Origin of the sequence: Chitinolyticbacter albus (assembly GCF_024437655.1) — a bacterium.
Lineage (GTDB): Bacteria > Pseudomonadota > Gammaproteobacteria > Burkholderiales > Chitinibacteraceae > Chitinolyticbacter > Chitinolyticbacter albus.
The window spans coordinates 1-57671 of the sequence record NZ_JANBVF010000032.1 but is presented as its reverse complement, the minus strand read 5'-3'; the positions used below and the strand labels follow the sequence as shown (position 1 = coordinate 57671).

Below are 57671 nucleotides of genomic sequence, written 5' to 3'. Positions count from 1 at the left end.
TTCTGTTCGATGCCGACCGGCTGGCTGTTCCACTGGAACTCGACGCCCTCTTCCTTGGCGTTCAGCACTTCGCGCTTGGAGCCCGGCATGTTTTCTTCGTCGCGGCGATACGCGCAGATCACGCTCTGAGCGCCCTGGCGGATCGAGGTGCGGTTGCAGTCCATGGCGGTATCGCCGCCACCCAGCACCACCACGCGCTTGCCCTGCATCGACTGGAACACCTCGCCCTCGGGCAGCGTGTTCATCGAGTTGCGCACGTTGTTGATCAGGAACGGCAGCGCTTCGAGCACGCCCGGCAGGGCCTCGCCCTCGAAGCCGCCCTTCATGTACTTGTACGCGCCCATGCCCATGAACACGGCGTCGTAGTCGGCCAGCAACTGGTCGATACTGATGTCGCGGCCGATCTCGGTGTTGAGGCGGAACTCGACACCCATTTCTTCCATGATCTGGCGACGGGTGGCGATCACTTCCTTCTCGAGCTTGAACTCAGGAATGCCGAAGGTTAAGAGGCCACCGATCTCTTCGTAGCGATCGAACACCACGGGCTTGACGCCATTGCGCACCAGGATGTCGGCACAGCCGAGGCCAGCCGGGCCCGCGCCGATGATGGCGACCTTCTTGTCGGTCGTCACCACCTGGCTCATGTCCGGGCGCCAGCCCTGCTTGAACGCTTCATCGGTGATGTATTTCTCGACCGAGCCGATCGACACCGCGCCAAAACCGCCCTGGTTCAGCGTACACGCGCCTTCGCACAACCGATCCTGCGGACAGACGCGGCCACAGATCTCGGGCAGCGAATTGGTCTTGTGCGACAGCTCGGCCGCTTCGAACAACTTGCCTTCCTGCACCAGCTGCAGCCAGTTCGGGATGTAGTTGTGCACCGGGCATTCCCACTCGCAGTACGGATTGCCGCAAGACAGGCAACGGCCAGCCTGCTCGCCGGCTTCGAGCTTGGCCAGCGGTTGGTAGATTTCGCGGAACACGAACTTGCGCCTCTCCACCGGCACCTTCTCGCCGGGGTTGCGCGCAACGTTCATAAACTGGAATACGTCGGACATTGATTTAACCTCGGTGAGGAGCGAGGAAGCGGGCACGCCCGGTTCAACCCTCGGCTCCTGAACACATACGCTACGGTGCGGGGCGGCGCGGCAACCCGCACCCTGCCCCGCACTTCACATCATCAATCTTTCAGCAGATCGTCGAGCTTGGCGGCCTTGGGCTTCACCAGCCAGAAGTAGTCCACGGCCTCGTCGAAGTTGCTGAGCAGCTCGGACGCCTTGGACGATCGGGTCAGCTCGACGTGTGCCTTGAGCTTGTCGCGCAGGAAGGCCCGCACCGCGCCGAAGGCTTCGCCGTTGATGACGTTGATGTCGACCAGCTCGTTGTTGATGCGATACGCGAACTTTTCCTTCGGGTCGTAGACCAGGGCGAAGCCGCCCGTCATGCCCGCGCCGAAGTTGTAGCCGGTCTCGCCCAGCACGATCACCGCGCCGCCGGTCATGTATTCGCAGCCGTGGTCGCCCACGCCTTCGACCACCGTCAGCGCGCCCGAGTTACGCACGGCATAACGCTCGCCGCCACGGCCCGCGGCATACAGCTCGCCGCCGGTTGCGCCGTAGAGGCAGGTGTTGCCGACGATCACGCCGTCATCGGACTTGAACTCGCTGCCCTCGGGCGGATAGATCACCACGCGGCCACCGGCCATACCCTTGCCAACGTAGTCGTTGGCATCGCCTTCCAGTTCCAGCGTCAGGCCGTTGGCGTTCCACACGCCGAACGACTGACCGGCAGAACCGGTGAGCTTGATATGCAGGCAATCGGCCGGCAGGCCTTCGGCGCCGTGCGCCTTGGCGATCTCGCCCGACAGACGCGCACCGATCGAGCGGTTGATGTTGCGCACCTTGTATTGCAGCTTCTGTGGCGTCTTAGCCAGGATGCCGGCCAGCGCGTCCTTGACCATTTGCTCGGCCAGCTCGCCCTTGTCGAACGAGGGGTTGGAATCCTCGATACAGAAGCGCGGCACGTCGTTCGGTATCGTGCCCTGGCTCAAGAGCACGTCCAGACGCAGCTTCTGCTGGCGGGAGGTTTCGCCCGCAGCCAGCGACAGCAGGTCGGTGCGGCCGATCAGATCCTCGAAGCGGCGGATGCCGAGCTTGGCCATCAGCTCGCGGGTTTCCTGCGCGATGAAGGTGAAATAGTTCACCACCATGTCCGGCAAGCCCGTGAAGTACTTGGAACGCAGCTTGATTTCCTGCGTCGCCACGCCGGTGGCGCAGTTGTTCAGGTGGCAGATCCGCAGATATTTGCAGCCCAGCGCCACCATCGGGCCGGTGCCAAAGCCAAAGCTCTCGGCGCCCATGGCGGCGGCCTTGATCACGTCAAGGCCGGTCTTTAGGCCACCGTCGGCCTGGACGCGCACCCGGCCGCGCAGACCGTTGGCGCGCAGCACCTGCTGCGCTTCGGTCAGGCCCAGTTCGAACGGCGAGCCGGCGTACTTGACCGATGCCAAGGGCGATGCGCCGGTGCCACCGTCGTAACCCGAAATGGTGATCAGGTCGGCATAAGCCTTGGCCACGCCAGCGGCAATGGTGCCCACGCCCGGCTCAGCCACCAGCTTCACGGAGACCAGCGCCTGCGGGTTGACCTGCTTCAGATCGAAAATCAGCTGGGCCAGATCCTCGATCGAATAGATGTCGTGGTGCGGCGGCGGCGAGATCAGGCTGATGCCCGGCTTGGAGCAACGCAGCTTGGCAATCAGCGGGCTAACCTTGTCGCCCGGCAGCTGGCCGCCTTCGCCCGGCTTGGCACCCTGGGCCACCTTGATCTGCAGCACTTCGGCGTTGACAAGGTAATGCGGAGTGACGCCGAAACGGCCAGACGCCACCTGCTTGATCTTGGACATCTTCATCGTGCCGTAGCGCGATGCGTCCTCGCCACCTTCGCCCGAGTTCGAGCGGCCGCCCAGGCGGTTCATGCCTTCGGCCAGCGCCTCGTGCGCTTCGGGCGAGAGTGCGCCCAGCGACATGCCGGCCGAGTCGAAACGCTTGAGGATGGATTCGAGCGGTTCGACCTCGTCGACGGCAATCGCCTTGGCCGGATCGAAATCCAGCGTCATCAGGTCACGCAGCATGGCGACCGGGCGGTTGTTCACCAGGTCGGCGTACTTCTGGTATTCCTTGTAGTCGCCGCCCTGCACCGCTTTTTGCAGCTGCATCACCACGTCCGGGTTGTAGGCGTGGTATTCCTCGCCGAACACGTACTTGAGCAGGCCGCCCTGTTGCAGCGGGCGCATGGTGTTGAACGCGAGGCGGGTCAGCTTCTTCTGGTCTTCCTCGAAATCGAAGAAGGTCGCGCCGCCGATGCGGGACACGGTGCCTTCCAGGCACAGGTCGACCACTTCCTCGCCGATGCCCACGCCTTCGAACAGCTGCGAGCCGCGGTAGGACGCAATGGTCGAGATCCCCATCTTGGAGAGGATCTTCATCAGGCCCTTGTTGATGCCCTTGCGGAAGTTGTTCGCCGCCTTCTCCAGCGGCAGCTCCACCTGGCCGAGTTCGATCAGCTCCATGATGGTCTGGTACGCGAGGTACGGGAACACGGCGGTGGCACCGTAGCCGATCAGGCAGGCGAAGTGATGCGGATCGCGCGCAGTGGCGGTCTCGATGATGATGTTGGTGGTGCAACGCAGGCCCGTATCGACCAGCGCATGGTTGACGGCACCGACCGCGAACAGCGCCGGGATCACCAGGAGATCCTTGGCAATGCGCTTGTCGGACAGCACCACGATGACGGTCTTGTCGTCACGCACCGATTTGAGCACCGCGGCCTGCAGCGCTTCAATCGCGGCCTTCAGGTTGGTCTGCGCCGGATCATAGGCGAGATCGAACTGGGCGGACTTGTAGTCCGGATCGTTCATGCTGGTCAGCGCGTCGAACTTGTCGCTGGAGAGTACCGGCGAGCGCACTTCGAGACGACGCGCGTTGATTTCGCTCTCGTCGAACAGGTTGCGCTCGGGGCCGAAACAGGTGTTCAGCGACATCACGATCGCTTCGCGGATCGGGTCGATCGGCGGGTTGGTCACCTGGGCAAACTGCTGGCGCAGGTAGTCGAACGGCGAGCGCACCTTTTCGCTCAATACGGCCATCGGGGTGTCGTCACCCATCGATCCGACCGCTTCCTGGCCGGCTTCGGCCAGCACGCGGATCACCTGGTCACGCTCTTCGAACGTGAGCTGGAACTGCTTCTGGTAGGTAAGGCGCAGGGCCTTGTCCATGGCCGGCAGCACGCCTTTGTCCTCGGCGATCTCGAGGTGCTGCGCATGGGTCTTGACCCACTCGCGGTACGGCTTGGCCGACTTCAGGCGGTTGTCGATGGTCTCGGTATCGAGGAATTCGCCGGTGGTCAGGTCGACGGCAACGATCTGGCCCGGCTTCACCCGGCCCTTCTTCACCACGTCCTCGGGCTTGTAGTCCCAGGTGCCCACTTCGGAGGCAATAGTGATGTGTCTATCCTTGGTGATCACATAGCGCGCCGGGCGCAGGCCGTTACGGTCGAGCGCACAGCCGGCGTAGCGGCCATTGGTCCAGACGAGGCCGGCCGGGCCGTCCCACGGCTCCATGTGCATGGAGTTGTACTCGTAGAACGCGCGCAGGTCGCGGTCGTTGGAATCGACGTTCTGCCAGGCCGGCGGCACCATCATGCGGAAGGCGCGGAAGATGTCGATGCCGCCCATCATCAGGCCTTCGAGCATATTGTCGAGGCTCATCGAATCGGAGCCATCGGTCTGCACGATGGGGCGGATGGCGTCCATGTCGAGCAAGGCGCTATCCATGATCGCTTCGCGCGCCTTGGCCCACAAGCGGTTGCCGTGCAGCGTGTTGATTTCGCCGTTGTGCGCGACGAAGCGGAACGGCTGCGCCAGCTTCCACTGCGGCCAAGTGTTGGTCGAGAAGCGCTGGTGATACACGGCCAGCGACGACTCGAAGCGCTCGTCCTTCAGGTCCAGGTAGAACACCGGCAGGTTGTCCGGCGTGACGAGGCCCTTGTACGACAGCACCTTGGGGTTCAGCGTCGGGATGTAGAACGAGGCATCGCCCTTGTTGGCCTTCTCGGCCATGCGGCGTGCCTGGTAGAGCTTGCGTTCGAACTCGGCGTCGGCCAGGCCATCGGGGGCATTGACGAACACCTGGCCGATGGTCGGCAGCGTACGCAGCGCATATTCGCCACAGGCTTCGACATTGACCGGAACCAGGCGCAGGCCAGCGTAGACCAGGCCCTGGCCTTCGACGGCCGCCTTGAGATTGGCGATGGATTCGGCGGCAATGCCCGCATCGGTGCTATGGAACACCAGGCCCGCAGCATAGTTGGCGGCGAGGCTGATGCCGGTTTCGGCGGCCACCGTGCGCAGGAAGCCATCGGGCTTCCTGAACAGCAGGCCACAGCCGTCACCCGACTTGCCGTCGGCCGCTACCGCACCCCGGTGGGTGAGGCAAGCCAGCGATTTGATGGCAGTCGATACAAGCCAATGCGATGGCTTGTCATCCATCTGCGCAATGAGGCCGAAGCCGCAACTATCCTGCTCAAACTGAGGACGATACAGAGTCCCCTGCAGCCAGCCTTGTCCATCCATTTCGAGGCGCCCTTGCAAAAAATCAAGCGAAAGGGCTCGATTTTATCCGCAACCGCGAACGCCCTGCAACCGTGAGTACACGGTGCAGGGCGATCCGAAGAGGTGATATCTGCCAGACGGCAGATCCGCTCTTCACCTCATTTTGCGCGTCAGGCAGCGCAACAGGAAATTGAATATTCGATCAAATCACGCCCTGTGCCAACATCGCATCGGCAACCTTGACAAAACCCGCGATATTGGCGCCGTCCACATAGTTGACACTGCCATCCTCACGGGTACCGTATTTCAGGCAGGTTTCGTGGATGCTGCGCATGATTTCCTGCAGACGGGCATCCACCTCTTCGCGCGGCCAGGACAGGCGCATCGCATTCTGGCTCATCTCGAGACCCGAAGTTGCCACGCCGCCCGCATTGCTGGCCTTGCCCGGCGCATACAGCACGCCGTTCTGCTCGAACACCTTCACGGCCTCGGCGGTCGACGGCATGTTCGCGCCCTCTGCCACACACATGACGCCGTGCTTCACCAGCATGCGTGCGTCATCACCGTCCAGCTCGTTCTGAGTAGCACATGGCAGCGCGATATCCACCGGAACACCCCAGGGGCGCACGCCCGCCAGGAATTGCGCACCGATGCTCTCTGCATATTCGCTCACGCGACCATAGCGATGATTCTTGATCTCCATCAACTGCGCCAATTTTTCCGGCGTAAAACCGGCCTCATCGACGACAGTCCCGGACGAATCGGAAACCGTAATCACCTTTGCGCCCAATGCCATCGCTTTCTCGACGGCATATTGCGCCACATTACCCGCACCCGAGACGCTGACTCGCATGCCCTCAAAGCTGCGGCCGCGATGCTTGAGCATCTCCTGGGCAAAATAAACCGTGCCGTAACCGGTGGCTTCCGGACGAATCAGCGAGCCACCGAACGACAACCCCTTGCCCGTGAATACACAATCCGCGCGATTGCTCAATTTCTTCATCATGCCGGCCATGAAACCCACTTCACGCCCGCCCACGCCAATATCACCGGCCGGCACATCGGTATCGGCGCCGACATGGCGGAACAGCTCGCTCACGAAAGCCTGGCAAAAGCGCATGACTTCGCCCGGGCTGCGCCCCTTGGGGTCGAAATCTGACCCGCCCTTGCCACCACCCATCGGCAGCGTGGTGAGCGCGTTCTTGAACGTTTGTTCAAAGGCGAGAAAGCGCAGGATGGACTGATTGACGGTGGGATGGAAGCGGATGCCGCCCTTGTAGGGGCCGATTGCGGACGAGTGCTGGATGCGGTAGCCGCGGTTCACCTGCACTGTGCCGTGATCGTCCACCCAGGACACCCGGAACATGATCGCCCGCTCGGGCTCGACCAGACGCTCCAGCAAACCCTGAGTCGCATACTTTGGATTTTTCTCAATGAATGGCCAAAGGCTTTCAATCACCTCGACTACGGCCTGCATGAACTCGGGCTGACCCGGGTTTTTTTTCGCAACGTATTCGATAAAATCTTCAAGGGTCTGGTAGGACATCAAACGCTATTCCGGTTTGGAAGATGAGATTCGCCCCACCAACCAATAAAAAAACAAACCACAGCGAACAGAATGTCCGATCAAACACGAATTAGATGAATCTAACAGGCACAGCCATCCTCCGATTTATATATATCGGATAGAGGGAATGGCTTGAAATCGGAGTGCTACGACCGTTCTACTCTTAGTTTTTCAAATATTGGTGGGATTTCAGTAAACTTCCGCATAATAAATGGCTGCTTATCGATTGATAAGTCCCGATAAAAGAATAATACTGTTTCCAAAATGGAAACAACGGACTCACGGACATGCCCGACATTAACGACATGCTGCTGTTCGCATCAGTGGTCAAAACGCGCAGCTTTACCGAAACCGCGCGTCGCTTGGACATCTCCAAGTCGCGAGTCAGCAAAGCGGTCTCCCGCCTGGAATCCACGCTGGGCGTACGCCTCTTGCATCGCAGCACACGCAGCCTAAGCCTGACCGACATCGGCGAGGCCTATTTCGAGCACTGCGACCGGATCCTGGAGGAGCTGGCGCAGGCGGAACTCACCTTGTCCCGGCTGCAGCAAGAACCGCGCGGCAAGCTGAAGATCAGTGCCCCGGTCGCCTTCAGCACCATGCACGTCGCATCCGCGCTACCTGGTTTCATGATGCAATACCCGGACGTGAGCGTGGAGCTGACCCTCAGTGATCGCTTCGTGGACCTGGCCGAAGAAGGCTACGACGTGGCGCTACGCATCACCACCACGCCCGGCCCCAATCTGGTTGCTCGCAAGCTGGCCCCCATCCGCCGGAAGATCTGCGCGAGCCCAGCCTACCTCGCGCGCGCTGGCACTCCGCAATCGCCGGAGGATCTGGCCCAGCACAACTGTCTCGACTACACCTTTCTGAATACCCAGGGACTCTGGCACCTGAAAAGCGTGGACGGTGACGTGGCGATTCCCGTTTCCGGCACGCTGCGCATCAACGACGATGAGGCCCTGTCGCAGGCGGTGCTGGGTGGTTTGGGGCTGGCTCTGCTGCCCACCTTCATCGTCGGCAAGGATTTGCAGGCAGGCCGGCTGGTGGAGGTATTGCCGGGTTACGTGCCGACCGAGTTCTTCATCTACGCCATCCACCTGCCGAACCGGCACCTGCCATCGAAAGTGCGCAGCTTCATCCACTATCTGCAGACCTGCTTTGGCACCGAGCCCTACTGGGACAAGGATGTCGCTCAGTAGCCCTTCAGGCCAGCCAGTCACGTACCGGCAGGAAGTCGCTCAGCAGTTGCGCCTCCGGGCTACCCTCGGGGGGTTGCCACTGATAGCGCCACTTGGCCAGCGGCGGCATCGAGCACAGGATGGATTCGGTGCGACCGCCTGACTGCAGGCCGAACAGCGTGCCCCTATCCCACACCAGGTTGAATTCGACGTAGCGTCCACGGCGATAACCCTGCCAGTCGCGCTCGCGCTCGCCGTAGGCCAGCTCGCGCCGGCGCTCGACGATGGGCACATAGGCCGGCAGGAAGGCGTCGCCTACCGCACGCATCATGGCAAAGCCGCCTTCGAAGCCGCCTTCGGTGAAATCGTCGAAGAAGATGCCGCCGATGCCGCGCGCCTCGTTGCGGTGCTTGAGGAAGAAATAGCGGTCGCACCAGGCCTTGAAGTGCGGATAGTGCCCGGCGCCCAGCGGGGCCAACGCGTTGCGGCAGGTGACGTGAAAGTGGACCGCGTCCTCCTCGAAGCCGTAAAACGGCGTGAGGTCCATGCCGCCGCCGAACCAGCACACGTCGTCCTGCCCCGGCGCGTGGGCGCGGAACATGCGCACGTTCAGATGCACCGTGGGCACATAGGGATTCTTGGGGTGCAACACCAGCGACACGCCCATTGCCTCCCAGGCGCGACCGGCAAGCTCGGGACGGTGCGCCGTGGCCGAGGCCGGCATCTGGCTGCCTGTCACATGCGAGAACAGCACGCCACCACGCTCCAGCAGCGCCGAATCCTCGATCACGCGACTGATCCCGCCGCCGCCCTCGGGCCGCTGCCAGCTGTCGACGATAAAGCTGCCGCCATCCAGGTTCTCCAGCGTGGCGACGATATTCTGCTGCAGCGTCAGCAGGTAATCCTTGACCGCGGTGCTCTGCATGGCGCCGCCTTAATTGCCGTGTGCCGGCGCGGTCGCGCCCATGGGCTCGACCTTGACGTTCACCTTGACCTTGCCCGCCCGCTCGAAGTTGAGCGTCAATGGAAAACTTTCGCCTTCCTTCAACGGCGCCTTCAAGCCGAACAGCATGATGTGCAAGCCGCCGGGCGCGAGTTTCTGCGCGCCCCTGGCCGGCACTTCGATGGCCTCGAGGTGGCGCATCTTCATCATGCCGTTGTCCATCGTCATCGAGTGCAGTTCTACCCTCTGCGCAACCGCGCTATCGCCGCCCGTGAGCCGGTCGGTGTCGCCCGTGCCGTTCTCCAGTGTCAGAAATACCCCGGCCACCGGCGCACCAGACGCGGTCGCGCGCGCCCAGGGGTGTCCGATCAAGAGCTTGCCCGCCTCGTACTCATGGGCGTGACCCAGGACAGCGAGAACGGCAAGGCAGAATCCGGCGAGAGTACGCGTCATGACTGAGCTTCCTGATATGAAAGTGGCGCTGTCAGCCAGCCACCGACAGCAAAGCGCGATTATAGCCGCCAGCCAGCGCGGATGAGTTTGCTAAAGTAGCCTGTCACCCTGCCCATTCCGACCATGCGCCAGCCGACGAAACTGACCGCCCTGCTGCTCCTCTCCAGCCTGCTTGCCGCATGCGGCAGCCTGCCCGCCCGCACGCAGGAGGCGCCTGCTCCGGTGATCGACACCCAGGACACCATGCTGGCGCGCACTGCACGCAAGCTGGCGGACACGCACGCGGACCTCTCCGGCATCTACCCGCTCGAACATGGCCGCGACGCGCTGATCGCACGGCTGGCGCTGGCGATGACGGCCGAGAAGACACTCGATCTGCAGTACTACATCTGGCACAACGACGTGACCGGGCGCCTGGTGACCGCCAAGGTGGTGGAAGCGGCGGACCGTGGCGTGAAGGTGCGCGTGCTGCTCGACGATGTCGGCAGCAAGCCGGATGACGAAACGCTGCTGGCGCTCGCCGGCCATCCCAATATCGAGGTGCGACTGTTCAATCCGGTAAGCCAGCGCTGGCTGCGTACGCTGGGCATGCTGCTGGAGTTCCGCCGGGTGAACCGGCGCATGCACAACAAGAGCTTCACCGCGGACGACCATGTCACCATCGTTGGCGGGCGCAATATCGGCGACGAGTACTTCGAGGCCAACCCGGAGATCGACTTCTCCGATCTGGACGTGCTGGCCATCGGCCCGGTGGTCGCGCAGGTCGAGACCTCGTTCGACCTTTACTGGCGCCATGAGCGCGCCATCCCGATCAAGGCGTTCTACCCCAGGGTCGACACCCAGGCCAAGCTCGCCGCGCTGCGCGTGACGCTCGCGGCGCAACAACGGCTCGACCGGGCCACGGGCTACCTGCAGCAATTGCAAAAGGATGCGCTGGCGCTGCAGCTGCGCGATGCCACCCTGCCCTTCTACTGGGGCAACGCCCAGGCGCTGTACGATCATCCGGACAAGCTGACCGAGCAACCGACGCGCACGCTGATCGAGCGGCTGGCGCCGGTGGCGACGCAGACCGATCGCTCGCTCGACATCGTGTCGCCCTACTTCGTGCCGGGCAAGGGCGGCACCGCCTGGCTGGTACAACGGGTGGCGCAGGGCATGCACGTGCGCGTGCTGACCAACTCGCTCGCCGCCACCGACGTCGGTATGGTGCACGCCGGCTATGCGCCCTATCGTAAGCCCCTGCTCAAAGGCGGGGTGCAGCTCTACGAGCTCAAACCCGACCCGACCCATCCGCGCCCCAAGGGCGGCAGCGGCTGGACGGGCTCGTCGCGCGCCAGCCTGCACGCCAAATCCTTCATCTTCGATCGGCGCCATGTCTTTATCGGCTCGCTCAACCTCGACCCGCGCTCGATCGAGCTCAATACCGAGATCGGCATCCTGCTCGACAGCCCCGCCCTGGCCGACCATATGGCCGACCAGTTCGATGAGCTGGTGGCCGAGAAGGCGTATCGCCTGGCGCTGGACGATGGCCAGCTGCAATGGCACGAGCCCGGCGGCGATGGCATGCACACCCACGATCCGGAAACCTCGTTCTTGCGCCGCCTGGGCGTGGACTTTTTGCGACTGTTGCCGATCGAATCGCAACTGTGAAGACCGCGTAAATGGCAACGCGCCAGCCGGGCCGTGGGTGACCGGGCGGACGCACGCCGTTGACGATCGCGTGTGCAATCCAAGAAAAAGGCCGCGCAAGGCGGCCTTGACGACGGGCGGGCAGCGGCTCAGGCCGACTGCACAGGAATGCCGTTCTTGGTACAGACGATGCGATTGGCCTCATCCACATACACCAGCGAGGGCTGATGGTTGGCAAGCTCGGCTTCGCTGTAGTCGGCAAAGGTGGCGATGATCAACAGATCGCCCACCTGCGCGCGACGCGCCGCCGAGCCGTTCACCGAGATGATGCCGGAACCACGCGCGGCCTTGATCGCGTAAGTGGAGAACCGCTCGCCGTTATCAATGTTCCAGATATGGATCTGTTCGTATTCGCGGATGTTGGCGGCGTCGAGCAGGTTCTCGTCGATCGCGCACGAACCCTCGTAATGCAGCTCGGCATGGGTGGCCGAGACGCGGTGAATCTTGGACTTGAGCATCGAGCGTTGCATGGCGAGGGTCTCCGCCGTAAAAAGGCTTGCGATTATAAGACGTTAGCGAAAAAAGCCAAGTGGCATTTTCGCGGATGGTGCGTAGTACCGCGCGATATGGCAATCGGGCGCACCAACGGTCATCAAATGGTGGTCAGCTGCGAGAAAACAAGCAGCCCAGTCGGCGAGGCGTCGTTTACCGTGCCCCGCGATACAGCAGGCAGCCATCGAGCAGGAATTCGCCGCCTGCCGGCTGCGCTCCCGGCGCGACGCGCTCGAACGCCAGCCGCACGCCGTCGACTTCCACCCAGGCGGGAATCGGCTTGCCCTGGTACTGCCCCAACGCTTCGTCGGCGCGTACCACATCCATCTGGCGGGACGCGGCCGGGGGCGCCATAGGCTCCGCCACGGAGAGATCGGGATCGCGCATATCGTCCATCGCCACCGTATGCAGCTGACTCTGCTCGCCTTTTTGTGGCGGCAGGCTGCGCAGATACCAGCCAAACAGCATGGCCGGCACCAGCACGCGCCGCACGCGCTTTTGCTCGTCGACGAGGCAGGCGACACCGAAGCGCTCGCCACATTGCGGGCAACGCGCGGCGGCGGCGATGGCGAGCTGGTTCTCGTCGACCAGCCGGGCGGCACCCTGCATGTCGCGCGCACTCAGCATATGGCCACAGCGCACGCAGGGCTTGGAAAACTGGCGGATCTGCTCACCGTTGCGAAAACGCACCGGCAGCAGTTGGTTCAGAGGTCTCTTGGGCAGCATGATGTGGTTACGGTCAGATCGTCGCCATCCGGCATTCGAGCGTCAATTCAAGGTAGTCGATTGCCAGCCGCTGTAGTTGGACCGTGGTGCCAGGCGGCAATTCCGGCAGACCGGGCACGCGCTGCACCAGCGGCGTGCCGTCGATGCGCACCAGGTTCTCCTTGATCACCTGCGCGCGCATTTCCTTGACGTTTTCCTGCTCAAGGTAGCGCAGACACCAGTAGCGCTCCATCTTGTCCTGGAAATCGTTGTATGCGGCGTAGGCGGTATCGAAGCCGCTGATCGCGGCAAACAGCTCCGCATCGTTGCGGTTGAAGCGCGGCTTCTCGCCACGCAGCATCGCCAGCAGCTGTTGCTGGTTGATGAAATCGATACCACGGCGCAGCGGCGAGCTGGACCAGGCGTAGCAGTCGACCCCCAGGCTCAGGTGCGGCCCCGGCTGCGTGGTCAGGCGCACGCGCCCCGCGCCCTGCGAGCGATACACTGCGGCAATCTCGGCGTTGGCCAGATCCTTGCCCCAGGTGCTGTTGACCAGGATGGCGAGCTCGGACACCAACTTGTCCATCGGTGCGCCGCGCTTGCGCGGCACGATGCGCACGCGCTTGCCACCGTCGTCCAGTCGATCGATGTAAAAGCTGTAATCGAGCCGCACCGGCGCGTTCGGATCGGCCTTGCCGCGGCGGCCTTCGAGCTCGCCGGCAAAGCGCCACAGGTAATTGAGTTCGGCCTTGTAGGGATAATCCGGGCCTTGATGCTCCTGACCGGCGGTTTCCTCGTTGAACCAGGGCTCGATCTGGTCGTGGCGCAGATTGGCGGCAATGGGCACGAGCTCGATGCGGCTATGATGCGACACGATGTCGAATCCGGGCGAGAGCTCCAGGTAGAGGCTCATCGCTGGGCGGGCGGCGCCTTCTTCCAGCGTGTACACCCGCACCACTTCGTCCGGCAGCATGGTGATCTTGTCGCCGGGGAAATAGACGGTGGAGAGCCGCTCCAGGATCTGCTTGTCGAGCGGCGAGCCGGCGGCGATGCCGAGCGTGGGCGCAGCGATATGGATGCCGACCTGGGTATTGCCGTTGGGCAGCGGCTTGATGCTGAAGGCGTCGTCGATCTCGGTGGTCGTCGCATCGTCGATCGAGAACGCGGCCACCTCGGCGGTCGGCAGATCGAACTCGCAGGCGAACTCGCCTTCCACACGAGCTTCGCGGCCATGCGGGAAAGATTCGAACAAAAAGCCATCGAGGAAATAATCGGCCACATCGGGCAACGCGCCAACGCGCGCCATCAGACGCAGCGGCGTGCTCTGCGCGGCCTCAGCCGCGGCCAGCAGCGCCTTGTACTCGATGCCGTTCTTGTCCGGGCGATGCAGCAGTTTCTTGGTAAGCGGTACAAAGGCTTCCGGCAGCGTGCCGGCGGTGAGTTCCGCCTGCCAGGCCGCCATCTGTTCGGCCTCGCGCTGCTTGCGCGCCATGCCAGCGAGGGCGGCCTTCACGTTCTCTTCGGGCGCCGCCTTATAGCGGCCACGGCCCTTCTTGTAGAAGTACATCGGCGATTGGGCGATGCGCAGCAGCACGGCGGCTTGTTGCTGTGCGCTCGGGCCCGCGCCGTAGTACTCGGCCGCGATGTCCTCGAAACCGAATTCGTCGGCACCGCACACTTCCCACAGGAAATCGATGTCGATCTCGGCCGCCAGCGCCTCGGCTTCACTCATCAGGCTGGCTGGATCGGGGCGCTCGAACTTCAGCAGCACGTTGGCTGCCTTGATCTTGCTGCGCTTGCCGCGCACGTCCTCGACCTGCAGGCTGCCGGTCTGCGATTCCTTGACCGTGGCCACCTTGAAGCCATCGTCCTCGTACAAAACGTGCATGCCGCGCCCAGAGAGAAAAAACGGCGGATTATATACCACGCCCCATGGCACCGTCAGAGCAAGTGCTTGAAAAACAAGGGCGAGCCACTTTCACCCGTCGACCGGATCGATGGCCGCATCCACCCTTAGCCCCACGGCGCCCGCCAGCCACGATGATGCGGATCAAGAGTATCGACGCGCATCTTCATGCCCGATGACGAGTCCGAATGGCGAAATCGCGCCCCAACGGGCCGGCCGATTCGAAAGCGATCCGCTCCGCTTGCGACACCTGGCCGAGGTTAACCCAGTCGAGGCGCCACGGGCCACCCTCTTACAAGACCGGGCCGAGGCTCCGGGTCTTGCTGCCTATTGCCGGTGCGCGGGCTATTGGGCTGTCCAGCCGCCATCCACCGGCAGGGCCGTGCCGCGCATCTGCGAAGCGGCATCGCTGCACAGGAAAGCCGTCAGCGCGCCGATTTGCTCCGACGTGACCAATTCCAGCGACGGCTGCTTTTCCACCAGTAGCGCTTGGCGCGCCTCGTCTTCGGAGAAACCCTCGCGCGCGGCGAGCTCGTCGATCTGTTGTTGCACCCAGGACGTCAGCACCCAGCCGGGGCAGATGGCATTGCAGGTAATGCCGGTGGTGGCCGTTTCCAACGCCACCACACGGGTCAAGCCCAGCACCGCGTGCTTGGCGGCAACGTACGCCGCCATGTGGACCGAGGCGACCAGGCCATGCGCCGAGGCGATATTGACGATGCGCCCCCAGTTGCGATTGCGCATCTGCGGCAATACGGCGCGGGTGGCATGAAACACCGCGGAAAGATGGGTCGCCAGAATCGCATCCCACTGCTCCGGCGGAAAATCCTCCACCGCCGCGGAGTACTGGGTGCCGGCGTGGTTCACCAGGATATCCACCTTGCCGAACTCGGCATCGGCGCTGGCCACTAGCCCCGCCACGGCGTCGGGGCGCGCGAGATCGGCATGACGGTATCCGACGCGCACGTTGAACTCACGCGCGAGTTCGGTAGCAAGCCCCATGCCATCAGTCCTTGCTTCGATCCCATTGAGCATTACATCGGCGCCAGCGGCGGCCAGCGGCCGGGCAATGCCGAGGCCTATGCCGCTGGTCGATCCGGTAACGAGGGCAGTCTTGCCGTGCAGCATGACGTATCTCCCGAGGGTGGTCGGTCGACTGTAGTTATAAATGCTGACCACAGTATTATGTTTTGATGACAGACAAAAGAAGACGATTGGCGACGCAGCTTGAAACGCTTACCTGCACACCGGCAAGCCGTTGCATCATCCGATACGCAAGCGCCGCAACCATATCCGGCAACGTGACAACCATGTTGCATCGAACTGCCGGCCCAGGCCCTGCCGCTGCGCGCGGTAAACCACGATGCTGTCGCGAACCGACTCCACGCTGAGCACGGTTGCTACCGCGATACACAACGTTTCTCCTTGTCGCAGCACTTGCCTGAGTTGCCAAGGCTGGCCCGCAAGCAAGCCCAATTCTCCTGCTAGGCGTAATTCGCCGTGTTCGATCCTGAGCGTGCATCCCGCAGGCGCATTCAACAGCAAGGCACGTCCCGCCTTCATTTCAAAACGCCGTTCCATAGCCACGTTCCCCCACAACGATGCAATCAGCGTACGGAGCCGCGAGCTGGGCGGGCAGACATAGAAAACGGCAAACTGTTCTGTAACACGAACAGAATTCCGATTCTGTTCCGGCATGCAAAACGATGCTCTGTATATGTCGATCGACAGCGGCGCAACCGACAATGGGGCATGAACGCGCTCCCGCTCTACCGCCAACTGGCCGACCACTACGCCCAGGCCATACAGCTCGGCACGCTGGCCGTGGGTGAGCGCATGCCGTCGGTGCGCACGCTGATGGCTCGCCATCAGGTCAGCCTGTCCACCGCGCTACAGATCTGTCGCCACCTGGAGGAGCGCGGCGTGCTGGAGGCGCGACCGCGTTCGGGCTATTTCGTGCTGGCGCGGCGGCGCCTTGCGCCAGTGCAGGAGCCGACGCCGCAACTGCCGGACCCTGCGCAGTTCGTCGGCATCAACACGCGCGTCTCGGCCATCCTGGCGCGTGGCCAGCAGGCGGCGGTGAAGGTCAACCTCGCCGGTGCCGTGGGGGCGCCCGAGCTCTACCCGAGCAAGGCGCTGCGTCAATCCGCGATGCGGGCGCTACGCACACAGCCGGATCTGTTTGGCCGTGCCGTGCCGATGCAAGGTGAGCCCGGCTTTCGCCAGGTGCTGGCACAGCGCGCGCTGGCGAACGGTATGCAGCTCGCTGCCGATGACATCGTGGTGACGCAGGGCTGCACCGAGGCACTGAACCTGGCGCTGCGCGCTATCGCCCAGCCTGGCGACGTGATCGCCGTCGAATCGCCCACCTTCTATGGCCTGCTGCAGATCCTGGAAAGCCTGGGGCTGCGCGCGCTGGAAATCCCCACCAGTCCGCAGACCGGCATCTCGCTGGAAGCACTGGAACTCGCCGCCGACACCTACGACAACATCCGCGGCATCGTGGTCGTCCCCAATCTGCAGAACCCCCTGGGTTGCACCATGCCCCATGAACACAAGGCGCGGCTGGTGGCCTGGTGCGCAGCGCGCAACATCGCGCTGATCGAGGATGACACCTACGCGGCCCTCTCGAACCGCGATGTACCGCTGTCGACACTGAAGGGGCTCGATCGCGGCGGCAACGTGATCCACTGCGCCTCCTCGCACAAGATGCTGGCGCCCGGCATGCGGCTGGGCTGGATCAGCGCCGGCCGCTGGCAGCAACGCGTGGCCATGCTCAAGTTCGCCCAATCGCGTCCCAACGAGGCGCTACCACAACTGGCCGTCGCCGATTTCATGGCGAGCCCGGCCTTCGAGCGCCACCTGCGGCGGCTGCGTGCCACCTTGCGCACCCAGCGCGAACAGCTGGCCGAGGCCATCGCCCGCCACTTTCCCTCCGGCACCCGCCTCACCGTGCCCGACGGTGGTCTGGGCCTGTGGATCGCGCTCCCTGATGGCAGCGATGGCGTAGCGTTATTCGACGCCGCACTAGCCGCTGGCATCCGCATCGCCCCCGGCGTGATGTTCTCCAACTCGCAACGTTTCAACAGCCACATCCGCCTCTCCTGCGGCCAACCGTATACGCGGGGGCTGGACGAGGCGATCAGGTGGCTGGGCGCTTGGTTGGTGCAATGCCAATCACAGCGGGATCACGAGCCTCCCAATTGCGCAACAAGGCTGATGCCAAGTTTGCACCCCAGCTCCAGCCAGCCCTACGATTGATCACGCCCGCATAGCCGCCCAACCGGTTGGCTGCAATACAACTTCTCGCCGCATGCTCGTTCGCCAATCCACCGCTACAGACGGAACCTTGCTTCGTTCGCTTCGCATCGCTGCCCTGACCGAGGCGCCCCCTGCCTTTGGCGCCCGGCTGGACGACATGCTCGCCCTGCCGCGATCCCATTTCGATGCCGCCGCAGCGCGTCATGCCACATCGGACGAAGCGACGTCGTTCCTCGCGCTGGACCAAGCCGACCCGGTCGGCACGATCGGGGCATTCTTCGAGGCAGAATCAGGCCGCGCCTTCATCTGTGCCTTGTGGGTCGCGCCGGCGTACCGTGGCGCCGGAGTAGCTGCCTTGCTGCTCGCTGCTACACGGCGCTGGCTCGCCGCACGCAGTGCCCGCTCCATTTGGGCCTGGGTCGCCGACAGTAACGCGCGCGCGATCGCCTTCTATCTCAAACACGGCTTCAGCCGTAACGGTGACTCGCAAGCGCTGCCCTCCAACCCCGACCAATTCGAACACCTTTACTACAGCAAACTGACCCAGCCCCAGATGCCTCTCGCCATCGACGTCGATCCGCTCACCTCTCCAGCCATCATCTCCTTCCTCGAAGACCATATCGCCGACATGCATAAGGTATCGCCGCCGGAGAGCACGCATGCGCTTGATTTGGCCGGCTTGCGCCATCCGGACATCACGTGCTGGAGCGGCTGGCTTGATGGCGACCTGGTCGGCTGCACCGCCATCAGGCGGCTGGACGATGACCATGCCGAATTGAAGTCGATGCGTACCTCGCCGCGCCATCGCCAGCGTGGCATTGCCACCGGTCTGCTGCAGCACGCGCTCGCGCATGCGCGCCAGGCTGGCTATCGCCGCATCAGCCTGGAGACCGGCTCCATGGCTTTCTTCGAGCCGGCGCGGGCGCTGTATCTACGGCACGGCTTCACGCCCTGCGATCCGTTCGCCGACTACCAGCTGGATCCGAACAGCGTGTTCATGACGCGCGCCTTGTAAACAAGTTTCGGTTCAGCCAGCCTTAGCCGTGACCCGCTTCCACCTTGTGGTTCAAAGCACGGTACTCCGCCTACACGAAGCAGATCAGAGGGAATCAAGGGTGGCAGCGCACGACACGGAAAAAACGCCAGCCAGCCGAGACGGTCTGGTGGATGAAGGCAGCAGCAACAACAAATAAGGCGCATCCGAGCAGCTTCCGACCTGCGTCCGCCCACCGGCCCCTTCCGCCAGTAACCTCGCCAGCACGGAAAGCGTGCAAGCTTTCGCACATATGCCAGAATCATGAAATTCACCTGTCATGGGGAACCTTTATGTTTCTTCGCCCGCTTGCCTTCGTCCGCCTCGCCACACTGGCGCTCTGGTTACTGTTATCCGGCTGCGCCACCCAGCTCGCGCCCGCCTACGATCGCGCGGTGGTCGATGGGCTCAATGCCGCCACCGTCGAAACGATGGCGTTGCTGGCCGGCGTCTCGGCCGGAACGACGCAGGCTTCCTTTCCGGTTCGCGAAGATCGCTACAACCAACTGATAGGCCGACTGGAGGCGTTGGCGCTGCTCGCCGGCGCCCGGCCTGTGCCGAAGAACAAGGTCACCGACACCATCAATAGCCTGCTCGCCGAGCGCGGCGGCCCGCCGCTGGATGACGACGGCAGCACCGCGCCCAGCGTGCATGCGATCAAGAAGATCGCCGAAACCGTGACCAAGCTGCGCGATACCGATCGCAAACAGGGCGTGAACGCGTTCGAAGCGATGGCGTTCAAGGGCCAGATCGCGATCTACCTCGATCAGGCGATCACCTACGAAAATTTCCTGCAACGCTAACGCCGGAGCGCCGCCATGCCACTGGATATCAGCCAGCTCGTACTCGACATGCAGGCCGCCGCCACCTCGGTGCTGAAGGCCGACGTCACCACCTTCCGCGGTTTCTCGGATCGCCAGCTCAAGGCCATTGCCCAGCAGGCGGAACTGGTTCGGCTTGGCATCACCACCGGCCAGATCACCGACGAGACCCGCGAATTCTTCCTCGATGGGCTGGAAGACATGGCACTGAGCTTCGCCAGGACCTTGCGCGGCCTGCTGATCGCCACCGTGGAAAAGGTCTGGAACGCCCTCGTCGGCGTGCTGTGGAAGGCGATCTCGACCGCTACCGGCCTGATACTGCCCATCCCCACGCTTGGCGCCGATCGGTAGGCAACGGCTCCGCCATGAGCTCACCGCTTACGCGACCCATCCGTTGCCACGGTGCCGATCCGGATCGATCGCAAATCGCTTGACCCCGTGCCTGGGCACCGCTTGCGCGCGCGAAGCGCTACGTACCGAGGATGCCGGTGCAAGCCGGCACCGTTTCTTCACCACCGTCGATGGAGGCTACAGTGCAATACCCCGGACGCATCATCAAATTGGGCGAGACCGACGGCAAGATCGTCGTGGCGCTGAAAAAGCAATTGAATGCCATGCTGGCCCTTGGCAATCAGCCTGCGCTCAAACTTGACCCCAGCAATCCCACCTTCGGTCCCAGCACCAAGCAGGCGGTCATGCAGTTCCAGTCGCGGCACGTGGACAACCATGGCGCTCCGTTGAAGGTCGATGGACAGATCGGCGCGCTCACCTGGGAGGCGTTGTTCGGGCAGGCCTCGGTCAGTGCATCGAGCACCGCTGGCGACAATTTCCTCGGCCGCGTGCTCGCCGTCGCAGCTGGCGAAGCGGACAAGAAGGTGCGCGAGCGGCCGGTGAACTCCAACCGAGGCCCCGAGGTGGATGTCTACCTCAAGACCGCTGGCGTGCCGACCGGCCTCGCCTGGTGCGTCGCCTTTGTCTACTACTGCTTCAACAAGGCGGCGCAGGATGCCGGTCGGCCCAACCCGATGGTGAAGACCGCCGGCGTGCTCGATCACTGGAACCGCTGCGCCAAGGAAAAGGGCGCACGACGGATCACCAAGGCCGAAGCGATAGCCAACCCCGGGCTCGTCAAGCCGGGCATGGTGTTCGTGATGGACCATGGCGGCGGCCTGGGGCATTCCGGGCTGATCGAGCGCGTGGCCGGTGGCATCATCCACACCATCGAGGGTAACACCGACGCCAGCAAGACGCGTGAAGGCGGCGGCGTTTACCGGCTGAGCCGCAAGATCGTCGACATCAACAAAGGCTTCGTCGACTACACCGGCCGCTGAAACCGGATGCGCAGCCGGGCCACCCGGCTGCGCCGCCCCTCAAAATCCCGCCAGCACGTTGCGGATGGCGCGGCCTGCCGCCAGCGCGGCGGCGCGCTGGCCCGGAACGACCGGCGACAATCAGCGCACCGGTGAAGCTCGCCGAGCCGGCTGGAGACACAGCAGCCCGGCGATCCCGCCCGTGGGAGAACCACAGCAACGACCACGGGAGCGCATGGCTCCCGTGCTTCGAACGCGCGATCGATCAATACACCTCGAACATGCGCTGGATGTCCTTGGTGTCGCGGGTCTTGGTCAGTGCCAGCATCAGCAGGATGCGCGCCTTCTGCGCATTGAGGTTGTCGGCGGCGACGAAGTCGAGCTCGTCGTCGTTGGCCTCGCCGTTGCGCGCGGTGATGCCGCTGCCGGTACGCGAGCTGCGCACCACGATCACGCCCTTGGCCCGCGCCTCCTTCAGCGCTTCCTTCACCGGCGTGGCAAGGCTGCCGTTGCCGGTGCCGGCATGAACGAGGCCAACATCGCCACCGGCAACGAAGGCATCGATCGGCGTGCGCTTGGCGTTGGCGTAGCCATAGACAACGTCGACCTCCGGCAGCTGGTCGAGCTTGCCGATATCGAACTCGGTATCGACCGTGTGCTTGCGCGCGGTGGCGCGGTAGAACACCGGCTTGCCGCGTACCACGTAGCCCAGGCTACCCAGGTCCGGCGCGCGGAAGGTGCTGGCCAGCATGGTATTGCTCTTGGTCACTTCGCGCGCGCCCTGGATCTCGTCGTTCAGCGCCACCAGCACGCCACGGCCCTGCGCATCCTTGCTGCCGGCGATGCCGACGGCGTTATACAGGTTGATCGGGCCATCGGCGCTGATCGCGGTCGCCGGACGCATCGCGCCGACGATGACTACCGGCTTCTTGCTCTTGACCACCAGGTTGAGGAAATACGCGGTCTCTTCGATGGTATCGGTGCCGTGCGTGATGACGATGCCGTCCACGCTCGACTGTTTCAGCAGCTCGTTCACCCGCTTGGCGAGCTTGAGCCAGTGGTCGTTGGTCATGTTCTCGCTGGCGATCTGGAACACCTGCTCGCCACTGACATTGGCGATGGTCTTCATCTCCGGCACGGCCTCGATCAGTTTTTCCACGCCGAGCTTGGCGGCGGAGTAGCCGACCGTGGTGGTGCTGGTGGCACCGGTGCCAGCGATGGTGCCGCCGGTGGCAAGGATGGTCACATTGGGCAGGCTGTCGGCGTAGCTGAAGCTGGCTGTGCAAAGGGTGGCAACGGCAAGGCCGTAGCCGGCAAGGCGGGATGCAAGCATGGGTATCGATCTCCGGTCAGGTGCCGCCCGGCTCGTGGCCTGGCGGCTATGGCGCCGCCATACGGCGGCGCCACGAGCATGCGCGCCACCGCCTGCTGCATCCAGTGCCACAAATCCCGATGGGGAAAGGCCTTACAACACCACAAGGGTGCAGAAAGCTTCGTTCGGGCCACCGCTCGGCACCACGCCGGTGCGCCGCCGGATCGCATCGCAGCCCTTGAGATTTGGCGGCAAAGGCCGCAGTTACGGGAAATCAGCGCGATGCGCACGGAGTGCCCATGAACAAGGTAGTGATGTACAGCACCGGGATCTGCCCCTACTGCGTGATGGCCGAACGGCTGTTGTTGCAGCGAGGCGTGGATACCATCGACAAGATCCGCATCGATCTCGATCCCGCCCAGCGGGCCGAGATGATGCAGAAAACCGGCCGGCGCACGGTGCCGCAGATCTATATCGGCGACACCCATGTCGGCGGCTATGACGACCTGGCCGCGCTCGACCATGCGGGCGGCCTGATGCCGCTGCTGCAGGGCGAATAGGCGGCTGGTTCGCCGCAATGGAATCGTGCGATGATTCCGGCCACGTGAGGGCGGCATCAGACTGCCCACCTCTATACACACACTGAATGAAGGGAATCGCGATGAGCGAACAGCAAGAGCAGCAAGAGCAGCAAGCGCAACAACCGGTCTTTGCCATCCAGAAGCTGTATGTGAAGGATATTTCGCTGGAAGCGCCGAACACGCCGCAGGCGTTCATGGAGCAGGAACAGCCGGAATTCAACATCCAGTTCCGCAACAATGCCAAGAGCTTTGACAACGGTTTCTACGAAGCCGCGCTGACCGTCACCGCGTCTGCCAAGGTCGAAGACCGCACGCTGTTCCTGGTTGAAATCACCCAGGCTGGCCTCTTCAGCATCGAGAACATTCCTGAAGGCGAACTCGACCCGCTGCTTGGCATCGGCTGCCCCAGCATCCTGTTCCCCTACCTGCGCGAAGCCGTCAGTGATCTGACCACCCGCGCCGGCTTCCCGCCGCTGCTGCTGCAGCCGATCAACTTCGAAGCGATCTACCTGCAACAACGTCAGGCCCAGGCCGCGCAAGAAGCCAATGGCGAAGCGCAGACTACCCATTAAGGCGCTGTTGCTGGCCTGCGCGCTTGCCGCGCAGGCTGCACACGCCCTCGAATTCCGTAGCGCCGCGCGTCATGGCGTGGTGCTCTACCAGCAACCGGTCGATACCGCTGCCAAGCAGTTCGTGATCAGCCGCGGCTCGCCGCTGGAGATCCTGGCGACACAGGATGGATGGCTGCGCGTGCGCGATCGCGCTGGCGCCATCGCCTGGGTGAAGGCCGCGGACGTGAGCCCCGTGCAGACCGTGGAAGTGCTCAAGGCCGCCACTGTCTACAGCAAGCCCGACACCGCTGCGCCGGTCGCCTTCAAGGCCGCCGCCGGCCTCGTGCTCACCCTCGTCGAGAACAGCCGTAACGGCTGGCTGCGGGTGAAGCATCAGGGCGGGCTGGAGGGCTATATCCGCATCGAACAAGTGTGGGGCGCATGAAACTAGCCGTACTCGGCGCCGGTGCCTGGGGCACCGCGCTTGCCATCCGTTTTGCCGACCGCCAGCCGGTCACCCTGTGGACCCGCGATAGCGAACAGGCACACGCCCTGGCGAACGATCGCATCAATCGGCGCTACCTGCCCGACTCCCCTTTCCCCGACACGCTGACCGTCACCGACGATCTGGCCGCTGCCATCGCCGGAGCCGCCGTCATCCTGATCGTTACGCCCATGGCCGGGCTGCGTGACACGCTCAAGGCGCTGACGGCACTGGGCAACCGCGCGCCGGTGCTGTGGGCGTGCAAGGGTCTGGAGGCGGGCACCATGCTGTTCCCGCACCAGGTGGCCGAACAGGAACTGCCGGCCGACGTGGCGCGCGGCATGCTGTCCGGGCCGAGCTTCGCCCAGGAAGTCGCCGCCGGCCGCCCCGCCGCCGTGACCATCGCCGCCGATGACGGTGACTTCGCCCGCGCCACGGTCGAGGCGCTCAATACCCATGTGCTGCGGCTCTATGCCAGTGACGACCTGATCGGCGTCGAGATCGGCGCCGCGGTGAAGAACGTGATGGCGATCGCCGCCGGCGTCTGCGACGGCCTGAGCTACGGCCTCAACGCCCGCGCCGCGTTGCTGACACGCGGCCTCGCCGAGATGGCCCGTTTCGGTGCCGCGCTCGGTGCCAGGCAGGAGACCTTCATGGGCCTCACGGGGATAGGCGACCTGATGCTCACCGCCACCGGGGACCTGTCGCGCAACCGCCGCGTCGGCCTCTTGCTGGCGCAGGGGCTGAGCCTCGCCGACATCCTGAAGAACCTCGGCCACGTTGCCGAGGGCGTGCCGACCGCGCGCGAAGTATTGCGCCAGGCCGAGGCGCTCGGCGTCGACATGCCGATCACCCGCGCCGTGTGCCGCACGCTGTTCGATGAAGTGCCCGTGGCCGACATCGTCGACGAGCTGATGGGGCGAGCACCCAAGATGGAATGATGGACAGCGCTTATAAAAAAGCCGGCAGATGCCGGCTTTTTTATAAGCCTACCTTCAGACTTCAGGCCTTGCTCTCGTTCGCCTTGGGCTTGGCCAGCGAGACGGTATCACCTTCGGGTATGCCTTCCTTGGCCCAGCGGTCGAACTCCTGCATCACCGCGGTATAGGTGTCCTCGCTGATCTGCGGCAACTGCCCGCCCAGCATCTCGCGCGCCTCGTCGAAGCCCTGCTGTACGGCGGCGCGGATCTTCTCCAGGTTTTCCGGGTTGTCGCCCATGGCGTACTTGGCAAACGACAGGATGCGCTCTGCCGTCTTCCTCACCCCCCACTCGCCATCTTCCGAGATCGCCTGCTTGGCGGCGTCGATCTCCTCGGGCGTGGCGCTAAGCTTTTGCTCGCCACTGACCACCTTGGACCACTCCAACCCCTGATCCTTGACCATACCGCGCAGGTAGGTCATGAACTCGTTGACCTTGCGCTCGGACTCCTCGAGCAGCTTGGAAAGATCCGGCCGCTCGGCTGCGAGCTGCGCGCGCGGGTTGGCGTAGGTCAACGCCTGATCGTCCTGCGTGCCCAGCGAGACGTTCTCCTGCGGCACGCCATCCTGACCTTCATCCTCGGTCTTGTTGATTCGTTCGGTCGGGGGGGCCGCCTTGGTGTAGCCGACTTGCGTCGTCACACTGGAAATTCCGTTGGCCATGATGCACTCCTTGATTGCTCTCTACCTGTTATCGACCACGCCAAACACCACTTGATTCCGTTCAGCGGACAATGATGCGCCCAACTGGTGATGCCAGCCATGCCGGACGAATCCGCTTGGGACAGGGGAAAACTCAAGCCTCAGCGAATTGCGCAACCAAGCCCAGCAGGCGTGGCTGATTTCAGTTCTCCAGTATGTCCAGCACACGCCAGGCACCACGGGTGTGGTGTTGTAGTAGCACCACCCTCCACTCGCAGTCGATGGACGGCATGCGCATTCCGCTGATAGAAAGCATGAGGCACAATCATCCAGGCAAAAAACTTTCACGAAAAGCAAGATAGCGCACAAATGAAAGTGCATGGGCGTCTGGTCATTTCAAGCGCGCTGCACCGTGCTATCTACCTGTTTTTTGGGCTGATAACACCGCATAGCACGGCTGAGACGCAACAACTGCGTAGGCTCCAGCCGAATTCATCAGGGTGGGTCCACCCTAAACGAAATCAAGGTGCATACCTTCCGGTTAACCGCCCCCTAAGCTGCGAATTGATTATTACCGCAGCGGCACAGTGTCGGCCACCCAGTCACTTTCAGCATTGGCACACAGAAAATGGCGATCTGCGCTGTGACTCAAGGCGGCTTCAAATCAAGACGGTGCGGACTTTACCGGCACCCTCGTTGCTATTCTCAACTTTGGAGTGTTGTTTATGTATTCCGCATTTCCCGGTCGCCCGTGGGCTTTGATTTTAATTGCGAGTTTGCTGAGCGGATGTTCAATTACCGAGCGGTTTCTGTCGTCGGAAGAAAAAATACACCGCGCCTTCCCGCCATCTGCTGAAGTGCGCGTGGCACTGGAAGATGTGCGCGAAACATTCATGAACGAGTCAGACACGCTGAAAGCCCTGGAAGCCCGTGTTGCCTCGCAAATCCGGTTACGGTCGCTGACCTGTACCCAGGGCTTGTCCATTGGTCGCTTGGACTCCGTGGAAACAATCAAGGCACTTCCGGTTAAGCAGGAATGCCTTGCAGAACAGGACGAGATTCTGGCCGGTACGGTAGGAACATTCCGCCTAGGCCACATGCTCACGCTACCGCCATTACGGCCGTTGGCATCTCTGGGCAGTGCCTCGGCAATTTCCATGGCAGGAGGACTCAATGCCACATCCTTTGAGGCTGCATCGCAGGCCAACGTACTGTTGGTGTTCGGATCCCGCCTTGGGGAATTCGCTTCCGTTGAAATCCCTTCCGGCAAGCCCCTGGCCAAGATGTCCAATCTCCAAGGTGCCGCTTTACAGCATGCATCCATATCCCCAAATGGTCGCTTGGCTGCATTCAACATCGATAATTCCGGGGTGGTGTTCCTGGATATGGAACGGGGAAAAAAACTCTGGGAGACCCGAAGTTTCACGCAGTTCTATGGGTGGTTGCCCGACGTGGGTGCCGCACTGGTCCAGGATGAAAAATCCAACTCGCCCGCACTTCTGGACTTCGAGACTGGTCGCATGGAAGCGTATACATCCGCCCCCAGGAACCTGCGCTGGATCGTGCCGACCGCCGAAAAAGGGACAGCCTGGCTAGGCTCTGCACGGGAGGCATTCCAGGTACAGCACTTGCGGGCCAAGGACGGAGTCCAAGCCACTGCCACCAAAAATTTCCGCCTTTCCCGGACCGAAATAAGCAGCGGCCACCCGCCAACACTGATGAATCAAGGCAAGACCCTGTTTTTCGTCAGCAACAGGGATTTTGCTTCACTGAATCTGGAAACCGGGCAGGAAACGGCCTGGGATGTGGCGGGCTTCCTGGCCAACCGCTACGCCAAGCTGTCGGAAACTACCTTGTTGGTCGATTCCTACGCCACCAACAATGGTGTTGATCTAAAAGCCTGGGTTCTCGATTTGACCAGCCGCACCCTGGCGCCGGTCGATGCGTCGGCTCCGGCGGCGGCCAGCAAGGGACAGCTGATGGGATTGCCGGGGCGTACCGGCTGGATCCGGCGTGGCTATCAGACCACCTATTTGGGCAATGCCGCGCCCGCAGGCGCCCCTCAATCGCTGAGTGAATTGGCCAGCGCCTTCACCCTTGAGCAGGAACTTGTCAAGCTCGAGCGCATGGAGCAGCAAACGCAATGGGCGAAGCTGGACGCGCAGGTAAAAGAGGATATCTTGGCAGCACAGGCGCGAGCACAGAGCCTGATGCAGCGATCGAGGGTCGGGTCCGAAATCGGTGCCCCAGAAGCTCCAGCCGCCAGGATTGCGGCCCGCCCCCAAGCCGGACTCCCCCCCAATGCCCAAGTGGAAGCGGTTGGCGTATACCAGGGAACGAACATATCGGGCGAAACCGCTTCCAATGGTCGAAAGTTGGGAAGCGTGGATGTTCGCGTCCGGCGCAGTAGCTCCCCCATCATCCTGGTCCTGTCGTCGTATGAGCCAGTGCAGTGGAACCTTTCCGTGGACGCCGGCACCCAGCTGGCCGGCGTACTCCTGTCCGGGTACTACCCATCCCGCGTGACGGGAGCGGGGTCCGCTCGGGTACTGCAAATCGGCCGCCGTTATGCTTACGAGCGCGGGTCCGCCGAGTACAACACCCTGGACCGGGAGGTGCAGCTCTGGACTGGTGGCCAGAGTATCCGGGTGTTCCAGGGGCGCTACGAGGGCGGAGCATATACCGTAGGTGGCTGATTCAAGATAAAGCAGTGGTCAAATTCTCCGGAGATCGGCGAAGAGATAGCGCGCCGGTTTTCCGGTTGCCGCCGCCGTATCAGACCGCTGCAAGAAATTTCCGCTGCATTGCGACGAAATCGTCCAGATGCGACACAAAAGGCACATGTGCCGCACCACGGTGGACGATGAAAGTGGCGTTGGGTTGCTGCGCCGAGAGCCAGACCGCGGCACCGAGCGGAGTCAGCGTATCGCGATCACCGTACTGCAGCAGCATGGGCAGAGCCAGCCGGCTGATCTCGTCGCGTAGGTCGGTATTGCGCAGCAATTCCAGCGCGGCGGCCAGCGCTTCGGCGTGCGGCTCTCCGTGGGCGAACAACTCGTCGGTTAGTTCGCGCGCCACCACGCGCGCGCTGGCGTCACCCATCGCCTGCAGCGAGATAAAGCGCTTGAGCGTGCCGCGCCAGTCGGTCTGCAGGCTGGAGGCGAACTGCTCCAGCGTGGCGAGCGGCATCGCCGGTTGCCAATCGTCGCGCTGGGCAAAGCACGGCGAGCTTGCCACCAGCGTGAGCGAGCGGACCTTCTCGGGCTGTGCCAGCGCCCAACGCGTGGCCACCGCGCCGCCGAGCGACCAGCCGACCACCTGCACCGGCAAGGGGAAAACGGCGTCGAGTGCCGCCACCATCGCATCGATGCTGTAGGGCTCGACCATGCCGCTGCCGCCGTGGCCTGGCAGATCGACCAGATGGCAGCAGAAATCGCCCGCCAGCCGCTCGGCCACCGGCCGCCACACGGCACCATTCATGGCCCAGCCGTGCAGGAACACCACATCGGGACCATGGCCGCGGGTTTCGACGAACAACTCGGGATTCATGCGTGCTCCAGTTCGCGCAGCGCCGCGATCAATGCGGCGACATCGTCATCGTCATGGGCGGCGGACAGACAGATGCGCAGCCTGGGTGTGGGCACCGTCGGCGGGCGGATCGCGGCGACCAAGAGGCCACGCTCGCGCAAGCCGGCTGCCAGCCGCAAGGCAGCCGCGTTGTCGGCCACGACGATGGGCTGGATGGCGGTGGAGCTGTCCATCAGTGTATAGCCGGTGTCGGCAAGGCCAGATCGCAGCGCGGCGATATGGCGCTGCAGCGTCGTGCGCCGTTCCGGCTCGCCGGCGATCAAGTGCAGTGATGCCTGCAGCGCGCACATCAACAGCGGCGGCGCCGCCGTGGTGTAGATATAGGGCCGCGCGGTGTTGACGAGGTAATCGATCAGCTCGGGCTCGCCCGCCACCGCCGCGCCAGCCACGCCGGCCGCCTTGCCCAATGTGGCCATATAGATCAGCCGGGGCGATGCAAGTCCGGCCGCGCTGCCGCGACCATCGCCGAGCACGCCAAAACCGTGCGCATCGTCGACGTAGAGCCAGGCGTCAAAGCGTTCAGCCAGCGCGATCAGGCTGGAGAGCGGCGCCACGTCGCCATCCATGCTGAATACGCCGTCGACCACGATCAGCCGGCGCCGCGCCGGTGTGGTAACCAGCAGCCGCTCCAATGCAACGAGGTCGTTGTGGGCGTAACGCTTGAAAGCGCCGCGCGACAGTAGACAAGCGTCGTTGAGCGAAGCGTGGTTGAGCGAAGCGTGGTTGAGCTTGTCGCCGAATACCGCATCCTCGCGCCCGACCAGCGCCGAGATCACCGCGAGGTTGGCCATGTAGCCGGTGGCAAAGCTCAGTGCGGCTGGCTTGCCAACAAAGGCAGCGAAGGCGTCCTCGAAACCCTGGTGCGCAGCGCTGTGCCCGGCCACGAGATGCGATGCGCCGGAGCCGATGCCCCAGCGTGCCGCGCCCTGCTGCGCCGCGGCGACGAGGGCGGGATGACTGGCGAGGCCCAGGTAGTCGTTGCTGCAGAAATTGATGAGCACTCGCCTGGCCACCGTCACCCGCGCACCTTGCGGGCTGTCGAGCACCAGCCGTTCGCGATACAGGTCGCGCGCGCGGCGCTCGGCAAGTTCGGCTTTCAGGGTGTCGAAGGGCATGGCTTGGGCGTTTGCGGCAAAAGCGCGATTCTACCGCGCGCATAGAACCTGCTCATGGCCTTTTCACGCCAGCGCTGCGCCGTAAAATGGTCAGGCGCAAGGCGCGTGGCGCAGCCAATAACGGGTTATTGGCAAGGCATGCAACGCAGTGAATGACCGTTTTACGGCTCAGCCCTACGGGTTTGCGATATTGCCGAACGCGCGCGGCGTTACGAGTCGCTGATGGTACCCGTACCATGGCGCGTCTCGTGCCTTGCTCGCGATCGGCACTACCGCAAACGCTGGCGCGAAAAGGCCATGAGCAGGTTCTTACAACAGCCAGCGCCACGCCCCGTAAACCAGCATGCCGCCGGCGATGCCGGCGAGCAGCTTGTTCCAGCGCCAGACGATGAGCCCGGTCACCAGCGCCCCGGCCAGTTGCGGGTTGTTCCAGCCGGCGTTGATCGCGCCCTCGTGCACGAACACCACCGGTGCCACGATGGCGGTCAGTACGGCGATCGGCACGTAGTTGAGCGCGCGGCGCACGCTGTCGGGAAAGGCGTGGCCATCGCCCAGCCACAACACGGCGCGCACGCCGTAGGTGACGGCGAACATGCCGGCGAGGGTCCAGACCATGCTCATGTGCGCCCCCTCTCCAGCCAGACGCCGACGGCAATGCCGGCCGCAGCCCCCAGCATCAACCCGAGCTTGTACGGCAGCGCATGTGCGGCGAGCGCAACGGCGCCGGCGGCCAGTGCCGCGCCGACCTGCGGCCGCCCCTTGAGCAGCGGCACCACGATGCCAACGAAAGTCGCCGCCATCGCGAATTCCAGCCCCCAATGCTCGATGCCGGGCACCGCGCGGCCGAGCACGATGCCAACCAGGGTGAAGGCGCACCAGTTCACGTACATCGCGAACCCAGCGCCGAAGTAGTAGCGCGGCATGTCCACCGGCTCGCCCGAGTTGGCCTTGTGATAGACGATGGCAAAGCACTCGTCGGTCAGCACGAAGGCGCCAAGCGCGCGCTGCCAGCGTGGCCAGTGCATCACCTGCTGCCAGAGCGAGGCGGCGTAGAGCGCGTGGCGCAGGTTGACGACGAAGGTGGTGGCAATGATCAGCCACGGCGCGGCGCTGGCCGCGACCAGCGTGACGGCAATGAACTGGCTGGCACCGGCGAACACCACCAGCGACATGGCAATCGCCGCCCAGGCCGGCATGCCGGCGGTGACCGATAGCGTGCCGAAGATGAGGCCAAACGGCGCGGCACCGATCAGCATCGGCGCCATATCGCGTACGCCGGACCAGAAGCCGGCAGGGGGAGCAGAGGAAGCAGACATCGGACGATGATAGCGGCCACACCGCCCGCCCACCATGGACAGCAAACCCTGATACCGGGGATGCAGTTGCGTGTTTGCGCGTGCGGCGACACGGGCCACCCCAAGGTGTATCTCGTCGGCGATCGGTTCATAATGCGCGCTTGCCGTTCATACACTCGTCCATGCCGCATCAACACCGCTGGCACCATCCGCTCTGCCTCGCCCCGCGCCCGCTGCGCCCCTGGCTCACCGAATCCGGCTCGCTCACCGCCCGGCTGATTGCGCATCATCCGGCGTTCTCGGTGCGCGTGTTGCGGCAGCGCGCCACCGCCGCGCATCGCGACGAACTGGCACCACTCGGCCAGACCCGCCGCCAGCGCACCCCAATGCGCGAAGTGCTGCTGCTCTCGGGCACGCAACCGCTGGTATTCGCCCACAGCGTGACCACGCCGCAGGCGGTGCGGCGCGGCTTTCGCAAGTTCGTGCATGTGGGCGGGCGCTCGCTCGGCTCCATGCTGTTCGCCTCGCCCACCATCGCCCGCAGCCGGTTGGCGTGGTGCCGGGTCGATACGCGCCATCCGTTGTGGCGCAAGGCCGTCGCCGCAGTCGGGCCGTTGCCCGTCCGGCTGTGGGCGCGCCGCTCACTGTTCTACGCCGGCGGTGACCGCTTGCTGGTCACCGAAGTCTTCCTGCCCCCTGCCTTCGCCACGCCATGACCGTAGCCACCAAGCTCGACCAGTATTTGCGCCTGACGCGCCTGAACAAGCCGATCGGCATCCTGTTGCTGCTCTGGCCCACGTTGTGGGGGCTGTGGTTCGCCGGCCAAGGCCAGCCGCTATGGAGCGTGGTGGCGATCTTCGTCATCGGCACCGTGCTGATGCGCTCAGCCGGCTGCGTGATCAACGATTACGCCGACCGCGATTTCGACGGCCATGTGGCACGCACCAAGGCGCGGCCGCTGGCGACACGCGAAGTGAGCACGCGCGAGGCGTTGTGGTTGGCCACCAGCCTCGCGCTGATCTCGTTCCTGTTGATCCTGCCGCTCAATGCGCTGACCAAGTGGCTGTCGGTGCCCGCCGTGCTGCTGGCAGCGAGCTACCCGTTCACCAAGCGCTTCTTCGCGATCCCGCAGGCGTATCTGGGCATTGCCTTCGGCTTCGGCATCCCCATGGCGTTTGCCGCGCTCACCGGTGAGGTGCCCGCCGCGGCATGGGTGATGCTGCTTGCCAATGTGTGCTGGAGTGTGGCCTACGACACCGCCTACGCCATGTGTGACCGCGAGGACGACCTGAAGATCGGCATCAAGACGGCTGCGATCACCTTCGGTCGCTTTGATGTGACGGCCATTCTGCTGTGCCAGGCAGTGTTTCTCGGCCTGATGACGTGGGTCGGGCATGCTTTCGGCCGTGGCGCGTTCTATTACGCCGGGCTCGTCAGCGCGGCGCTGCTGGTGCTGCTCGACCAATATCCACGCATCAAGGATCGTGATCCACAACGCTGCTTCGCCGCCTTTCTCGCCAACAACCGCATCGGTGGCGTGATCTTCGCCGCTCTGGTACTCGACTACCTGATCGGCTGAAGTCGGGTCGCCACGCACAGTCGGTTACGCCCGCCCCGCTTGGCCGCGTACTGCGCCGCATCAACGGCGGGGCGCACCGCCCTGGTTGGCTGCAGTCAGGCTCAGGCCGGAGATCCCGATATCGGCCATCTGCTCCAGGCGGCCAGGCAGCATCCACTTGCGGATCGCCCAGGCGCTCTTCACGCCGGACTCTTACCGGAAACCGGCGAGGGCTCGTTTTCGCCCGGTGCTTCGGCCATCACGATTTGGTTGCGCCCCCCCTGTTTGGCTACATACAGCGCCAGGTCTATGCGGGCGATCAGCGCTTCCATGCTCTCGGTCCTGTGCCAGTCACCCAGGCCGGCGCTGAAGGTCAGCCGCAGCTGCCTGCCGTTCCAGATCACCGGGCGCTGCGCGATCTCACTGCGTAGCCGCTCCAGCAAGGCCAGCGCCTGGTCGGGATCGGTTTCCGGCAGCAGCAAGGCAAACTCCTCGCCGCCGACCCGCCCCAGCAGATCACTGCCGCGCACCCGTGCCTGCAAGCCGAGCACGAACTGGCGCAGCACCTCATCGCCCGCCAGGTGCCCATGTTCATCATTGATGCGCTTGAAGTGATCGAGGTCGATCAGTGCCAGGCACAGCGTGCGCCGGTAGCGTCGATGCCGCAGCATTTCGGTCTGCAGCACCTGCTCGAACTTGCGACGCATTGCCGCGCCGGTGAGGAAGTCGGTTTCCGCCTGGCGCTGCAGCTCGGCATTGGCATCCATCAGCTGCAGTCGCAGCGAACTGGTGCGGCTGACAAACACCAGCAGTGCGGAAACGAAGGCGATCAGCAGGATGCCGGCGGTCTCGATCAGCGCAAACACCAGCCAACGCCGGCTTTCGAGGTGCACGTAGCTACGCAGCGGCGTCACCGCATGCACATGCATGCCCTTGATATTGGGGACGAGAGAGCTCAGCAAGATGACCGGCGCTGACTCACCCTCCAACGCGTATAAGCCATGGAAAAGCTCGGTATCGCGCCGCGTGATCGGCATCGGTATGAAGTTCTGCTGGCGGTAGCGCTGCACCCGCTCGTTCGCCGACAGCGCATAGACCGGTGCCTCGTCGCTCAGCGTACGTCCGCGCAGCAACGGCTGGTCCGACAGCACGATGACGCCATTGCGGTCGCTGACGAACAGCCCCGGCGTCATCATTTCAGTCGCCACTCGCTCCACGTTGACCTTGGCCACCACCACGCCGACCACCCGGCTACCGGCACGGATCGGGCCGGCGAAATAGAAGCCCGGCTCTCCGGTGCGCACGCCCCGCGCGTATTGCATGGCGTTGTGCCCCATCATGGCTTCGCGGAAGTAACTGCGAAAATCATAGCGATCGCCGATCAGGTTGAGTTCGCTGCGGTAATTGCTGCTGGCAAGCACACGGCCCGTGGCATCCATCACCCACACCAAATCCAGCGACAGCTTGCCCGGTAGCTCGGTCAGCCAGCGGTTGGCTTCGTCGACCCGCATCGCGTCATCCGGATCGGCCAACAGCTCGCGGAGCTGCCCCACCTTGCCAAGCCAGGCCGGCGCCTGCTGCATGGCATGCAACGACTGGCCCAGCGCCACGGCTGCGCGGTGCAGATCCTGGCTGCGCACTGTCTGCGCGGTTTTCACAACGCGTGCGAAATCGGCACGTACCAGCGTAGTGGCCGCGAACCAGGCCAGGACCGACCCGACGATAGCAAAACAAACGACCAGAAGCACCACCGTACGGACCGGATGGTTCAACGCTTGCTGCTGGAAACGACGATTTGGCATGAATAGCCCAAGAAGATCAGGGCCGGGGCTGTGCAGCTCCGGGTGTTTTGTCAGCTTAATTCTTACACACAATGAGCTGGTGTTCCATACTGGAAATCCGCAAGGCGCCGGCAGGCGCGGCTTCCTTGCTCATACGCGGAAACGGGTAATGTTGTCACGTAATGCGCGTGCCAGCGCATCCAGTTCGGAGCTGGCGTTGCGTATGGCGCCGACCTCGTCCTGGCTTTGCGCCACCAGCGCGGCAATATCGCGTATCCCATCTGCCGTGCCGACAATGACGGCCGCTTGCTTTCTGGAAACTGATGAAATGGCGTTGGCGGTATCAAGCATGGCATCAGTGCTGCCAACAATGCGTTGTTGCCCTGCGCCGGCTTCGTCCAGCCGGGCGGCGCTGCCGTGCACCTCCGCGCTGACGGTGCGCATCGCCGTCACCGTATGCTCCGTGCATTGCTGGATCTCGTCGGTGATGCTGGCAATCTCGGTGGTCGACCGGGCCGTGCGCTCGGCCAGCTTGCGTACCTCGTCGGCCACTACGGCGAAACCACGCCCTTGCTCACCGGCGCGAGCCGCCTCGATCGCCGCATTGAGTGCCAGCAAATTGGTCTGATCGGCGATCTCTCGGATCACCCGTGTCACTTCCTCGATCCGGTCGGCCGACGACGCCAACGCATCGATGCGGTCGGTCGACTGCAGCGTGGCCGCCTGCAATCGCTCGTTCCCTTCGACCACGCTGGAAACCGCCCGCGCCGAACTGTGCGCCAAGGCCGCCGCATCGGAGGCTGCACGCGCGGTCTCGGCGATGCGCTGCGCCACTTCCTCTGTGGTGTTGGCCAGATCGGCCGCATCGGCCGCCAGCGCGCCAGTCCGTCGTCCCACCTCGCTGATTCGCGCCTGCGTCGCCTCCGTTTGGCCCGCCAGCCGCTCCGCCGTGCCGGCCACCTGCTCAGCCGAGCTCTGCACCACACCGATGAGGCCGGCGAGGTCCGTCAGCAGCTGATTGACCGATTGCGCGATATCGCCAACCTCATCCGTTCCGACTTCGCAGCGGTTGCCCAGGTTGCCACCCAGCGTGAGCATGAAGTGCCGGATCCGCTGCAGCGGTCGCAGGATGCTGCGCGTCAGCGCCCACGCCATGGCAGCGATCAGCAGCGCGCCGCTGATCATTGTCACCCACGCCCAGCTCAGCGCGCGCCGGCTGGCCCCGTCCAGCGTCTCCCGCCCGCCCTGCGCCCGTTGCTCGATCAGTTCCGAGAACTTCCCCATGCTGTGTTCCAGCCGGGAGAAGCTGGCGGCGAACGCACCATACTCCTGCGCATCGTCCTGGCCGGCGCGATAGCGCTGCAGCAGCCCGCGTGCCTGGTTCACATAGCTTGCGAGATCAGGCTTGAGCGCCGCCAACGCTGCGCGCTCCGCCGTCGACAGTGGCAGCGCCTCATTGGCCGCCACCCGTTGCTGCAAGGTGGTGACGTGGTCGGTGAACTCCTTCTCCACCGCGTCGAATGCCTGGGCATCGGCGCCGGCGTGCATCTGGTGCGCCATCGCCAGTACGTCGGCACGGATCGCGTCATGCATCATGTCCGCCTCGCCCTGGTTGCGCACCGCACTCATGCTCACCCCGCCATCGGCGATGCCGACGGACAGGTGGCGAATGGCCAGCAGGCCAATCAGGCCCGCGGCGAACACCAGCACGGTGGCCAGCAGGCCGAAGGCGATCAGGCGACTACGTATGGACAACGTCATGGTGCTCCCCAGCCGATTTATCCGGTTATAGTCGAGCTCCCAGCCGCTCACCGCCGCGCCATGCCGTTTTGCCACCTCAGTCCTGACCAGATCACCGCGCTGCAGCGCCAGTTGTCCGACCTGGAAGCGGGCAGCGTGCGGCAATGGTTCTGGCTGGAGTTGGCGCATCAGCGGCCGGCCAGCAACACGCGCCGGGTGCGCGCGCTGGCATGGCTGCTGCAGCGCGGCGGGCCCGCGCTGGCGTGGCCATGGCTGCGTTGCTCCGGCACTCCCGGCACCACTCTGTATGCCGGCCAGGCAGTGCCGCTGTGGCGGGGGCTCGCACAATCACGCCAGGACGGCCTACTGCTGCTGCTGTGCCTGTCTGCGCTGCTGGCCGGGTTCGAGCGGCTTCCCGCGAGCCAGGCCTTCGCCGCCTGGTGCATCGCCGGGTTTGGCGCGCTCTGGCAGGCAAGCCGCGCGCGCACTCCGGTGCCGTCCGCAGACGACGACGCCGATGACGGCGAAGCGCTGCCCGGCCCCGAATCCAGTCTGGGTTTGGCCGGCATCCTGATCAGCAGGGGCGTGGCGCCGCGCGATGCCATGACGTTGGTCGCGCTGCTGCAGCAACAGGGCGATGCGGCCCTCACCGCCCTGCTACACGCCCTGCCCGAGCTCGCGCCACCGGCGCCACGGCCCGCGGCCATTCGCGTGCTGCGTGCCGGCAACTGGCTCGGCGCCACGTTGCCGCCGTCGTTGCTGATCGCGCAGCTGCCCGCCCCCTGGGGGCTGCTCGCCGCTGCGGCCTGTGGCATGGCATGCGCCGGCGTGCGTAGCCGCATGGCCGGCCTGCTGGTGGGCATGGCAACATTGATCGCCTATGCGCTCGGGCGCATCGGTCACGTTCTTTGATGAACGGCCGGATTGCGGGCACCTGATCGGACCTTGTTCTGCATCATCAAGTGGCCCTCTGGGCGGGTATTTCGTCTGTGCTAGAATCCTGCCCCTATCCATGTCAACGCATTCGAGCAGGAACTCATCATGGCCGGCCATAGCAAATGGGCGAACATCCAGCATCGTAAGGGCCGTCAGGACGCCAAGCGCGGCCAGATCTTCACGCGCCTGATCAAGGAAATTACCGTCGCGGCCAAGAACGGCGGTGGCGATCCTGGCATGAACCCGCGTCTGCGGCTGGCCATCGACCGCGCCAAGGCCGAATCGATGCCGAAGGACAATATCGAAAACGCCATCAAGCGCGGCACCGGCCAGCTCGAGGGCGTCGATTACGTCGAAACCCGCTACGAGGGCTACGGCATCGGCGGCGCCGCCGTGATGGTCGACTGCCTTACAGACAACAAAACGCGGACTGTCGCCGACGTGCGGCATGCATTCAGCAAATATGGTGGCAACATGGGCACCGACGGCTGCGTAAGCTTTCAGTTCAAGCACTGCGGCTACCTGGTATTCGCGCCTGGCACCGACGAGGACGCACTGATGGAAGCCGCGCTCGAAGCAGGCGCCGACGATGTGGTCAGCAACGATGATGGCTCGATCGAAGTGATCACCCCACCGTACGAATTCGTCGGCATCAAGGAAACGCTGGAAGCCGCGGGTTTCAAGGCCGAGATGGGTGAAGTGACGATGAAACCGCAGGGCGACACCGAGCTCGCGGGCGACGATGCGCAGAAGATGCAGAAGCTGCTCGATGCGCTCGAATCGCTCGACGATGTGCAAGAGGTGTACACCACGGCGCTGATGGACGAGGACTGATCGTCTCGTCAGGAACCGCGACGATAGTCCCTGAACGGAGCGCATGGCGCTCCGTTTGCCGTATTGGCCCCCCGGCTTGAAGCACCCAGCGATTCGGCGTAGCCTCGACAAGGCTCACCGACCACCCCGTGCCATGAAAACGGCAGACCTCACCAAGATCGCGCATCTCATCAGCGAAAGCGAACGCCTCACCTATCTGGACCCGGATGCTTCGCTCAAGCTGGCCGAACAGGCCAGCCAGCTTGCGGTGGACGGTAGTGACCCAACGCTGGCGTTGCTGGCCTGGAAACGCTATGGCTGCATGTTGTTCGCGTTCGGCGACATCCCGCAGGGGCAGATCTGTCACCTGAAGGCGCTGACGATCGCCGAAACCGAGGATCTGAAGCCCTTACGCGGCGAAATCCTGCAGGAACTTGCCAGCGCCTATTACACGCAGAGCTCGTTCGACGAGGCCATCGACTACTGGGGCGACTGCCTGGTCGACGAGGGCTCGGGCTTCAGCGCCGACACCCGCATCCATGCCCACATCGGCCTCGGCCAGGTCTACTTCGCGCACGAGCAATTTGCAATGGCGCTGCACCAGCACCTGCATGCCCAGTCGCTGACCGTCGACCAGACCAGCCTGGAAATGCGCGCTTGCATCCTGATCAATCTCGCCGCCGATCATCTGGAGCTGGAACAGTACGACGACGCCGAGCGCATGCTCGATCTGGCCTGGCCCCTGGCCTTGACGCAGGGGCACAAGGAATACCAGGGCGAAATCCTCATTTACCAAGCCAATGTGGCGCTCGGCCGCCGCAATACCCGCCTCGCCCGCGATTTTGTCGCCCAGGCCCAGACGCTGCGCCGCGTCTGGTACTGGGGAGAAACCTCGGAAATGATGCTGATGGGCCGCATCCTGATCACCGAGGGCCGGCTAGAGGAAGCACTCGAGCCCATCGCGCACGCGCTCAAGCGCGCGCTTGAGATCGGCTCCGGCCACACGGTGTTCAAGGCGCATCACCTGCTGGCCCAAGTCTATCGCGCGCTCGGCCAGCAGGCCGAATCCGAGCAGCATTACCGCCAGTACCAGGAAGCGTATAAGCGCATCGTCGGCACCAGCACCTACGCCAAACTCAAAGCGCTGGAACAGCAACTGGCGCGTTAAGCGCCTGTTCATGCGCTTTTCGCGACGTCGAGCCCTTAGGGAGCGGCGCCGCCAGGAAAAAACCGCGAACCGGCTCCAGGCTGCCCGTCGGCCAGATCACCGCAGCACCGCGCCGGCACCCTTACTCCCATTGGCTACGCATCATGGATAATTTCAGCTTCCACAATCCCACCCGCATTCATTTCGGTCGCGGCCAGTGCGCGCAGATCGCGCGCGAGATCCCGACCGGCGCGCGCGTCTTGCTCAGCTACGGTGGCGGCAGCATTCGCCATAACGGCGCCTACGATCAGGTCATGGCGGCACTGGCCGGCCGGCATGTAGTCGAATTCAGCGGGATCGAGCCCAACCCCGAATTCGAGACGCTGATGCGCGCGGTCGAACTGGGCCGGGCCGAGCGCATCGACTGGGTGCTCGCGATTGGCGGCGGCTCGGTCATCGACGGCAGCAAGTTCATCGCCGCCGCCATCGTGCTCGATCCGGCGATCGACCCATGGCTGATCGTCGGCAACCGCACGCCGCTTGCCACGGCCCTGCCGCTAGGGGGCGTGCTCACGCTGCCGGCAACCGGATCGGAAAGCAATTTCGCCGCGGTGGTGACCCGGCGCGCCACACAGGACAAGCTCTCGTTCAAGAACCCGCTGGTGTTTCCACGCTTCGCGGTGCTCGACCCCACGCTGACGATGACGCTGCCGCCGCGCCAGATCAGTAATGGCGTCATCGATGCCTTCGTCCACACCGTCGAGCAGTATCTCACCGTGCCGAACGAGGCGCGGGTGCAGGACCGGCTGGCCGAGGGCATCTTGCAGACCTTGCTGGAAATCGGCCCGCGCACACTGGCGCAGCCCGACGACTACGAGGCGCGCGCCAACATGATGTGGGCCGCCAACCAGGCGTTGTTCGGCCTCGTTGCGCTAGGCCAAGTACAGGACTGGGCCACACACGCCATCGGCCATGAGCTGACCGCGCTCTACGGCCTCGATCACGCGCAGACGCTGGCGGTCACGCTGCCGTGGCTGCTGGCGTACCGCAAAGCCGACAAAGAAGCCAAGCTCGCACAGTACGGGCGGCGGCTGTGGCAGTTGCCGGGCGCTGATGCTGCCGTGGCCGACGCCGCCATTGGCCGGACCGTGGCCTTCTTCGAGGCCATGGGCGTGCCGACGCGGCTCTCCAGCTACGGCATCGACGCCGGCGAGGCCGCCACGGCCGTTGCCGAGCAACTGCGCCGCCACGGTCGAACGCGCTTGGGCGAAGGTGGCTTGCTGACTCCCGAGGACTGCACCGCAATCGTGCACGCAGCTGCATAAGTCGTTCCGCAAGCGCTTGCACGCGTGCTACGCTGTCGGCCTGTTTTTCACCCCATCGATAATGACCGAGCTTCCTGAACTGCTGGCGCGTGCCGGCAAGATCGTTCATTCGCAAAGCGCCGAAGCCATGGCACTGGCCAGCCAGGCCCGTGAAATGGCGCGCGCTTGCAATGATGCCTACAGCGAATCGCTGGCGCTTACGCTCTATGCGCGCGGGCTCTTTATGTTCGGCCGCTCGCAAGACGCCAAGGACACGCTGTTGCAGGCGCTGGAGCTCGGGGAGCGCCGGGACATCGGCACCGCGCGCGGCGAGGCGCTACAGCTGATCGCCCGGGTGGCATACACGCTGGGCCAATACGAGCAATCGGCCGACTGCTGGTGCGCCTGCACCGAGCTCGGTGGCGAACACATCCGCCCCGAGGAACGCATCCAGGCGCACATCGGGCTGGGTCAGCTGTGCTACGCGCACGATCACTTCGAGCTGGCGCTGGCTCATCACAAACAGGCGGCCCGGCTGGCCGAGAACGACGACAACGCCTACCTCACCAGCACCAGCATGCTCAATATCGCCGCTGACCTGATCCGGCTGCAACGCTGTGTCGAGGCGACCGAGGTGCTCAAGGAGACGTTGCCTCTGGTGCGCGCCGACCAAAACTATCAGTTCGAGGCCGAGATATTCAGCATGTTCGGCCAGATCCGACTTATCGCAGGCGAGGTCGAGGCCGCGCGCATGAGCCTGATGGTCGCGCTCAAGATCAACCGGCTCCATATCAATACCTGGGGCGAGAGCTCGGTGCTGCTGCGACTGGGCGAGTGCAGCATCATGGCTCGGGAGCCGGAAATGGCGTCCGAACAGCTCGGTCGCGCCCAGGTGCTGGCCGAAGCAATGGGTACGATGCCGCTGCTGGCCGACATCCATTACCAGCTCTCGCGGCTCGCCGAACTGTGTGAGGACCGCGCGGCGGCGGCGGAACACCGCTCGCAAAGCGAAGCGCTGCGTCGTCAGCTACGCGCCGCGGCGGACTCACCGCGCTATGCCACGCTGGAACTCAGGCTGTCGCCAGACTAGGTGCTGGCACGGCGTTGCAACGCCATGGCTTTTTATCTAAGGTGGAAGATAGCCTTACGCCTGGACCTGCCAATGTCCGACCAAGTCATCACCCGCGAGTACATCGACGAGCTCAATCTCGAAGCGCGCCGACTTTACCAGTCCCGTAACCACGAGGCGCGCGCGGTTGCGGAGCAAGTGTGCAAATACGCGGCTGCCATCGATTACCCCAACGGCTATGTCCATGGTCTTCTGACCGTGGCCACCAGCATCTCGCTGCAAGGCAGTTACCACGAAGCCATCGCGATGATGCGCCACAGCCTGTTTCTCGGCGACATCTACGGACTCAAGCTGCACGTGGCCGAATGCCTGCAGGAAATCGCCCGCGCCTACTACACGCTGGGCGACTATGACCGGGCCCTGCACTATTGGGCGCAATGCCTCGATGTTTCGATCGCGAGCGAAGGTGCGGCACAGGAAAGCCATATCCGCGCGCTGATCGGCATCGGCCAGATCTACTTCGCGCACGAGGATTTCGACGCCGCACTACGCCACCACCAGAAAGCGCGCGAATATCTGACCGCTGACGTCGAGGACAATCTGCACGCCGCCGTGCCGATCAACATCGGCATCGATTTGTACCGGCTGGAGCGCTTCGATGAAGCATTGCATCAGCTGGAAATCGGTCTCGATCGCTCGGTGCACGCCAAGAACTGCGAATATGAGGCCGATGCCCACCACGCAATCGGACTGATCCGGCTGGCCGAGCAGCAGATGGACGTGGCCGAGCGCCACTTCTGCATCGCCATCGATGTCTGCCAGCGTTACGGCAAGCTCTGGGGCGAAGCCAACAGCCGCATCGCGCTTGCGAGCGTTGAGCTCGCCCGCCAGCATCCGGTCGGCGCCACCCACCATCTGCAAGGCGCGCAGGAAATCGCCGAACGCATGGGCGCGCAGCACCTGTTGATGCAGATCGAGCGCGGTCATGCCGAAGCCTACGAACAACTGGACGAACCCGCGCGTGCGCTACAGCATTTCAAGCGCTATCACGATCGCCTGCTCGAGGTGATGCGCCAGACCTCGCCGTTCAAGATGCAGGCGATGGAAATGCGGCTGGAGATCGAGAAGGCCAGGCTGGAAAACGACGGGCTCAAACGCCTGCACGCCAACCAGCGCCGCGAATTGCGTCGCGCCGAACGCCAGGCCAGCCAGGATGCGCTCACCGGCATCCTCAATCGCCGCGGCATCGAACAGATGGGCGTGGCGGCCTTCACCCGCGCCTGCGAGCACAGCCAACCGTTGTCGCTGCTGCTGCTCGACCTGGATCATTTCAAGCAGATCAACGATGAACACGGACATGCCATCGGCGACAAGGTGCTGCGCCAGGTTGCGGCGCTACTGAAATCGGGCTGCCGCCAGGATGACCTCGTCGCGCGCTACGGCGGCGAGGAATTCGTCGTGCTGCTGCCGGGGCGCGACTCCCCCGGCGCGGTCGATGTCGCCGAGCGCCTGCGCAAGCTTGTCGCCAGCTGGTCCTGGCAGCGCCTCGCCGAGGGCCTGACGGTGACCCTGTCGATCGGCGTATCGGGCCGGCAGTGCGAACTCACGCTCTCCGAGCTGATCGAAACCGCCGATCGTCAGCTCTATCAGGCCAAGAACGCCGGGCGCAATCGGGTTTCGGCCTGAACCCGGCCCCGTCAACGCAGCAAAACCCCAATAAAATTGCGCCTTTAGCCGCTGCGTTTTCCGATAAAATCGGGTTCTCTCCGCAATTCCCCATCGAGCCCGACCAAACATGGCCGATCTGACTGCCGCCCCCCTTGCGATCACGCAGGACCGCCTCCGTGAAATTCCGTACAACTACACCTCGTTCTCCGATCGCGAGATCGTGATCCGGTTGTTGGGCGATGACGGTTGGCGCGTGCTCGAGGAATTACGGCAGGAGCGTGTCACCGGCCGCTCGGCCCGCATGCTGTTCGAGGTGCTGGGCGACATCTGGGTAGTGAAGCGCAACCCCTATCTACAGGATGACCTGCTCGACAATCCCAAGCGGCTCAAGCTCTTGGTCGAGGCGATGAACCATCGCCTGTCCGAGATCGAGAAGCGTCGCGATGGCAACAACAAGGTCGGCGTCCTGGTTTCGCGCTCGCGCCAGGCGGTCGAAGCCTTCGCCCGCGAATTCCGCGAAACCATCGCGCTGCGCAAGAAGGTGCTGCGCCGCATGAGCGGCCACACCCGGCGCGATAACATCTGTTTCGATGGTCTGGCCCGCGTCAGCCACGTCACCGACGCCACCGACTGGCGCGTCGAATATCCCTTCGTGGTGCTGAACCCGGATAGCGAAGAGGAAATGGCGCCGCTGGTCACCGCCTGTATCGAGCTCGGCCTTACCGTGATTCCGCGCGGCGGCGGCACCGGCTACACCGGCGGCGCGGTGCCGCTCACGCCGATGAGCGCAGTGATCAACACCGAGAAGCTCGACCGCCACCAGGGCGTCGAGCGCATCCGCATTCCGGGAGTCGACCATGAGGTCGCCACCATCCAGTGCGGCGCGGGCGTCGTGACCCGCCGCGTGATGGAAGCGGCGGAAAGCGCCGGCCTCGTGTTCGCGGTCGATCCGACGTCGGCCGACGCGTCGTGCATAGGCGGCAACGTCGCCATGAACGCCGGCGGCAAGAAGGCCGTGCTGTGGGGCACCGCGCTCGATAATCTCGTGTCGTGGAAGATGGTCGACCCGGACGGCAACTGGAAATTCATCGAGCGGCTCGATCACAACCTCGGCAAGATCCACGATGCCGAAAACGCCACCTTCCGCGTCACCACCTACAAGCCCGACGGCAAGAGCAAGATCGGCGAGGACACGCTGGTCATTCCCGGCCAGCAGTTCCGCAAGGTGGGCCTGGGCAAAGACGTCACCGACAAGTTCCTCGCCGGCCTGCCCGGCGTGCAGAAGGAAGGCACCGACGGGCTGATCACCAGCGCCCGCTTCGTGCTGCACCGACTGCCAGCACACACCCGCACCGTCTGCCTGGAATTCTTCGGTGAAGTGAGCCGCGCGGTGCCGGCCATCGTCGAGATCACCGATCTCTTCAAGCCGGGCGGCGCCGGGCTAACGGCCGGCGTGCAACTGGCCGGGCTCGAGCACCTCGATTGGCGCTATGTGCGCGCCGTCGGCTACGCCACCAAGGCCAAGAGCCGCGGTCGGCCCAAGATGGTGCTGATCGCCGACTTGGTGTCGGACAACGAAACCGCCGTCGGCGAAATGGCGTCGCAAGTGGTGCGCCTGGCCAATGCGCGCTCCGGCGAAGGCTTCATTGCCGTCTCGGGCGAGCAGCGCAAGAAATTCTGGCTCGATCGCGCCCGTACCGCAGCGATCGCCAAGCACACCAACGCCTTCAAGATCAACGAAGACGTCGTCATCCCCTTGCCGCGCCTGGGCGAGTATTCGGACGAGATCGAGCGCATCAATATCGAGCTCTCGATCGCCAACAAGATCGAACTGCTCGACACGCTGGCCGATTTCTTCACCCATGGCCAACTGCCGGTCGATGTCGCCGATTCGCCGATCAGCCGCGAGGCCTTGATCGGCGAGCGCCGCGAAGCCGCCCTGGCGTTGATCTGGCGCGTGCGCGAACGCTGGCAGTGGCTGCAGGGCAATCTGGACGGCGCGTTCGAAAGCTATCTTGCCGCCTGGCCTGATGCGCCGCTGGAAGCCGAGATCGGCGCCGACAACGCGCCGCAGTCGGTCTATCACGCGCTGCGCGATTTCGTGCTACGCATCTCGTTCAAGCGCGAGGTGCTGGCACTCCTGGAAGCGCAGTTCGCCGATCGCGCCAGCAAGCCGGTGCTCGATGCCATCCATGCGCTGCACCAGAAGGTGCTCAAGGGCCGGACCTGGGTGGCGCTGCACATGCACGCCGGCGACGGCAATGTGCATACCAACATCCCCGTCAATTCGGACGACTACGAGATGCTGCAGCGCGCGCACCACGCGGTCGCGCGCATCATGGACGTGGCACGCCGACTGAACGGCGTGATCTCGGGCGAGCACGGCATCGGCATCACCAAGTACGAGTTCCTCACCGCCGAGGAGCTCGCGCCGTTCGAGGCCTACAAGCAGAAGATCGACCCCAACGGCCACTTCAACAAGGGCAAGCTGTTGCCGGGGGCCGATCTGGCTAACGCCTACACCCCATCGTTCTCGCTGCTCGGCGCCGAATCGCTGATCCTCGAACAATCGGACATCGGCGCGATCTCCGATTCGATCAAGGATTGCCTGCGCTGTGGCAAATGCAAACCGGTGTGCACCACACACGTGCCGCGCGCCAACCTGCTCTACAGCCCGCGCAACAAGATCCTGGCGACGGGCCTGCTGACCGAGGCCTTCCTCTACGAGGAGCAGACGCGGCGTGGGGTCTCGTTCCGCCACTTCGAGGAGCTGGCGGACGTGGCCGATCACTGCACGGTCTGCCACCGCTGCGTGAATCCCTGTCCGGTGAAGATCGATTTCGGCGACGTTTCGGTCGCGATGCGCAACTTCCTGCGCAAGGAAGGCAAGAAGCCGTTCAATCCGGGCACGGCACTCGGCATGGCTTTCCTGACGATGAAGGACCCGGCGACGATCAAGCTTTTGCGCGCCGGCATGATCCAGCTCGGCTACAAGGCGCAGCGCCTGGGCCACACCCTGGCCAAGCGTTTCGGCCTGATCCGCGGCATCACCAAGCAGCCGCCGGCCACTTTGGGCCGCGCACCGATCAAGGCCCAGGTGATCCATTTCATCAACAAGCCGCTACCGCCCAAAGTGCCGCTGCGCACCGCGCGCGGCATGCTCGATGTCGAGGATAGCGACATCGTGCCGGTGATCCGCAATCCCGCGATTCCGCAGGACGAATCGGAGGCGGTGTTCTACTTCCCCGGCTGCGGCTCGGAGCGGCTGTTCTCGCAGGTCGGTCTCGCCACACAGGCGATGCTGTGGCACGTGGGTGCCACCACGGTGCTGCCGCCAGGCTATCTGTGCTGCGGCTATCCGCAGACCTCGAGCGGCTTTGCCGACAAGGGCGAGAAGATCACCACCGAGAACCGCGTGCTGTTCCACCGGCTCGCCACCACGCTCAATTATCTCGATATCAAGACTGTGATCGTGTCGTGCGGCACTTGCATGGATCAGCTGCAGAAGTACCAGTTCGAGCAGATCTTCCCCGGCTGCCGCCTCCTGGACATCCATGAATACCTGATGGAAAAGGGCGTGAGGCTCGAAGGCGTGAGTGGTACGCAATACATGTACCACGAGCCCTGCCACACGCCGATGAAGCAATACAAGGGCATCGATGTCGCCAACGAGCTGATGGGCACACGCGTCGACCTGAACGATCGCTGCTGCGGCGAATCGGGCACCTTCGCCGTGGCCCGGCCAGACATCGCCACCCAGGTGCGCTTCCGCAAGCAGGAGGAAATGCAACAAGGGGCCGACAAGCTGCGCAGCGACGCCGGCAATCCGGCCGCGCCGGTGAAGATCCTCACTTCGTGCCCCTCGTGCCTGCAGGGCCTGTCGCGCTACAACGACGATTCGGGTACCGAAGCCGATTACATCGTGATCGAGATCGCCAAGCACGTGCTGGGCGGCGATTGGCAAAGCAGTTATGTTGAACGTGCGCGCAACGGCGGCATCGAACGGGTCCTGCTCTAAGGCGCGATCCAGCCAAATCCAGCTGAGTCAATGCCTAAACAGGACGTTAGTCGTAGACGATCGGGGCAGGTCTAATGGCCCACCCCGATTGTTTATGTGGCTTGCTTGTTTATAATCCCTGAAAAATTGGGAAAGGATGATGCAAATCGTCTGCGAGTTATGTACCTCAATGGGCGGGGAACTGGTGTGGCAGGATGAAATCTGTCGCGTGGTACTCATAGACGATCCTTCCTATCCTGGTTTTTGTCGCGTGATCCTGAAGCGCCATGTCGCGGAAATGAGTGACCTGGAGCTCGAAACGCGTCAGCATCTGATGAATGTGGTCCATGCCGTGGAGTGCGCTGTGCGTTCAGCCTTGCAACCGGACAAGATCAATCTCGCCAGCCTGGGCAATGTCGTGCCACATCTGCATTGGCACGTGATCCCGCGTTGGCGTGAGGACCCACATTTTCCCAGCCCGATCTGGGCCGAACCCCGCCGCCCGCATGCAGTCCCCGCCATCCCAGCGGATGCGCTGAACCTGCTGCGCCAACGGCTTAGCCAGCTCGAGCCATAATGGATCTGGAACACCTGCCCTCCTATCGCGGTAACGCCGCCCCACCCTTCACAGATGCGCGATCCGCCAAAAGCTGGCTGCAGCTGCTGCCGCTGATCAATGCGCCAGTTGCCCATAGCGAACTCGTCGAGGCACTCAGGCTGCTCAACGCCAGCGCCGTTTCTCCGTATGAATCACTGAAAATCCTCGAACTGTTTCGCGAGCCGGTGCACATGGTGCAAACCGCGCTGACCGAGCGTTTCCTTGGCCGCGCGCTGCCCTTTGGCGCCGATGAGCAGACCGCCTGGCAACAGGTGATCGATCTGTGGCGCATCGTGTGCAACGCCTACGCGCGCATCTGGCGCGCCGCGCAGGAAGGACAGGCCGAAGTAGCCGATCACCATGCGCTCGCCGCCGAGCGCACCTTGCGTTACCAGTGCCTGCTACTACGCGATCACCTGCTCGCCTATCGCCCCGTCCCCACGGAGGTCTGGCAGGAGCTGTACGGTTACTACACGCTGGCCGAACGCGGCGGCGTTGCCGAGAAGCCGGCCAAGGACAGCCTGCTCAAGGTCGCCGGCGTCGCCTCGCCGGAAAACATCTTCGTGCACACGCTGCTGCTCGCCGGTGCCAGCCCCTATCACTTCACCGCGCGCCAGATCCTGTGGCTGGATGAGCGCCTGCCCGCGTTCGCGCAGCGCGCACCGATCGGCCGCGAGGCACGCGCCCTGCCCGGGCGCGGCAGCCTGCAAGTCGATTTCGCCTATCCAACCGCGCCGCGCCGCACCGAGCCGCGACTGGCAGGCGATACCGTGCGCGAGATCGATACCTACCAGCTGGCGCAGGCACTATCGCGTCGTATCAAGCTGCTGCGCAATGGCGAGGCCCCGGAAAAGCTCGGCCTGGGCGAGCAGTTCCCGGCGAGCGCGATCGAATCGCTGCTCACCGAGCTCTATCGCACCTGGTGCGAGCAGCCGACTGAACGTATCCACAGCCGCGCCGACGGCAATCGCACGATCGATGTCATATTCGGCCTGCAAAAGCAGCACGTCGCGATCAGCGCCGGCCGCTTCGCGCTGCCGAGCGACGGCCCGTCGGAACTCGCCGGCGACGATCTGGTGCGCATGCAGCTCTTTGGTCGCACCCAGACGCTGCAGGCCGTGTCCGCCACCGAACTCGCACCATCGGAAACCTGGTGGCTGCGCAACGAAAGCCCGCAAGGCATGCAGTTGTCGCGCCCCGCCGAAAGCGGCCATCGCGTCGCGCTGCAGCAACTCTTGTCGGTGCAGATCGGCGGCCGCTATTACAGCGGTTCGGTACGCTGGTTGCAGCAGGATGGCGACCAGGTGGTGATCGGCGTACGGCTGTTGCCGGGCCAGCCGTTCTCCGCCGCAGTGCGGCCGGTCGATCTGGTCCACGCCGGTCGGCGCGGCTGGACCGAGGGCCTGGCGCTGCCCGCCACGCCCACGCTGCGCGCACCCGCCTCGCTGATCCTGCCAGTAGGCTGGTTCCGCCCGGGACGGCTCGTCGAATGGTGGGATGGCGAGAACACGCGCAAGCTGCGGCTGGAATCCGCGCTGGAACGCGGTGTCGACTACGAGCGCGTGCATTACGTGCTCGCGGGCCAGGCCCGCTAAGCGCATCAATCGCAAAGGCCGGCATTGCCGGCCTTTGTTTCGTGCACCGATCACATCGGCGTGCGCGCCAATGCCACCAGCGCGTCCACGTCCACCTCGTCGATCTGTTCGCTGGGCAGATAGTGCTGCGCGTATTCCAGCCAGACCCGTTCGCGTACAAACACCTCGAAGAGATCGAGATCGACGTGCTGCTCGCGCGCCATGCGCGCGAGTATGAGGAGCGACTGCGACAGCTTCATCCCCGGCTTGTACGGTCTATCGCGCGCGGTCAGCGCCTCGAATACGTCGGCAATGCCCATGATCCGCGCCTGTACGCTCATCTGCTCGCGCGTCAGTCCACGCGGATAACCACGGCCATCCATGCGCTCGTGGTGCCCGCCGGCATACTCGGGCACGTTCTTCAGGTGCTTGGGCCAGGGCAGCGCCTCCAGCATCTGGATCGTCACCTCGATATGATGATTGATGATCTGGCGCTCGGCTGCCGTCAGCGTACCGCGGCGCACCGAGAGGTTTTCCAGCTCGTTCTCGCTCAATAGTGGCGATACCCCGTTGGGGCCGAGCCAGATTCGGGTAGCAATAGCCGCCAGCCGCGCCAGATCAGCCTCGCTCATCGCCTCGCCGCCCACGTTGATGCCGCGCAGGAAGTCGAGCTCGTCGGCCAGCTGCAGCAGTTGCGCCCGTGCCTCCACCTCGCCGAGCTCGCCCTTGAGTCGGGCAATCTCGACATCGCGCCGGATCACCTCGTAGCGCGTTTCGATCAGCGCGATGCGATCGAACAGGGTCTGCAGCTTGGTCGCCTTGTCGACCACGTGCACGGGGGTGGTCACCTTGCCGCAATCGTGCAGCAGGCCGGCGATCTTGAGCTCGTATCTATCCTTATCGCTCATGCCAAATTCAGCAAGCGGCCCGGAGCGGGTGCGGCTCGCCGCTTCGGCCAGCATCATCGTCAGCTCGGGAACGCGCTGGCAGTGGCCGCTGGTATAGGGCGATTTGTCGTCGATGGCGAGGTTGATCAGGCCGATGAACGATTCGAACAGTTCTTCCAGCGACGCGATCAATTGCCGATTGGTCAATGCAATCGCCGCCTGCGAAGCCAGCGACTCGGCCAGCTGGCGATCATCATCGTCGAAGGCGCGCACCACGCCCGCGTCATCGAGCGCATTGATCAGCTGCAGCGCGCCGATCAGCTCGCCTTCGTGGTTACGCATCGGCACGCACAGAAACGACTTCGAACGGTAATGATTGGCCGCGTCGAAATGCCGGGTACCGGAGAAGTCGTAGCCCTGCGCGGTATAGGCATCGTCGATGACGATGGTGCCGCCCTGGTTGACTGTACAGGCCACCACATTGTGCAGATTGGGCGCACCATCCGGGTCTCGCAATGGTACCGGCGGCAGCGAGACGGCGCGGCCGCTGCTGCCCCCGATCGCCAGCCCCAGGCTATCGGTAATGACGATCTCGAAATGCAGCGCGCCATCGCGCACCCGGTACAGCGTGCCGGCATCGGCGCGCACCAGATGCTTGGCGGCGAGCAGGATGCTTTCGGTCAGCCGCACCGTATCGGTTTCGCCAGACAGCGCGATGCCGATCGCATTCAGTTTCTCCAGTCGTTCGCGCAGCGCCAGCTGGCTGAGCATGCCCCTCTCTCCTTGCCCGGCTTTCGGCCCCGCCGCACCGTCAGACGACGCGGGCTTGGGGATGGACGCGCCGTCTTGCCAGATAGTCGGCGCGCTTACGCCATGATGCCATCATTACAGAGCGTAGGCTGCATCGCGCCCCGGCATCGCTGCCGCATCGCGCGGCGATCGGCCCAGGCCCGCCGCAGCCGCGCCTAATCGAGGGGCGCGTCGGCCAGCGCCTGCAGCAGCGCGGCGGTATCGGCGAGCCGCTCGCCGCGTGCCACCACCAGCGCCTGGCGGGCAGCACGGTCACTGCGGTCGGCATCGAGCAGCGCCAGTTCGCTGACACCGCCGATCACGTAGCGCGCGGCGGTGATCTCACGCCGTGCAGCGCTGTCGGTGGCGACACCGGAGTGCGCATCGACCGCGGCCGCATCATGCTCGAGGGCGCGCAGCGCATCGGCCACCTGGCGGATCGCTTCCAGCACCGTCTGCCGATACGCCGCCTCGGCCGCGCGCCAGGCCGCCTCGGCCCCACGTCGCTGTGCCCGCAGCGCGCCGCCATGGAACAGTGGCTGGACCACGCCCGCGCCCAGCTGCCAGACGTTGAAGGTTTCCAGCAGCCGGCTGCCGGCGAGCTGGTCCGAGCCGATGGAGCCCGTCAGCGTCAGCCGGGGATAGAGCGCCGCCGTGGCGACACCGACGTCGGCACTGGCCGCTGCCAGCGTCGCCTCCGCCATGCGCACGTCCGGCCGCACCCGCACCAGCTCGGCGGGTGGCCGCAGCGGTAACTCGGCCGGCAACGTCATCGCGGATAGCGACGGCAGCGCCAGGTCGGCGTCAAACGGCGTGGTGCCAAGATAGACGGCGAGCTGGTGTAGCAGCGCATCGCGCTGCTTCACCAGTGGCGGCAGCTGCGCCGCCGTTTCACCGACCAGCGAGCGCTGGGCCAGCACGTCCGTCTTGGCGATGCCGCCGGCCGCTAGTCGCTGTTCGGCGATGGCGAGCTGGCGTTGTTGCGCCGCTAGCAGCTGCTGCAACTCATCACGCTGCGCATGCAGGGCCGCGGCGCGGATCGTGGTGGTGACCACGTTGCCCGCCAGCATCGCGCGCGCCGCCGCCAGGCTGTGACCGTGCGCATCCGCCCGTGCCACCAGCGCCTGAAGCGCGCGAGTATCACCGCCGAACAGGTCGACGCTGTAACTGATGTCGATGCCGACGTGATACAGCGTGAACGGGCCGATATCCTGTAGCGGCGGCTCACCCGGCGATGGCGTGGCGATCTTCGCGCGACGCGCCGACGCATCCGCGTCGACCTGGGGCCAGCGGGTCTTTCCCGCCCGCGCGGCATAGGCCTCGCGAGCCTGGTCGAGCCGGGCGGCGGCTTCATCGAGCGTCGGCGACGACGCCAGTGCGCGCGTCACCAGTGCATCGAGCTCGGCCGAGCCGAAGCGCCGCCACCAGTCGGGCTCGATCGCACCCTCGACGCGGCGCTGTGTCACGCCGTCGGCGAGCAGCTCGGCCGGCGGATCGATCACGTAGCCGGTCGCCGTCGGCGGCGCGGGGCGCTGGAAATCGGGGCCGACTGCGCAACCGGCCATCGCCAGCGCGCTTGATACGAGGAAGATCCGTATACGCATACCAGCCTCCTCAATCCAGCGTGCGGCGATAGAACTTCACCGCGATCGCCATCACCACCGCGGTGAACAGCAGCAGCGGCCAGATGCTGGGCCACAGATCCCACCAGCCGTTACCCTTGAGCAGGATGCCGCGGATCAGCCGGTTGAAATGGGTCAGCGGCAGCACGTTGCCGATGTATTGCGCCCACTGCGGCATGCCGCGGAACGGAAACATGAAGCCCGACAGCAGGATGTTGGGCAGGAAATAGAACATGGTCAGCTGCATCGCCTGCAGCTGGTTCTGCGCCAGCGACGACAGCGTGATGCCGACGGTAAGCGTGGCGGCGATAAACAGCAGCGCGGCGCAGTAGATAGAAACGAGGCTGCCGGTGAAGGGCACGTGGAACACCCAGCGCGCGGCCAAGAGAATGATGGTCGCCTGGATCAGGCCGATGGCGATGTAGGGAATGATCTTGCCGGTCATTACCTCGATCGGCCGCACGGGCGTAGCCAGCAGGTTTTCCATGGTGCCGCGCTCGCGCTCGCGCGTCATCGCCAGGCCCGTCATCATCACCATGGTCATCGTCAGAATCACGCCCATCAGGCCGGGCACGGTGTTGTACTGCGAATTGCCCTCGGGGTTGTAGAGCCGGTGCACCCGCACCTCGAACGGCGCAGGCTGGCCAGCAAGCCGGGAGTCGGGGCCACGCAGGTCATGCCGCAGCACGCTCTGGGCGATCTCGCCCGCCGCAGCCAGCGCCATGCCGGTGGCGGCGGGATCGGTCGCGTCGGCCTCAATCAACAACGCCGGGCGCTCACCGCGTAGCAGCTCGCGGGTGAAGCCCGGCGGCACCATCAGCACGAACTGCACCCGGCCCTGCGCCAGCGCGGCGCGGGCGGCCTCCTCGCTATCCAGCGAGCCGGCGATATCGAAATAGGTCGACTGACGCATCGCAGTGACGAAGCTGCGGGTGTATTCGCTGTGATCGTGCAGCACCACCGCGGTCGGCATATGGCGCGGGTCGGCATTGATGGCAAAGCCGAACAGCGCCAACTGCACGATGGGCAGGCCGATGATCATGCCAAAGGTGATGCGATCGCGCCGCAGCTGCAGGAATTCCTTGAGCACGATGCCCCACCAGCGCGCCAGCGAGAACAGCGTCATGGCCGCGCTCCCGAGCCGAAATTGTCGGCCGAGCGCTTCATCATGTAGATGAACACGTCCTCCAGCGTGGTCTGCGCCGGTTCCAGCCGGCGTTGCTGTTGCTGCGCCAGTTCGCGCAGTGTGATTTCGAGCGTGGCGGCGTCGCGCCCGCTCACGTGCAGCGCGTTGCCGAAGGCCACCGTCTGCTCCACGCCCGGCGCATCGCGCAGCGTTTGCGCGAGCTCGACCAGCCCGTCGCCGTAGAGCGTCCAGGTCGCAAGCTGCTGAGCGGCGATGATCTCGTCGGCCGTGCCCTGCGCCAGCAGCCGGCCGTAGGCGATATAGGCAAGCTTGTGGCAGCGCTCGGCCTCGTCCATGTAGTGGGTGGACACCAGCACCGAGATGCCGCGCGCCGCCAGCCGGTGCAGCTCTTCCCAGAAATCGCGCCGCGCCGTGGGGTCGACCCCGGCGGTGGGCTCGTCGAGCAGCAAGAGCTGCGGCTCGTGCAGCAAACAGGCCGCCAGCGCCAGCCGCTGCTTCCAGCCGCCCGACAGCGAGCCTGTCAGCTGCCTGGCTCGGCCGGCGAGGCCCAATTCCTCCAGCGTGCGCTCGACGCGTTCGCGCCTATCCGGCATCTGGTAGACACGCGCGACGAAATCCAGGTTCTCGCGCAGCGTCAGGTCATCCCAGTAGGAGAACTTCTGCGTCATGTAGCCGACGCGCCGCTTGATCTCGTCGGCCTGGCTGCGAATGTCGTAGCCCAGGCACTGGCCGCTGCCAGCATCCGGCGTCAACAGCCCGCACATCATGCGGATCGACGTGGTCTTGCCGCTGCCATTGGGGCCGAGGAAGCCGAAGATCTCGCCACGCCTCACCTGCAGCGACACGCCGTCGACCACGCGCTTGTCGCCGAACTGCTTGGTCAGGCCCTGCACGTCGATCGCGTAGTCGCTCATCGCGCGCTCACCGTCACCGGCAGCCCCGGCTGCAACTTCGCCGCAGCGCCCGGCTCCGGTCGCGCCTCGACCATGAACACCAGCTTGTCGCGGGTATCGTTGCTGTAGATCACCGGCGGCGTGAATTCCGCCTGCGGCGATACGTAGTCGACCCGGGCGGCGAGCCCGTTGCCGCAGGCGGCGCAGGCCAGCGTGACGCTGCTGCCCGGCTGCAGCCGGCCCAACGCCGCCTGCGGCACGAAGAAGCGCACCTTCACATTGCCCGGCGGCAACAACCGCAGCACAGGGCTGCCCGCCGGCACCCATTCGCCGACGCGGTACAGCGTATCGGCAACCAGCGCCGCCGCCGGTGCGCGTTGCGCCTTCTGCCCCAGCGCCCAGTCGGCCTGCGCCAGCGCGCCGCGCGCGGCGTCGATCTGCGCCTTGAGCGCCGCCGATTGCGCTTCGCGCCCCGGCAGCTGCGCCACGGTCAGTTCCTCACGCAGCCGCTGCAGCTCGGCCGCGGCGGCCAGCGCGCCGGTTCGGCTCTGTTCCAGCTGCGCTTCGGCAATGCCGCCGGCGCGCAGTTGCGCTTCGTCGCGCACGCGTTGCTGCTCGGCGCGACGTGCCTCGGCCTCGGCGGCCGCAAGCTGCGCCCGGAGCACCGCGAGCTCCTGCGGGCGCTTGCCGCTTTGCAGATCACGCCACTGCGCCTCACTCGTCGCCAGTTGTGCCGCACGTTGCGCACGCAGCGCCGTCTCGTAGTCGGCCTCCAGCGCGAACAGCGGCGCACCCTGCGCCACCCGCTGGCCGCGCGCGGCATTCAGCGTACTGAGGCGCCCGGCCTCGCCTGCCGCGACCGCGACATATTCGCCCTCGACATAGCCCTGGTGGCCGGACGGCGCCTCGCCAGAGCAGGCCGCGAGCAAGGTCACGGCGATTAGCGATGGAAGTATCGGGATGCGCATCAGGAATCCTCCCTGGGCGTGGAGAGGCCATGCAGCAGCAGCGCGGTGGCATGGCGGGCAATGAGATCGGGATCGGGCGCGGGAAAGCCGGGCACGGCAGCGAGCAGCCGCAGCACGACGAAGGGCAGCATGACGAGGCCCAGCACCGACACCGGCATCAGCCGCGGGGCGATATCCGGATGCAGATCGCCACACGCCTGCGCCGCGGTAAGCGCGGCAGCGAGCTTCTGCAGCTGAGAGAGCGGCAGCCGCGCCAGCATGCGCTCGCGCAAGAGGCCGCTGTCGTTGAGCACCTCGCCGATCCACAGCGTAGGCAGCCAGGGCAGCTCGGCCACGCGGGCGGTGAGGCGGGCGATCACTTCGCGCAGCTGCGCGCGCGCGTCGTCTGGTGCATCGTCGATAGCCGCCCATACCTGCGCGATATTGGGCGCCAGGCGCTCGTCGACCAGCGCATCGAGCAGCCGGTCGCGATTGCTGAAGTAGTAGTGGACCATGGCCGGGGTGACGCCCGCCGCCTTGGCCACCTGCGCCATGCTGGTGGCAGCGATGCCCTGGCGGGCGTAGAGGGCGATGGCAGCATCGAGCAGGCGGGAGCGCACGTCCTGCTCGGCGTTGGCGACGGGGCGGCCGCGACTGCGGCTGGGCGGTGGGCTGGCCATGCAGCCACCATAATTAAATGCGTATTTAATTTCAAATCGCGATACTGGCCAGCCGACAGCCGGTCCGCACTGGCATCAAGTCACCCGGCGATTCAGTCCGACCAGCGCACGATCAGGTCGGCGCCATCCCGGCCCTGGGCGATCAAGCGGGCATTGGGCTCGTCGGTCTGCTCGACCCAGGCCCGCGCAGCCGCTTCGTCGCGACCGAAGCGCATATGGCGTTCAACGAGACGCTGCCGGCGCAGCTCGGCGTCAACCTCGACATACCAGATCGCATCCAGCAAGGGCCGCACGCCAGCCCAGTGCCCCGACTCAAGCAACAGGTAGTTGCCCTCGGTGATCACCAACGGTACCTGCGGCGACACGGCGATCGCGCCAGCGATCGGCTCTTCAATCTCGCGGCGGAATGCCGGTGCGTAGACGATCTCGTCACCCCGTTGCGAGCGCAGCCGGGCCAGCAAGGCCACATACCCAGCTGCGTCGAAGGTGTCGGGCGCCCCCTTGCGCGCGCTGCGCTGCAAGCGCGCGAGCTCTACATTGGCCAGGTGAAAGCCGTCCATGGGAACGACCACCGCGCGCTCGCCCAGATGAGCCAGCAGCGCCTCGGCCAACGTCGACTTGCCCGCACCGGGTTCGCCTACCAGGCCGAGTATCTTGCGGCGGCCATCGGCCAGAAGCAGGTTCAGGACATCGAGGACGAATTGCGGCAAGGCGGGCGACATGGCGACTCCGGGCGGGGCAAGGTTCCGATTGCACCATAGTTGCGCCGAACCCGCATCCGGCGAGCGTCGCCCAGCCGCAGATCGGCCACTACGGGATAGTGCCAATGGCATGGTTGAACTTTTCCTCGTCGTCCCCATCTTTTTGCCCACCGACTTTGTGTTAGTTAATTGCGCGGTCTCCTTCGTACCGCGCCCCTTTGAAGCCAGAGAGGACATCATGAGCCGCATCGCCGCCATCAAACCCCTGGGCCAACGCATTTGGCTCGACAACCTGTCCCGTGGCC

Annotated in this window: 49 protein-coding genes (1 of these 49 running past the window's edge); 23 read left to right on the top strand and 26 right to left on the bottom strand. The window is 64.4% G+C overall.

Annotated elements, in window-relative coordinates; genetic code table 11:
• From NLI84_RS15585 to gdhA, 3 genes are all read right to left on the bottom strand, one after another.
• Positions 1 to 1058: the 5' portion of a glutamate synthase small subunit GltD family protein gene (locus NLI84_RS15585; protein WP_255991588.1), read on the bottom strand. The gene continues 358 nt to the left of window position 1, outside the view; the window shows 1058 of its 1416 coding nt (coding positions 1-1058); the start codon lies at positions 1056 to 1058; its stop codon lies beyond the left edge, outside the window.
• A 122-nt stretch (positions 1059 to 1180) separates the two neighbouring features.
• Entirely contained in the window at positions 1181 to 5629 is a 4449-nt protein-coding gene (gltB, locus tag NLI84_RS15580; RefSeq protein WP_255991605.1) for a glutamate synthase large subunit, read from the bottom strand.
• Between the two features lie 181 nt (positions 5630 to 5810).
• Entirely contained in the window at positions 5811 to 7154 is a 1344-nt protein-coding gene (gdhA, locus tag NLI84_RS15575; protein WP_255991587.1) for an NADP-specific glutamate dehydrogenase, read from the bottom strand.
• A 308-nt stretch (positions 7155 to 7462) separates the two neighbouring features.
• On the opposite strand from gdhA, the gene NLI84_RS15570 reads away from it, so the two are divergent.
• Positions 7463 to 8377 carry a LysR family transcriptional regulator gene (locus NLI84_RS15570; RefSeq protein WP_255991586.1) on the top strand — a complete coding sequence of 305 codons (915 nt, stop codon included), beginning with the start codon at positions 7463 to 7465 and terminating at the stop codon, positions 8375 to 8377.
• Positions 8378 to 8381: 4 nt separating this feature from the next.
• Here NLI84_RS15570 and hemF read toward each other — a convergent pair whose 3' ends face one another.
• Both hemF and NLI84_RS15560 read right to left on the bottom strand, forming a co-directional pair.
• A complete protein-coding gene (gene hemF / locus NLI84_RS15565; protein ID WP_255991585.1) occupies positions 8382 to 9281 on the bottom strand; it encodes an oxygen-dependent coproporphyrinogen oxidase in 900 nt (299 codons plus the stop codon).
• A gap of 9 nt (positions 9282 to 9290) precedes the next feature.
• Entirely contained in the window at positions 9291 to 9752 is a 462-nt protein-coding gene (locus NLI84_RS15560; RefSeq protein ID WP_255991584.1) for a copper chaperone PCu(A)C, read from the bottom strand.
• Between the two features lie 123 nt (positions 9753 to 9875).
• Between NLI84_RS15560 and NLI84_RS15555 the strand changes: the two genes are divergently transcribed.
• Entirely contained in the window at positions 9876 to 11402 is a 1527-nt protein-coding gene (locus NLI84_RS15555; protein WP_255991583.1) for a phospholipase D family protein, read from the top strand.
• 128 nt (positions 11403 to 11530) lie between these two features.
• Here the strand turns inward: NLI84_RS15555 and panD are convergent, their stop codons facing one another.
• From panD to NLI84_RS15530, 5 genes are all read right to left on the bottom strand, one after another.
• Positions 11531 to 11911, bottom strand: a complete 381-nt coding sequence (panD, locus tag NLI84_RS15550; RefSeq protein WP_255991581.1) for an aspartate 1-decarboxylase — start codon at positions 11909 to 11911, stop codon at positions 11531 to 11533.
• A 175-nt stretch (positions 11912 to 12086) separates the two neighbouring features.
• Positions 12087 to 12659: a hypothetical protein gene (locus NLI84_RS15545; protein WP_255991579.1), complete on the bottom strand. Its 573-nt coding sequence runs from the start codon at positions 12657 to 12659 to the stop codon at positions 12087 to 12089.
• A 13-nt stretch (positions 12660 to 12672) separates the two neighbouring features.
• Entirely contained in the window at positions 12673 to 14526 is a 1854-nt protein-coding gene (locus tag NLI84_RS15540) for a ribonuclease catalytic domain-containing protein (protein ID WP_255991578.1), read from the bottom strand.
• 363 nt (positions 14527 to 14889) lie between these two features.
• Entirely contained in the window at positions 14890 to 15672 is a 783-nt protein-coding gene (locus tag NLI84_RS15535) for a 3-hydroxybutyrate dehydrogenase (RefSeq protein ID WP_255991577.1), read from the bottom strand.
• A gap of 135 nt (positions 15673 to 15807) precedes the next feature.
• Entirely contained in the window at positions 15808 to 16125 is a 318-nt protein-coding gene (locus tag NLI84_RS15530) for a hypothetical protein (protein WP_255991576.1), read from the bottom strand.
• A 171-nt stretch (positions 16126 to 16296) separates the two neighbouring features.
• Between NLI84_RS15530 and NLI84_RS15525 the strand changes: the two genes are divergently transcribed.
• The 5 genes from NLI84_RS15525 to NLI84_RS15505 all read left to right on the top strand — a co-directional run bounded on the left by NLI84_RS15525 (position 16297) and on the right by NLI84_RS15505 (position 20990).
• On the top strand, positions 16297 to 17805 hold the full coding sequence (locus tag NLI84_RS15525) for an aminotransferase-like domain-containing protein (RefSeq protein ID WP_255991575.1): 1509 nt from the start codon (positions 16297 to 16299) through the stop codon (positions 17803 to 17805).
• A 52-nt stretch (positions 17806 to 17857) separates the two neighbouring features.
• Positions 17858 to 18820 (top strand): GNAT family N-acetyltransferase, encoded by a 963-nt coding sequence (locus tag NLI84_RS15520; RefSeq protein ID WP_255991574.1) that lies wholly within the window; start codon positions 17858 to 17860, stop codon positions 18818 to 18820.
• A gap of 311 nt (positions 18821 to 19131) precedes the next feature.
• Complete coding sequence (locus NLI84_RS15515) at positions 19132 to 19641, top strand: hypothetical protein (RefSeq protein ID WP_255991573.1); 510 nt, start codon at positions 19132 to 19134, stop codon at positions 19639 to 19641.
• Positions 19642 to 19656: 15 nt separating this feature from the next.
• Positions 19657 to 20010 (top strand): hypothetical protein, encoded by a 354-nt coding sequence (locus tag NLI84_RS15510; RefSeq protein WP_255991572.1) that lies wholly within the window; start codon positions 19657 to 19659, stop codon positions 20008 to 20010.
• Between the two features lie 182 nt (positions 20011 to 20192).
• Entirely contained in the window at positions 20193 to 20990 is a 798-nt protein-coding gene (locus NLI84_RS15505; protein ID WP_255991571.1) for a peptidoglycan-binding domain-containing protein, read from the top strand.
• A gap of 244 nt (positions 20991 to 21234) precedes the next feature.
• On the opposite strand, the gene NLI84_RS15500 is transcribed toward NLI84_RS15505, so the two are convergent.
• Complete coding sequence (locus NLI84_RS15500) at positions 21235 to 22302, bottom strand: type II asparaginase (protein ID WP_255991570.1); 1068 nt, start codon at positions 22300 to 22302, stop codon at positions 21235 to 21237.
• Positions 22303 to 22580: 278 nt separating this feature from the next.
• Here NLI84_RS15500 and grxC point away from each other — a divergent pair, with 278 nt between their 5' ends.
• From grxC to NLI84_RS15480, 4 genes are all read left to right on the top strand, one after another.
• Positions 22581 to 22841, top strand: a complete 261-nt coding sequence (gene grxC, locus NLI84_RS15495; RefSeq protein ID WP_255991569.1) for a glutaredoxin 3 — start codon at positions 22581 to 22583, stop codon at positions 22839 to 22841.
• A gap of 101 nt (positions 22842 to 22942) precedes the next feature.
• Entirely contained in the window at positions 22943 to 23434 is a 492-nt protein-coding gene (gene secB, locus NLI84_RS15490; protein ID WP_255991568.1) for a protein-export chaperone SecB, read from the top strand.
• The gene (locus tag NLI84_RS15485; protein WP_255991567.1) at positions 23409 to 23858 is read left to right on the top strand and encodes an SH3 domain-containing protein; all 450 of its coding nucleotides are present in this window, start codon (positions 23409 to 23411) and stop codon (positions 23856 to 23858) included. The genes secB and NLI84_RS15485 overlap by 26 nt, the downstream gene beginning before the upstream one ends.
• Complete coding sequence (locus tag NLI84_RS15480; RefSeq protein WP_255991566.1) at positions 23855 to 24838, top strand: NAD(P)H-dependent glycerol-3-phosphate dehydrogenase; 984 nt, start codon at positions 23855 to 23857, stop codon at positions 24836 to 24838. Before NLI84_RS15485 ends, NLI84_RS15480 begins: the two co-directional genes overlap by 4 nt.
• A gap of 61 nt (positions 24839 to 24899) precedes the next feature.
• Here the strand turns inward: NLI84_RS15480 and NLI84_RS15475 are convergent, their stop codons facing one another.
• The gene (locus tag NLI84_RS15475; RefSeq protein WP_255991565.1) at positions 24900 to 25538 is read right to left on the bottom strand and encodes a hypothetical protein; all 639 of its coding nucleotides are present in this window, start codon (positions 25536 to 25538) and stop codon (positions 24900 to 24902) included.
• Between the two features lie 704 nt (positions 25539 to 26242).
• Here NLI84_RS15475 and NLI84_RS15470 point away from each other — a divergent pair.
• Positions 26243 to 28213 carry a hypothetical protein gene (locus NLI84_RS15470; RefSeq protein WP_255991564.1) on the top strand — a complete coding sequence of 657 codons (1971 nt, stop codon included), beginning with the start codon at positions 26243 to 26245 and terminating at the stop codon, positions 28211 to 28213.
• A 79-nt stretch (positions 28214 to 28292) separates the two neighbouring features.
• Here NLI84_RS15470 and bioH read toward each other — a convergent pair whose 3' ends face one another.
• The 4 genes from bioH to NLI84_RS15450 all read right to left on the bottom strand — a co-directional run bounded on the left by bioH (position 28293) and on the right by NLI84_RS15450 (position 31536).
• On the bottom strand, positions 28293 to 29066 hold the full coding sequence (bioH, locus tag NLI84_RS15465) for a pimeloyl-ACP methyl ester esterase BioH (RefSeq protein WP_255991563.1): 774 nt from the start codon (positions 29064 to 29066) through the stop codon (positions 28293 to 28295).
• Complete coding sequence (gene bioF / locus NLI84_RS15460) at positions 29063 to 30220, bottom strand: 8-amino-7-oxononanoate synthase (protein WP_255991562.1); 1158 nt, start codon at positions 30218 to 30220, stop codon at positions 29063 to 29065. The genes bioH and bioF overlap by 4 nt, the downstream gene beginning before the upstream one ends.
• Positions 30221 to 30529: 309 nt before the next feature.
• Positions 30530 to 30841 carry an AzlD domain-containing protein gene (locus NLI84_RS15455; RefSeq protein WP_255991560.1) on the bottom strand — a complete coding sequence of 104 codons (312 nt, stop codon included), beginning with the start codon at positions 30839 to 30841 and terminating at the stop codon, positions 30530 to 30532.
• Positions 30838 to 31536 carry an AzlC family ABC transporter permease gene (locus tag NLI84_RS15450; RefSeq protein WP_255991559.1) on the bottom strand — a complete coding sequence of 233 codons (699 nt, stop codon included), beginning with the start codon at positions 31534 to 31536 and terminating at the stop codon, positions 30838 to 30840. The genes NLI84_RS15455 and NLI84_RS15450 overlap by 4 nt, the downstream gene beginning before the upstream one ends.
• Positions 31537 to 31697: 161 nt before the next feature.
• On the opposite strand from NLI84_RS15450, the gene NLI84_RS15445 reads away from it, so the two are divergent.
• Positions 31698 to 32231: a chorismate--pyruvate lyase family protein gene (locus NLI84_RS15445; protein ID WP_255991558.1), complete on the top strand. Its 534-nt coding sequence runs from the start codon at positions 31698 to 31700 to the stop codon at positions 32229 to 32231.
• On the top strand, positions 32228 to 33094 hold the full coding sequence (gene ubiA / locus NLI84_RS15440) for a 4-hydroxybenzoate octaprenyltransferase (protein ID WP_255991557.1): 867 nt from the start codon (positions 32228 to 32230) through the stop codon (positions 33092 to 33094). Before NLI84_RS15445 ends, ubiA begins: the two co-directional genes overlap by 4 nt.
• A 60-nt stretch (positions 33095 to 33154) precedes the next feature.
• Here the strand turns inward: ubiA and NLI84_RS15435 are convergent, their stop codons facing one another.
• From NLI84_RS15435 to NLI84_RS15425, 3 genes are all read right to left on the bottom strand, one after another.
• Positions 33155 to 33277, bottom strand: coding sequence for a hypothetical protein (locus NLI84_RS15435; protein WP_255991556.1), 123 nt, complete (start codon positions 33275 to 33277; stop codon positions 33155 to 33157).
• The gene (locus NLI84_RS15430) at positions 33274 to 34875 is read right to left on the bottom strand and encodes a sensor domain-containing diguanylate cyclase (RefSeq protein WP_255991554.1); all 1602 of its coding nucleotides are present in this window, start codon (positions 34873 to 34875) and stop codon (positions 33274 to 33276) included. Before NLI84_RS15430 ends, NLI84_RS15435 begins: the two co-directional genes overlap by 4 nt.
• Before the next feature lie 129 nt (positions 34876 to 35004).
• Entirely contained in the window at positions 35005 to 36615 is a 1611-nt protein-coding gene (locus NLI84_RS15425) for a methyl-accepting chemotaxis protein (RefSeq protein WP_255991553.1), read from the bottom strand.
• Between the two features lie 60 nt (positions 36616 to 36675).
• Here NLI84_RS15425 and NLI84_RS15420 point away from each other — a divergent pair, with 60 nt between their 5' ends.
• The 9 genes from NLI84_RS15420 (at position 36676) to NLI84_RS15380 (ending at position 49721) form a co-directional block, all read left to right on the top strand.
• The gene (locus NLI84_RS15420) at positions 36676 to 37506 is read left to right on the top strand and encodes a hypothetical protein (protein ID WP_255991552.1); all 831 of its coding nucleotides are present in this window, start codon (positions 36676 to 36678) and stop codon (positions 37504 to 37506) included.
• A 129-nt stretch (positions 37507 to 37635) separates the two neighbouring features.
• Positions 37636 to 38364, top strand: coding sequence for a YebC/PmpR family DNA-binding transcriptional regulator (locus tag NLI84_RS15415; RefSeq protein WP_255991551.1), 729 nt, complete (start codon positions 37636 to 37638; stop codon positions 38362 to 38364).
• Positions 38365 to 38497: 133 nt separating this feature from the next.
• Positions 38498 to 39511: a tetratricopeptide repeat protein gene (locus NLI84_RS15410; RefSeq protein ID WP_255991550.1), complete on the top strand. Its 1014-nt coding sequence runs from the start codon at positions 38498 to 38500 to the stop codon at positions 39509 to 39511.
• A gap of 143 nt (positions 39512 to 39654) precedes the next feature.
• Positions 39655 to 40815: an iron-containing alcohol dehydrogenase gene (locus NLI84_RS15405; protein ID WP_255991549.1), complete on the top strand. Its 1161-nt coding sequence runs from the start codon at positions 39655 to 39657 to the stop codon at positions 40813 to 40815.
• Positions 40816 to 40876: 61 nt separating this feature from the next.
• The gene (locus NLI84_RS15400; RefSeq protein ID WP_255991548.1) at positions 40877 to 41884 is read left to right on the top strand and encodes a tetratricopeptide repeat protein; all 1008 of its coding nucleotides are present in this window, start codon (positions 40877 to 40879) and stop codon (positions 41882 to 41884) included.
• 72 nt (positions 41885 to 41956) lie between these two features.
• The gene (locus NLI84_RS15395; protein WP_255991547.1) at positions 41957 to 43549 is read left to right on the top strand and encodes a tetratricopeptide repeat-containing diguanylate cyclase; all 1593 of its coding nucleotides are present in this window, start codon (positions 41957 to 41959) and stop codon (positions 43547 to 43549) included.
• Between the two features lie 109 nt (positions 43550 to 43658).
• Entirely contained in the window at positions 43659 to 47549 is a 3891-nt protein-coding gene (locus NLI84_RS15390) for a DUF3683 domain-containing protein (RefSeq protein WP_255991546.1), read from the top strand.
• 136 nt (positions 47550 to 47685) lie between these two features.
• Positions 47686 to 48105: an HIT family protein gene (locus NLI84_RS15385; RefSeq protein ID WP_255991545.1), complete on the top strand. Its 420-nt coding sequence runs from the start codon at positions 47686 to 47688 to the stop codon at positions 48103 to 48105.
• Positions 48105 to 49721 (top strand): cyclic-di-GMP receptor FimW-related protein, encoded by a 1617-nt coding sequence (locus tag NLI84_RS15380; RefSeq protein WP_255991544.1) that lies wholly within the window; start codon positions 48105 to 48107, stop codon positions 49719 to 49721. The genes NLI84_RS15385 and NLI84_RS15380 overlap by 1 nt, the downstream gene beginning before the upstream one ends.
• 50 nt (positions 49722 to 49771) lie before the next feature.
• Here the strand turns inward: NLI84_RS15380 and NLI84_RS15375 are convergent, their stop codons facing one another.
• The 7 genes from NLI84_RS15375 to NLI84_RS15345 form a co-directional block, all read right to left on the bottom strand.
• Positions 49772 to 51358, bottom strand: a complete 1587-nt coding sequence (locus tag NLI84_RS15375; protein WP_255991542.1) for a GAF and HD-GYP domain-containing protein — start codon at positions 51356 to 51358, stop codon at positions 49772 to 49774.
• Between the two features lie 194 nt (positions 51359 to 51552).
• Positions 51553 to 52980 (bottom strand): efflux transporter outer membrane subunit, encoded by a 1428-nt coding sequence (locus NLI84_RS15370; protein ID WP_255991541.1) that lies wholly within the window; start codon positions 52978 to 52980, stop codon positions 51553 to 51555.
• 10 nt (positions 52981 to 52990) lie between these two features.
• Entirely contained in the window at positions 52991 to 54124 is a 1134-nt protein-coding gene (locus tag NLI84_RS15365; protein ID WP_255991540.1) for an ABC transporter permease, read from the bottom strand.
• Positions 54121 to 55059 (bottom strand): ABC transporter ATP-binding protein, encoded by a 939-nt coding sequence (locus tag NLI84_RS15360; protein WP_255991539.1) that lies wholly within the window; start codon positions 55057 to 55059, stop codon positions 54121 to 54123. Before NLI84_RS15360 ends, NLI84_RS15365 begins: the two co-directional genes overlap by 4 nt.
• Entirely contained in the window at positions 55056 to 56006 is a 951-nt protein-coding gene (locus NLI84_RS15355; protein WP_255991538.1) for an HlyD family secretion protein, read from the bottom strand. The genes NLI84_RS15360 and NLI84_RS15355 overlap by 4 nt, the downstream gene beginning before the upstream one ends.
• Positions 56006 to 56665: a TetR/AcrR family transcriptional regulator gene (locus NLI84_RS15350; protein ID WP_255991537.1), complete on the bottom strand. Its 660-nt coding sequence runs from the start codon at positions 56663 to 56665 to the stop codon at positions 56006 to 56008. Before NLI84_RS15350 ends, NLI84_RS15355 begins: the two co-directional genes overlap by 1 nt.
• A 92-nt stretch (positions 56666 to 56757) precedes the next feature.
• Positions 56758 to 57387, bottom strand: coding sequence for a nucleoside/nucleotide kinase family protein (locus NLI84_RS15345; protein WP_255991536.1), 630 nt, complete (start codon positions 57385 to 57387; stop codon positions 56758 to 56760).
• Positions 57388 to 57671 lie beyond the last annotated feature (284 nt).

Bases quoted from the DNA above. Each gene is read 5' to 3' on its own strand.
- NLI84_RS15480 (WP_255991566.1), top strand. From the start codon at position 23,855: ATGAAACTAGCCGTACTCGGCGCCGGTGCCTGGGGCACCGCGCTTGCC.
- NLI84_RS15525 (WP_255991575.1), top strand. From the start codon at position 16,297: ATGAACGCGCTCCCGCTCTACCGCCAACTGGCCGACCACTACGCCCAG.
- gdhA (WP_255991587.1), bottom strand. From the start codon at position 7,154: ATGTCCTACCAGACCCTTGAAGATTTTATCGAATACGTTGCGAAAAAA.
- NLI84_RS15420 (WP_255991552.1), top strand. From the start codon at position 36,676: ATGCCGTTTTGCCACCTCAGTCCTGACCAGATCACCGCGCTGCAGCGC.
- NLI84_RS15390 (WP_255991546.1), top strand. From the start codon at position 43,659: ATGGCCGATCTGACTGCCGCCCCCCTTGCGATCACGCAGGACCGCCTC.
- NLI84_RS15515 (WP_255991573.1), top strand. From the start codon at position 19,132: ATGTTTCTTCGCCCGCTTGCCTTCGTCCGCCTCGCCACACTGGCGCTC.
- NLI84_RS15415 (WP_255991551.1), top strand. From the start codon at position 37,636: ATGGCCGGCCATAGCAAATGGGCGAACATCCAGCATCGTAAGGGCCGT.
- NLI84_RS15500 (WP_255991570.1), bottom strand. From the start codon at position 22,302: ATGCTTGCATCCCGCCTTGCCGGCTACGGCCTTGCCGTTGCCACCCTT.
- NLI84_RS15375 (WP_255991542.1), bottom strand. From the start codon at position 51,358: ATGCTCAGCCAGCTGGCGCTGCGCGAACGACTGGAGAAACTGAATGCG.
- NLI84_RS15370 (WP_255991541.1), bottom strand. From the start codon at position 52,980: ATGCGTATACGGATCTTCCTCGTATCAAGCGCGCTGGCGATGGCCGGT.
- NLI84_RS15545 (WP_255991579.1), bottom strand. From the start codon at position 12,659: ATGCTGCCCAAGAGACCTCTGAACCAACTGCTGCCGGTGCGTTTTCGC.
- NLI84_RS15445 (WP_255991558.1), top strand. From the start codon at position 31,698: ATGCCGCATCAACACCGCTGGCACCATCCGCTCTGCCTCGCCCCGCGC.
- NLI84_RS15405 (WP_255991549.1), top strand. From the start codon at position 39,655: ATGGATAATTTCAGCTTCCACAATCCCACCCGCATTCATTTCGGTCGC.
- gltB (WP_255991605.1), bottom strand. From the start codon at position 5,629: ATGGATGGACAAGGCTGGCTGCAGGGGACTCTGTATCGTCCTCAGTTT.
- NLI84_RS15410 (WP_255991550.1), top strand. From the start codon at position 38,498: ATGAAAACGGCAGACCTCACCAAGATCGCGCATCTCATCAGCGAAAGC.
- ubiA (WP_255991557.1), top strand. From the start codon at position 32,228: ATGACCGTAGCCACCAAGCTCGACCAGTATTTGCGCCTGACGCGCCTG.
- NLI84_RS15425 (WP_255991553.1), bottom strand. From the start codon at position 36,615: ATGACGTTGTCCATACGTAGTCGCCTGATCGCCTTCGGCCTGCTGGCC.
- NLI84_RS15360 (WP_255991539.1), bottom strand. From the start codon at position 55,059: ATGAGCGACTACGCGATCGACGTGCAGGGCCTGACCAAGCAGTTCGGC.
- NLI84_RS15430 (WP_255991554.1), bottom strand. From the start codon at position 34,875: ATGCCAAATCGTCGTTTCCAGCAGCAAGCGTTGAACCATCCGGTCCGT.
- NLI84_RS15400 (WP_255991548.1), top strand. From the start codon at position 40,877: ATGACCGAGCTTCCTGAACTGCTGGCGCGTGCCGGCAAGATCGTTCAT.
- NLI84_RS15385 (WP_255991545.1), top strand. From the start codon at position 47,686: ATGATGCAAATCGTCTGCGAGTTATGTACCTCAATGGGCGGGGAACTG.
- NLI84_RS15570 (WP_255991586.1), top strand. From the start codon at position 7,463: ATGCCCGACATTAACGACATGCTGCTGTTCGCATCAGTGGTCAAAACG.
- NLI84_RS15510 (WP_255991572.1), top strand. From the start codon at position 19,657: ATGCCACTGGATATCAGCCAGCTCGTACTCGACATGCAGGCCGCCGCC.
- bioF (WP_255991562.1), bottom strand. From the start codon at position 30,220: ATGCCCTTCGACACCCTGAAAGCCGAACTTGCCGAGCGCCGCGCGCGC.
- NLI84_RS15485 (WP_255991567.1), top strand. From the start codon at position 23,409: ATGGCGAAGCGCAGACTACCCATTAAGGCGCTGTTGCTGGCCTGCGCG.
- NLI84_RS15345 (WP_255991536.1), bottom strand. From the start codon at position 57,387: ATGTCGCCCGCCTTGCCGCAATTCGTCCTCGATGTCCTGAACCTGCTT.
- NLI84_RS15350 (WP_255991537.1), bottom strand. From the start codon at position 56,665: ATGGCCAGCCCACCGCCCAGCCGCAGTCGCGGCCGCCCCGTCGCCAAC.
- panD (WP_255991581.1), bottom strand. From the start codon at position 11,911: ATGCAACGCTCGATGCTCAAGTCCAAGATTCACCGCGTCTCGGCCACC.
- NLI84_RS15365 (WP_255991540.1), bottom strand. From the start codon at position 54,124: ATGACGCTGTTCTCGCTGGCGCGCTGGTGGGGCATCGTGCTCAAGGAA.
- bioH (WP_255991563.1), bottom strand. From the start codon at position 29,066: ATGAATCCCGAGTTGTTCGTCGAAACCCGCGGCCATGGTCCCGATGTG.
- secB (WP_255991568.1), top strand. From the start codon at position 22,943: ATGAGCGAACAGCAAGAGCAGCAAGAGCAGCAAGCGCAACAACCGGTC.
- NLI84_RS15380 (WP_255991544.1), top strand. From the start codon at position 48,105: ATGGATCTGGAACACCTGCCCTCCTATCGCGGTAACGCCGCCCCACCC.
- NLI84_RS15450 (WP_255991559.1), bottom strand. From the start codon at position 31,536: ATGTCTGCTTCCTCTGCTCCCCCTGCCGGCTTCTGGTCCGGCGTACGC.
- NLI84_RS15395 (WP_255991547.1), top strand. From the start codon at position 41,957: ATGTCCGACCAAGTCATCACCCGCGAGTACATCGACGAGCTCAATCTC.
- NLI84_RS15470 (WP_255991564.1), top strand. From the start codon at position 26,243: ATGTATTCCGCATTTCCCGGTCGCCCGTGGGCTTTGATTTTAATTGCG.
- NLI84_RS15475 (WP_255991565.1), bottom strand. From the start codon at position 25,538: ATGGCCAACGGAATTTCCAGTGTGACGACGCAAGTCGGCTACACCAAG.
- NLI84_RS15455 (WP_255991560.1), bottom strand. From the start codon at position 30,841: ATGAGCATGGTCTGGACCCTCGCCGGCATGTTCGCCGTCACCTACGGC.
- NLI84_RS15540 (WP_255991578.1), bottom strand. From the start codon at position 14,526: ATGCACGTTTTGTACGAGGACGATGGCTTCAAGGTGGCCACGGTCAAG.
- NLI84_RS15535 (WP_255991577.1), bottom strand. From the start codon at position 15,672: ATGCTGCACGGCAAGACTGCCCTCGTTACCGGATCGACCAGCGGCATA.
- NLI84_RS15560 (WP_255991584.1), bottom strand. From the start codon at position 9,752: ATGACGCGTACTCTCGCCGGATTCTGCCTTGCCGTTCTCGCTGTCCTG.
- NLI84_RS15555 (WP_255991583.1), top strand. From the start codon at position 9,876: ATGCGCCAGCCGACGAAACTGACCGCCCTGCTGCTCCTCTCCAGCCTG.
- NLI84_RS15355 (WP_255991538.1), bottom strand. From the start codon at position 56,006: ATGCGCATCCCGATACTTCCATCGCTAATCGCCGTGACCTTGCTCGCG.
- hemF (WP_255991585.1), bottom strand. From the start codon at position 9,281: ATGCAGAGCACCGCGGTCAAGGATTACCTGCTGACGCTGCAGCAGAAT.
- NLI84_RS15520 (WP_255991574.1), top strand. From the start codon at position 17,858: ATGCTCGTTCGCCAATCCACCGCTACAGACGGAACCTTGCTTCGTTCG.
- grxC (WP_255991569.1), top strand. From the start codon at position 22,581: ATGAACAAGGTAGTGATGTACAGCACCGGGATCTGCCCCTACTGCGTG.
- NLI84_RS15530 (WP_255991576.1), bottom strand. From the start codon at position 16,125: ATGGAACGGCGTTTTGAAATGAAGGCGGGACGTGCCTTGCTGTTGAAT.